Raw genomic sequence first — 57671 nt, 5'->3', positions numbered from 1 at the left:
TTGCTGAAGAAAATTTATAACTTGCCTTGAGCCGACTGGCTCGTTACTCTTTTGCTAACACTGTGTGCAAACGGGAACGAGCCAGTAAATGGATGCGACAAAAGAATTTTTACCACTAAAAAGTTACCGAAAGGGAATTTTAGTGGCGGTAATAATACCCATCCTACTTGTCCTCGTCTTAGCTTACCATCTCTATCAAATTAAACTCGAACGCCAGTACAAAGTACGTTTTGGTCAGTATGAATATGTTTCTCAGCAGCTGAAACAAGAGTTTTATGCTGCACATGTCGTTCTTGATAGTATCGCCGTTAACCTAGCGCAGCCCATTTCTTTTCAAAAGCCACCAGAGTGGTTAGAAGATATAGAGCAACACCCTGAACATTATTATCATGCGTTACCAAACAATGGTGGAGAGATTGTTGGTCGTGGGCAAGTTAGTGAAGCGCTTTTTGCCACTAAACGATGGCAAACCGTATTGTCGCTTAATACCGCTTTTGATGCCGCGCTCGCGTTGCAGGGTGGATTGTATGCGGTCGCATACATAGAAGATGACGGCTTTGCGTATGTTAAGCGTCGAGAAGCCTCAAGCAGCCATTTTATCACGCGGCTAGTTCAAGGTAAGTTCGAACCCGACTTTAGCTTGGGCAATATAGTCGTTGGCCCACCCGTGAAGTTTTTCGATAGACAAATGTTTGCGCTCGGTAAGAAACTATCAACGGTGGATAACGCTCATGTATTGATGATCTATGATAGCGATATTATTGATAGATGGTTGTTAAACATCGGCTCCTTAGACGGTACGATGGAATTTAAAAACCAAAGTGATGAGATTATCGCGGGGGAACGCTATGATCACGACCACGATGGGCTTGTAAACTCATCAGCACCTTGGCAGTACGGACTGCACTTTATTGCAAAACCCGCCAAAGAGCCTATTAGTTTAAACTATCATGAAAGCTATGAGCAGTTTGCCGCTCCGCTACAGCGGGAGATCTTGCTCGAACTTGCACTATTACTGTTTTTTATTCTTTTTACCTTTGTGACTATTGTGTGGTTAAGCGGACAAATATTTGTCCGACCTTTAAAGCATTTTGTGAATTATCTATCTTTGCAAGAGCATACACCACAAGCCACTTTAAACTATCCCATCCCCTCAGAATGGCAACCTTGGTTTATACAAATCAAACAGGTGGTGGAGCAAAAATCGCGCTTAATGCATGCCCTTAAGCAACATAATCAAGAACTAGACGACGAAATTAAGCGTAAACAACAGGCATTAAAGCAAAGCTTTGAGGCAAAAGAGCGTCAAGCTGCTTTGCTAAATGCAGTGCTTGACTCTGTGCCCGATATTATCTATTTCAAAAATATAGACGGTTCATTCATAGGCTGTAATCGCGCGTTTGAAGAGTTTATGGGGGTTGATAAGTCGGATTTAGTTGCGAAAACACAACCTGAAGTGACATCTGGATTAACCATTTTACTTGAGCAAGAAGCGGCGATGGAGCGCTCGCAAGAACAAGTGGCAACTAATTTTGTCCTTGGGGCAAATACCTACTTTTTGACTATCACGCCATTGAAATCGGAAACTGGAAAGCTCATCGGTTGTTTGGGGGTTGCGAGAGATATTACTGCCGCACAAGAGGCATATAATGCCCTAAGAGACTCTGAAGAAAACTTTAGGGCAGCGACTGAGTTTGCACCTAATGGCGTTATTTTGGCTGCGATCAGCGGTAAAATTTTGGAGATGAACAAGGCTGCCAAACGTTACTTATCACTTGATAAGAATACCGGAGAAAAGCAGCTGGAACGCTTGTTTGATGAACAAAACTGGCAAGAGCTGAAGCCTGTCTTGGCTGGGCTATTAAAAGAGCAAAAGAAAGTTGTTGAGCACATGATTTCACAGTCGGGTAAGCACCGCTGGTTACAATTGAGTATTTCTTTAGTTTGGGATAAAAATAAGCGCCCTAAGTATTACGTGATCCATATTCAAAATATCACTGGTCTGCTGTTAGCGAAGCAAGATGCTGAGCGCGCAACGCTTGCCAAAAGCCGCTTTATCGCGAATATCAGCCATGAAATTAGAACGCCAATTAATGCCATATTAGGTCTGGCGGATATGATCAAAAGTGAGGCGCTGACTCGAGTTCAGAGTAAAAAATTGCAGCAGCTTTCTGGGGCTGCAAACGAGCTGCTTACCATGCTCAACAGTATTTTAGAGTTTGCCAAAGTAGAAAGTCATCAAGGCACAATTCAATACGAGACATTTCAAACCTGCCATGTATTTACCACGATAGAATCACTGATTAAGCCTTTATGTATACAAAAAGGTTTGGAATTTGAGTTACAGGTCGACCCTCAAGTTTGGCCTTACCTTTACAGTGATGAAGATAAGGTAAAGCAAATCTTAGTAAACCTACTTGGTAACGCTGTAAAGTATACCAATCATGGTAAGGTTGGTTTGAAGGTAACGTTAGCTAATGATAGAGCTGCAAAACAAACCATCAAGTTTGCTGTTTGGGACACTGGCGTTGGGATCAAATCGCAAGAAATTGAACACCTTTTTGATGCATTTACCCAAGGTGATGAAAGCTTCACACGTCGTCACGAAGGCATTGGTTTGGGGCTTGCGATTGTGAAGCAAGAAGTTGCACTCTTAGGTGGCGATATTGCGGTTAACTCAACCCCGAACGAAGGAAGCTGCTTTTTCTTTGAATTGGTGCTAGATAAAGGCGCTTGTCCAGTTGTGGATAGTCACAAAGAAGTTTACTGTCTCACCACCGAAGCACATAGCTTACCAAGCTATTTTTCAGGTCTTGCGGAACCTTTATCTGTTGAGCGATTGCACGGGATGCATGCTCAGCTCGACAAGTCCATTGTTGTTATTCCACCAGAAGCAGCGCTTGACCCCGCTTATGCGCTACCTGGAAATACCGCATTACTACTGCATTGTGAAGGGGAGTTTTCTGAGCAAAGTAACCATATTGCGCTTAATCAAAGTGTGTTTTACCAATCAGCCTATACTTGGCTTGCTGAATTTGCCCATATGACGCAAACCGTCGACAACGTGTGTATGCAGGTTGCCGGTGCGCTTTGCTTGGTGGTCGACGATAACAACTTAAATTTAGATATTACTGAAAATATGTTGAAGCAGAATGGTATTTCTACCGTAGGGCTACAAAGCGCCGAACATATTGAGGAAGTTTGCCGCTCACTGCAACCCGACATCATCCTGATGGATATCCATATGCCAAACATTGATGGCTATCAAGCGACCAAGCAGATCAGAGCCGTGTGGTCTGAAACTGAGCTGCCCGTTATCGCCTTGACCGCCAATGCAAGCAAAGAAGAGCGGGCGAAAGCCACAGCTGTTGGCATGAATGATTATTTGGTAAAACCAATTAATAGCACACAGGCGTGCAAGGCATTGGCAAGTAATATTTTCCAGTCGGATAAAACAGAAGAAGCCTTTTTTGATTATGAGTTTGCTTTATCACAAATGATGCAAAATGAAACGTTTTTGCAAACAATGTTAGATAAATTTGCTAAACTTTGCCATGATTACCTAGAACAGGTTGCTGAAATAGAGCAAGGTTCAGCATTATTCGAGTTAGCACACGGAATTAAGGGCGCTGCTGCAGGTCTGGGCTTTAAGCGACTAGCGAAAGTTGCAAAAGACCTTGAAACGCAAAGCAAAACGATCACAACAATAACAAATCGCACTGACTTGGATGTGTTAACAAATGCACTTTCACAGGTGGTGTGCTTTATCGAGCTAAAAAGGTAGCGTCATAAGATGCAGCAAGCTGAGCACATTTTTATTATTGATGATGACCCAATAAATAAGATGGTCCTAAGCAATACATTAGGTGACAGCCATCGGTTATCCCATAGCACTGACACTAAGTTATGTATTGATGAACTAAAAGCAAGCAAACCAGACCTTATTATTTTAGATGTGTTAATGGCTGACGGCGCTGGATTTTCTGTTTTAGAGTGCCTAAAAAAGGATGCGAGCACTTATGGTATTCCCGTTGTCGTGATCTCTGGTAGTGTGAGCTTTAAAGATGAAGCACGAGGTTTGGAGTTAGGGGCAGTGGATTATATTACTAAACCCTTTAACCCTTTGATTGTAAAAGCCAGAATCAAAAACCATTTAGCAATAAAAAAGAAAAATGATCTGCTAGAAAAGCTAGCCTCTATCGATGGTTTAACGGAGTTGCCCAATCGTAGATATCTAGATGAAGCGATGAAATCAGCATTAGAAAGCGCAAAAGCTGATGGCAGTGCGTTTACCGTTATGCTGGTTGAGGTGGACTATTTTAAAACGTTTAATGAGCATTATGGCTACATGCACGGTGATGATTGTTTATTTAAAGTCGCCAAAGCGCTAGAAGAAGGCGCTACCCGACGTTCTTTATTTATTGGCCGTTTTGATGGTACTCGTTTTGCGTTGGTACTAACTCAGCATAATATCGACGTAATTAATGAGATAGCAGAAGCGCTGCACGACTCGGTTAATACGTTAAAAATCCCCCATATTGCCTCACCGATATGTGCGCATGTGAGCGTTAGCATCGGTGCAGTTCATATTGAAAATCACTGTAGTAGTGAGCTTAGTGAGCTGATAAAAATGGCAGATAGTGCTCTTGCCGTTGCCCAAAAGCAGCAAAGCACGGTATTTATTAAAGCGCTATAAATATTTAAAGCCATATGCGGAGCGAAAGCATATCCGTATTATTCACCATCCTTGGTGAGATAAAGTCTTACTGAATTTGCTTTAATGCGTTGTCGCCAAAGCCAACCAGTTGGTTATTTTTGAATACCAATGGCGTGCACTCATCTTTTGTTACTTTGCCGTCTGAGTGTTTGCTGTTGGTTGCATAGTACAGCACTTGATAGTTATCGCCGTTTTTTGACACCAACTCGCTAAAATCAGGGGTTGCAAACATGTCTTTTACTGATGAGTAAGACGCGCCCATTTCAAGGTTGGCAATCTTTTCACGATTTTTACGCTGTTTATGTTCCCAGTTAGACGAGTTGTATTCAGAAGCCCAACCGTGCTCTACTTCACCGTCGGATACAGCAACGATACAGCCTGATAATAGAGTAGAGCTAAGCGCAGCCACTAACATTAATTTTTTCATTGTTGTTTTCCTTTTTAATTTTGTTGCTGAGCAAATAATGCAAACAGCCATTTGTTTTTGCTTGAATTATCACAAGAGTTGCAAACTCTTTGCCAACTAATAAAGTTTATAAATATCAGTTTGTTGTTGGTTTTTAATCAGTTTATAGTTGATGGTTTTCACTAACATTTAGCGATATCACTCACTAAAACAATAATCTAGACCACTCGGTTTCTCGTTGTCCCAGCCACAAAACTTTCAATATTAATGGCAATTTCGCCGACTAAACGTTCGATGGCCTCTTTACTTGCCCATGCCGTATGCGGTGTCAAAAGCAAGTTCTCACCTTGGTATTGAACGAGAGGGTTGCTTGCTTGTGCCGGCTCTTGTGTCAGGACATCCACAGCAGCACCAGCTATTTGCTCGTTAGTTAGTGCATCCACCAGCGCTTGCTCATTGACTATTCCGCCTCTTGCGGTGTTGATAAGATAAGCATGATTTGGAAGTAGGGCGAACTCAGCACTTGAAATCAGGTTTTCTGTTTCAGCGGTAAGCGGGCAGTGAATCGATACAATATCCGCAATCTGCAGTGCTTCTTCAAAAGCCATTCGTCCTGCTCTAACCTCAGTTACGCCCCTACGTTCGGCAACAATTACCTGAGCTCCAAATGCTTGTGCGACTTTTGCAACGGCTTCTCCTAACGTTCCATGGCCTACGATCACAAAGTTTTTGCCTGCAATTTCGTTGATGCTGTAATCCAAACGACAAAACATGTCACTTTGTTGCCAAAGCCCTGCATGGCAGTCTTGCTGATAACGATGAATATTTGTCATTAAGTTACCAAGCATAGTAAAGGTGTGCTGCACTACAGAAGGGGTGGAGTAACCAGCCACATTGGCTACCGCAATTTGATGGACTTTTGCAGCTGCTAAGTCGATGTTGTTGACGCCTGTGGCCGCAACACAAATCAATTGTAATTGTGGTAACGCCGCGATTGCTTGTTCAGTTAACTGTACTTTATTGGTGATGATGACTGCTGCATCTTTACAGCGTGTGATGATGTCATCACTGAGCGTGGTGTCGTAAGACGTTAATGTGCCTAGTTTGGCTATGGGGGAAAGATCGGTTCCTGCAAGGGTTTTAGCGTCTAATACCACGATTTGCATTATTTTTATCCTTTTCTTGACTTTGGAGTTAACTCTAAGGTTTATACTTGTGATGTCGACTAGGATAATCTTCAGGACTTGGGAGTGTAAAGTGGTAAAGATTGGTGAGCTGGCAAAGCGGCTTAACGTATCAACTGACACGTTAAGGTATTATGAAGCAAACGATCTCCTACACCCTTGCACAAGGAGCGAGGGTGGGTATCGGTTGTTTGATGAGCAAAGTGAAAAGCAAATGCGCTTTATTCTTCGCGCGAAGGAAGTAGGGTTCAGCCTCAAAGAAGTGCAAGACTTGCTGAAGATAAAGTTTGAAAAGCATCAGCACAGTTGTGAAGAAGTGAAAACGCTGACTATCACTAAACGGGATTTAGTGAGAGTGCGGATCGCTGAGTTACAAAAATTTGAACAATCGTTATCGACGCTAGCAGAGCAATGCTGCGGCGGTAAGGAAGCGGCAGTGAGCTGCTCGATTTTAACGGCCTTGGAGGCTATCGATGAATGAACTGATAGTAAATTTTTGGCAGCTATTTTTAGTATCTGCCCCGTGGTTATTGCTTGGTCTAATATTGGCTGGGTTACTTAATGTATTTATTCCAAAAGATTTGTTGCAAAAGCATTTAGGGAAAGAAGGGTTTTGGACGACGATAAAGGCAGCGCTGATTGGGGCGCCTATGCCGCTTTGCTCTTGCGGCGTTATTCCTGCTGCGGTGGGACTGAGAAGAGCGGGGGGCTCAAAAAGTGCGACAACCGCATTTTTAGTCTCAACGCCTGAAACTGGAGTGGATTCTATCTCGGTTTCTTATGTGCTACTTGGTCCTTTTATGGCGGTGATTAGGCCAATTGCGGCTGTGGTTAGCGCAATTGCAGCTGGGTTGCTCGTTGGTAGTGAGAAAGATGATAAGCCTGTGGCGCTAAAGCACCTAAATACCTCAGAAGAACCAAGCGCGACTAGCGGTTGTTGTGACGCTAATCATCACTCAGAGCCAAAGCCTGCTGAAAAGCACCACAGCCATGATAGCTGTTGCGCCAGTACTAAAGTGGAAACCGTAAAAGTAAGCTCAAGCTGCTGTGCGCCTGCAGGTCCGCAATTAGCAGTGGCAGGGGCGAATATGTCTTGTTGTGATACTACGGAGCCTACCGTAACCAGTTGTTGCGATTCTGCATCAGCCACGACAAGTTGTTGTGAGCCTGCTCCTGTACCTGAAAACCAAGGGGTTTTTGGTAAAATTGTAGAAGCTGTTAAGTTCAGCTGTAATCAATTACTGTCCGACACCGCAGTTTGGCTACTTATCGGTTTATTCTTTGCAGCGCTAGTGCAAACCTTTGTGCCTGAGTCTTTCTTATCTCAGTGGGGCGACGGTATTATTGCCATGCTAGTGGTTATTCTTATCAGTATCCCAATGTATATTTGCGCCACCGCTTCAACTCCAATCGCTGCGGGTTTATTAATGGCTGGTGTGTCACCCGGTGCGGTATTGGTATTTATGCTCGCAGGCCCTGCAACTAACATCGCCACAATTGGGGTGGTTGGTAAAGAATTAGGGCGTCGTGCCGTGTTTGCCTACTTGGGCGGTGTTATCGGGGTTGCGCTTATCTTTGGCTATTTAACTGATTACTTGGTCAATACTTACGGTTTTGTGGTAACGCCGATGATAGGTGAAGAACACGAAGTGCTACCACATTGGTTAACAGTATCGATGGGCGCATTATTAGCAGCACTGTTACTAAGATTAGCTATACTCAAATTAGGTAAAGTTGTTAGAAGATAAACTATTGTGGTACTTTTTACCGTATTACAATTGCATGATGCTTAAGCATTTAATGTTCCAACTTGGTATATTGCCTTGGTGGTCAGACATGAAATGCTTAGCGTCTGTTTATTTGACACGATAGAATGCGTTTCAGTATTCGTTAATCCGACAATTTGAGAAGTAGAGTGGATAAATACGCTGACATTAGACCGTATAATGATGATGAAGTAGTGCCAGCACTGGCACGTCTACTAGGTGATGATCAATTCATTGATGTGATCGCCAAATATAACCTGCCAGCTTGGTTGAATGCTTGGCCAGCAATTGCACGCCCACTCGTAAGAATGAAACTAAAAAAGAAGTGGGGAGATTTTTGTACGATTGAACAAGTACAAGATGAAGTGGCGTACTATCTGCAAATTTTAATCAATAAAACGACGTCTAAAGTGACTTATTCTGGCCTTGAAACATTAGACTCGAATACCTCGTATTTATTTATTTCAAATCACCGTGACATCGTATTAGACCCTGCACTTGTTAACTGGGGCTTGCATCAGCAAGATATGCGCACGGTGCGTATCGCTATTGGTGATAACTTACTGCAAGTACCTTATATCACTGAGCTTATGCGTCTTAATAAGAGTTTTATTGTAAAACGTTCGGCAAAGGCGCCGAAAGAAATGCTAAAAGCATTAACCCAGCTTTCAGCCTATATTTCTGACTCATTGAGTGAAGGTAACTCCATTTGGATTGCGCAAAAAGAGGGGCGTGCAAAGGATGGGGTGGATCAAACTGATCCGGCACTGTTAAAAATGCTACAGCTCAATGGTCGCAAACAGAAGCTAGATTTTTCAGATTATGTAAAGCAGCTCAGAATTGTGCCCGTTGCCATCTCCTATCAATATGAGCCATGTGCGGTTGCTAAGGCTAAAGAGCTATACCATAAAAAGCAGTTTGGCCAATATGTGAAAGCGCACGGCGAAGACATTGCCAGCATTGTCGAGGGCTTTAGTTCAGATAAAGGCCATGTGCATATCGCATTTGGCGACCCTATCACTGCGGATGTTGAAAACCCAGATGAGCTGGCGAATGTCATTGATAAACAGATTTTAGATTTATACTATCTGCATTCAACCAATCACCTAGCAGCAGGCGATGATGCGCAAGTGAGTCCAGAAGATAAAGAGGACTTTATCTCTAAACTTGAGTCTGTACCGGAAGAGCTGAAGCAATTGGTGTTGAGCATGTATGCCGAACCACTGCGTCGCAAAGGCATTTAATAGCAGTGAGCATGCGCAACCGTGGTGTTAAGTGGTTGCGCTTTTGTTCGGTTAATTAAGAACTTTATGATAATAAACGACTTCCATATCTCCTAAAATATCTTTGTGAAGCCCTTTCTTCACATAACTCATCCCAAGTTTTTTCATAATATTGATGGAGCCAAGGTTCTCTTCTTCAGCGATAGCGCTCAAGTGCGTCAAGGTAGGATTTGCTGCTATTAGGTCTGGAATAAGATGTTGTGCGGCCTCTGTTGCAAACCCTTTACCCCAAGACGCTTGTTTAAAACGCCAACCGAGCTCTAAATCCTGCTCGTTTCTTTGTTCTGAAAAGAAGTTAGCAGGGCGAACCAAAATCCAACCAATAAATGCCTTGTTTGGCAGCTCGAAACAGCCCCAAAGCCCCCAACCTTTGATCTCGTCCGTATACTCGGTTAAACGTGGAATATATACGGCTTTTACTTCTTCAAGTGAGTTAGTCTGACCGCCTGTGATGTATTTCATTACTTCAGGGTCGCTATCAAGTTCGGCGAGCAGCTGTGCATCTTGTGGGGTGAGTAGGCGATAATTCAGTCTTGCAGAATCCTTTACTTGCATTTTTTACTCCTAATGAAACCCAATAAAACTTTAGAGTACAAAAGCTTATGTCATGAGTAAAGAAGTTGCATAAGTTTGCGTAGACGCCAGCCGAGCGCTTTACTAAAATACGCCGGCATTTTTAGAGGGGGAACAGAGTGAATAATTCAGTACTAGCGCTTAGACAGCGTCAAATCGCTGCGGCTCAACGCGAATATAAGGCTAGGGGATCAAAGCTTGCGCGTTGTGAATGTTGCTTATTAGCCACGACTCTATGTATTTGCGATAAAGTCGAAGTGGCCAAAGCAGACTGTGCTGTGTGTTTGCTTATGTATCATAATGAAAGCTTTAAGCCCTCTAACACCGGACGCTTGATTGCCGATGTGATCCCAGATAATCATGCCTTTCGTTGGGACAGAACTGAGCCTGACGCTGCGTTATTAGCGCTTCTTTCGGATGAGCAGTATGCACCAATAGTTGTTTTCCCAGAGCAGGGCGTGGAGCCTGAACGGGTAATTACTAAGGTGGCCCGCACTGAAAATAAAACACCACTATTTATCTTTTTGGATGGCACATGGCGTGAAGCTAAGAAAATGTTCAGAAAGAGCCCCTACCTAGATAATTTACCTGTATTATCCATCGCCCCTGAAAAGCTCTCGGATTACAAGCTACGAGTCGCGCCGCATGAACATCAGCTTGGTACGGCAGAAGTTGCGTGTGTATTGTTTGCCGAATGCGGTGAGCAGGATGCGGCAGATAAATTAACCGCGCATTTTATCGATTTCAGAGACGCCTACTTAAAAGGTAAGCGCAGCAAACTGTAGGCCGAGCCCTAAACTGTAGGTCGAGGTTTACCTCGACAAAAAACAGTATTGTTCACGCGGTACAGCGAGCAAGATGTTGGTAGGTCGAGATTTATCTCGACAAAAAGCTGAATTGTTTACGCTGTACGGCCAACAAGGTGATGGTAGGTCGAGATTTATCTCGACAACACAAACATCTCGACAACACAAACGTAATATCACGCGATAGATAGGAACAAAATAAGAAGCGCGCGACCCATTGCTGAGTCGCGCTTACGGAATCTTCTAAATGCATCCTGCAAAGTTGAGTAGTTCAACGTCCTGAATCTTTCCTCTTCCATGGCATCGCTTGGTGTTCTCGTTTTGCGAATAAAGGCATCTAGCCCTGTGTCCATCTTCCTTTTACACGTCCGCTGTCTTATCCATTGCCATCCACTTGCTAAGAACAAGCCCTTGTTCTAACTGTCCCTATTTGCTACTTTCCAAAATAGCAGTGCCAATCATCACCTTGTTTTACCTTGGCACTTGGTAGCCTGAACGTGTTGCTTCAAGCTAGGTGTTGCGCTGTTAATTGCAACAATTGGCATCTCCTAAGCCACATTTTACCAGTACATCCGATGTACCTTCCTTCCTCATCCTTAACCACCTGCATATCCAATGCAGTAACGTTATCCTTCAACGTTTAGCCTCTCCCCTGAAGCAATCCTTAGGTTCATCATGAACCTTTAATCCCTGTCCTTCAACGTAATCACACCATGTGACATACAATCTCGTTCGCTTTTCCCTATATTCCTTTAAGTGGGTGCTTATCCATTAGCAAATCCTGCCCTGAGCGTATCCTGTGTATCCTTTATCTCTCTTCCTGAGATGTTGTTAAGTATAAGCAGACTAAAAAAAATCGGGAGCAGTGAAATTCAATCTTTTTTGCGTCTTTTTCTAGTAATAATAAATAACTTTATATTTTTTAACTGGTTATCTTAATTATGAGTGTTATTTCAGCATGTCTTTACTCAATTTCTGGTAGCTAAGTGAGATATATCTCACAGGTAATTCTCCCGTTTTCTACAACGCTAATTTTATCTTGAGCGTAGTTTCAAATATTCAGGGTGTAAAACGGCACAATTACAGGTAGAATTAGTTGATAATAATTATTGTTTACCTAATGGAGTCTTTATGAAAAAAGCACTTGTTACTATACTGGCAACGCTTACTTGCCTACCAGCAATGGCTGCAGAGGAAGTTAATATCTACTCGTTTAGACAACCTTTTCTGATCCAACCTATTTTGGATGACTTCACCAAGCAAACCGGTATCAAGACCAATGTGGTTTTTGCAAAAAAAGGCTTAATCGAGCGTGTTAAGCGTGAAGGCAAGCATAGCCGTGCCGATCTTGTACTCACTTCAAACTTCAGTGCGCTAATTCAACTTGAAGACGAAAACCTAACACAAGCAATTAATAGCGAAACCGTCACTAAGAATATCCCAGCGAACTTCAGAGATCCTGAAGGTCAGTGGGTTGCGCTTACTAAGCGTGTGCGCAATGTATATTCCGCAAAAGACCGTGTAGGCAAGTTAGATGCGCTTACGTATGAAGCGCTAGCGGATGAACAATACCGCGGTAAAATATGTACGCGCTCAGGTAAACATCCCTATAACCTTGGTTTAGTGGCGTCTATGATTGCCCATCATGGTGAAGCAAAAACCAAAGAATGGCTTGAAGGCGTGAAGAAAAACTTAGCTCGTAAGCCTCAAGGTAACGACCGTGCACAAGTCAAAGCAGTAAAGGAAGGACTGTGTGATTTGGCCATCGGAAACAGCTATTACTTCGGTAAGATGATGGAAGATGAGAAACAAAAAGCCTGGGCCGAAGCGGTATATATCAACTTCCCAAATCAACAAGATCGTGGTTCACATATCAACGTTTCTGGTGTTGTCTTGACCAAGCACGCTAAAAATACAGAAAATGCCTTGAAACTCATTGAGTTTATGACCGACAATAAGGCGCAAAATATGTATGCGTCGATGAATATGGAATACCCGGTTAAACCTGGCGTCGAGTTATCGAAACTTGTGGCATCTTGGGGTGAGTTTAAGGAAGACAACTTACCATTGTCAGAGATCAGTAAATACCGTCCGTTAGCGCTTAAGCTAATCGATGAGGTAAAATTTGACCTTTAATGCAATTATCATTTTCACTGTCTAAATGGCAGAGTTTTGCGTGGCTGATAGGGCTTAGCCTATCAGTCCCGCTGATGTTTTTAATCTTTGAGTCGCTACAACCTGACTCTGAAGTCTTTGCTCACCTTTGGGATACCGTTCTGTGGGATTATGTCCGCAATACGATTTTGCTGATTGTGGGGGTATGCATCCTTTGCGCTTTGATCGCGCTACCACTTGGCTGGCTAACCGCGTATTGTGAATTTCCTGGACGGCGCTTTTTCGAATGGTCGTTGATGCTACCCCTTGCGATGCCAACCTATTTGATTGCTTATGTGTATACCGATTTGCTGGATTATGCAGGGCCTGTACAAATAGCGCTGCGAGAGTGGTTTGGTTGGCAATCTCCAGATGATTATTGGTTCTTTGATATTCGCACTTTGTCAGGTGCTATCGTGATGATTGCACTGGTGCTTTATCCTTATTTGTTTTTGATTTTTAGAACGGCGCTAAGAGAGCAGTCGTTTAAGCTGGTGCAAGCCAGCCAATTAATGGGCAAGTCGCCTTCACAGAGCTTCTTTAAGGTAAGTTTACCTTTGTCGCGAGGTGCGATTGTGGCGGGGCTGGCACTGATCGCCATGGAAAGCATGGCAGATTTTGCAACCGTACATTACTTTGCAGTGAGTACACTAACCACCGCCGTTTACGATACTTGGTTGGGTTATTATTCACTGACTGCTGCGGCTAAAATTTCAGGCATTATGCTACTGTTTTTATTTTTAGCCCTAACACTGGAGCGAGTAAGCCGCCCAACTCAGGTAGTGCATGAGCGCCAATCAAGTGTTAACAGTACCACGCTTTATCATCTTAAAGGCGCGCAGGCTTGGCTCGCTAGCGCTTTTTGTTGGCTTATTCTTATTGCGGCTTTTATCGTGCCTACATGGGTGCTTGCAGATTACGCCATCGACTATTTTGAACAAGCTTGGAATGACGACTTTTTCTTGTATGCGTGGCAAAGTTTAAAAGTAGCGCTTTGGGTGAGCGTGGTATTAATTATCATGAGCATGCTGGTGGTGTTTAACCAGCGAGTTAGCAGTGGTAAACGTGTTACGCTACCGGGCAAGCTTGCAAGTACCGGATATGCGCTACCGGGCACGGTGCTGGCAATTGCGGTACTTATTCCACTCACTTTATTAGACGACAAGCTAAATACTTGGCTTGAAGGCTCCTCATTTGAGCCAGGCTTGCTGTTTAGCGGGACGATTTTTGCGCTGGTTTTCGCTTACGTTGTACGATTTTATGCGATTGCGCAAGGCGCGGTCGAATCGAGTTATCAGCGGATCAGTCCAAGTCTAGATATGGCAAGTTTTTCGTTGGGTCGCAATCGTTTCAAAACCATGTTATCAATACATTTGCCATTGCTGCGTCGCGGCATTTTAACCGCAGCGCTGCTGGTTTTTATTGAGTGTATGAAAGAACTTCCAGCGGCATTGTTATTACGACCCTTTAATTATGAAACACTGGCAACACACGTTTTTCAATATGTGAGTGATGAGCAGCTGGAGTTGGCTTCTGTCTCTGCGTTATTTATTGTGTTGGTTGGTTTAATTCCGCTTTATGTTGTAAACCGTTCTATGGAGCAGCGAAGTTAATGCATAGTTTAGTGCTTGAAAATCTCTCTTATCGCTATGACGGTGAAGCCGTTGTGGATAGCCTAAATCTGACTGTAGAACAAAACGAGATTGTTTGTTTGCTTGGTGCCAGTGGCTGCGGTAAAACTACCACGCTGAAGGCGATAGCGGGCTTGATTGAACCATTTCAAGGCTCGGTGAGTATTTTAGGCAAGGCCATGAATGGTCATGGCACTTTTGTACCTCCACAAAAACGCAATATAGGCATGATGTTTCAAGACTATGCGCTATTCCCACACCTCACTGTGGCGCAAAATGTCGCGTTTGGTTTAACCTCGAAAAGCAAGCGTGAATGTCAAGACCGAGTAGCTGAAATGCTCCATTTGGTGCAGCTGCAAGACTATAGCGACCGCTTTCCACACGAGCTTTCAGGTGGCCAGCAACAACGTGTCGCAATTGCGCGAGCACTGGCGTACAAGCCAAATTTGTTGCTGCTTGATGAGCCGTTTTCAAATATAGATGCTCAAGTGCGGTTTCAGTTAATTAACGATATTCGCCGTATAATCAAAGATCAGCAAGTTTCCGCGATTTTTGTTAGTCACTCGAAAGAAGAAGCTTTTGCTTTTGCCGATCGGTTGGCAATTATGGATAAAGGGAAGATCGCACAAGTGGGCGAGCCGAGAACATTATTCCAACGACCAAAGAGCAAAATGGTTGCCGAGTTTTTGGGTCAGGGTATTTATATTCCTGCACAGCGAGTGAATGGCGCGTCGGTAGAAACCCAATTTGGTGCCGTAAAGTCTCTCGTTGAGCTCGGTAATATCGACGCGAAGGGTGAAATGTATGTGAGGCCACAGCACATTACGTTAGAAAACGCTGAGCTTGGCAGCGTTAAAGTACTCAATCAGCGCTTTATGGGAACAGAGTACATTTATCGTGTTGCATTAGAGGGACAAGAGCTCGACATACCGCATCCTGCGCATGAACCGCTCGACTTAAATCAACCAATCTCTTTAAAAATTAAGGCACATGCTGTAAATTTCTTTTCTTAATAGCAAATGAATAAACGCAGGGAGTAGAGCATGGCGCTTGCCCAATCAGGTGTGTGTGCTGAAGCCAATTTGCACGGCTTACACTTGTTCTTCAATGTGCTTGAAGGACAAGACGAGGCGCTAAGAGCGGCGCTCGCCAATTGTGGACGCTTGCAAGAGGAGTTAGAAGATAGATTCTCTGAATCTATGCTGTCGAGCTTTGTTGCGGTGGGTGCGCAATACTGGCCGCACATTTATCCTGAGTTTATTCCTAAAGAGCTGAAAAGCTTTCCACATATTGTTGAGGCTGAGCACACCGTGCATACCCAGCCTTTTGACTTGCTTTACGTGATCCGCTCCGACCGAGAAGACGTTAATCATATCTTTGCTCAAAGTGTGCTACATATGCTAAATGGCCTAGTCGAAATGGTGGCACATGTGCGCGCATTTCGTTTCTTAGATGGTCGTGATTTTAATGGCTTTATTTATGGCGCAGACACCCCTAGAGGGCGCAACAAACGGGAAGTTGCACTTGTGCACAACCCGAATGCAGCCGACCACCTTGGTAGTTATATTCACGTACAGCGGGTGAAGTTTGATTTACTGCGCTGGCAGGCGTTGCCGCTCGCTGAGCAAGAGCAATTGATGGGGCGTACACGCCTAGACAATGACCTAATTGAAGATTGCGACCCCTGTAATCATGCGGCATTAACCGAATTGAAAGACCTAAATGGTAATGCGCTACTGCTTAACCAAAGCATGCCATTTGGTGATGTATTTGAACAAGGAAGCTTGTCGCTAAGTTGCAGTGCCAAGGGCGATGCTTTTGAGCAGGTGTTAAGAAGTCGATTGGGTGAAGGGGATGAATACGACCCCATATTGGATTATTCCAGTGCCGATATGGGTTCCGCGTTTTTTGCACCCTCACTAGAGTTTTTGGCGGTGATGGCAAAAATGCCAGAGTAAGTTATCTGCCACTTTACATCTCCAAAGCCCATCCATGCATGGGCTTTGACTTGTTTCGCAAGCGTTTTTTTGCCGTTACAACATATACGGGTTTTTCGCTGGTGATCCGTTACTAACAACAGGTCTTGATTGAATATCCTCCAGCTTTTGTAAAATGTCTTTTAGCTGTTGCTGCTGGACTTGTTCAGCACTTGAGTTTGCCAAGGTATTTGCCAGCATAGTGGTGACGGCTTCAAGCGCTTTTGCACTGCTATCATCAATGTGATTGTCGACTTGAATATGCGGTTGTGCCACCGCTTCTAAACGCTCAAACAGGTTTTCAAATAGCGTATTTTGCTGCTGACCTTGTTGACCTAATGCTTGTTGTATTTGCGCTTGGGTACTGAGCAAGTCATTGAGTTTGCCAAGGTTAGTGAGTAGCTGCTCATTGTTCGCTGTGTGTTTGATGGCGTTTTGCAGTCCAGTAATTGCCTCTGCGACTTGTTGCTGTGAAGCTATCAATTGCTTTAGCGGTGTAGCGTAAGGTTGCTGCGTTAAGGCCTCACGTAGCTCAGTTAACTGCGTGGCAAACTCTTGCTCGTTAAGCACCTGAGCCAATTGTTGCAACAGCGCACTGTAATCAAAACTAAGCTGCTCCTTATCGAGTTTAGCGGCGATTTGCGAAAGGGATTTATTGACAAAGCTTAGTTGTTCAACTGCCAGCTGCGCTGGGCTTCCCTCATCGCTATTGCGGTGCAGGCGGGCATATTCGGCCTTGATGTCATGCCAGCGCGTTGCTTCTTCAGCCGTTAAGGTACCGCGTAATTCAGCCAGTTTCAGTAAGTTTTCTTCGCTGCCTTTGCTAAGCGTTTGTGCTTCACCGCGATAGTGATCTTGAATTAGATTTTCAAGTTCACTGTCATTCATGGCAGCAACCACCTTTTCAGCCATCTTATTCATGTTACGGTAACTGCCTTGTAGCTTAAACGGCGGCTCGGTTCGATAGTTATCATCTTGCGCTGCGGAGGCTATATATTGGGCATTTACTTTGAGCACAGTGTTGCGAATGGTGAGCAGCTTTTTCAGTACGCTGACAATTTCATTCACTTGCGCTTGAGAGTAATTAAATTCCAATTCATTGATGGAGATGTCTTCTCCGTCGGCAATGCGTACTAGCTTGTATAAGTCTTCCATACCACGATTGGCAAGTGGCGCAAGCACAGCATTGGAAGTGAGCGTATTTTCAATAAAGCTCATGGCAAATTCTTGTTCGCAGCCACTGAGAGTGTCACCGAGGTTGTAAATATCCGCACGGTTGGCAAGCATATCTGGGATCTTAAAGGATTCACCGGATTCGGTGTAGGGGTTTCCTGCCATTACAACGGCAAATTTTTTGCCTCTCAGATCATAGGTTTTGCTGCGGCCATTCCACACCCCGTCTATGCGTCTTGAACCGTCACATAACGAGATGAACTTTTGTAAAAATTCGGGGTTGGTGTGCTGAATATCGTCAAGGTACAGCATCACATTATTGCCCATCTCAAAGCTTTGGTTGATCTTCTCAATTTCTTTTGCGGCGGTCGCGTTGATGGCTTGAGCTGGATCTAAAGAAACTTGGTCGTGACCAATGGATGGACAGTTGACCTTAACAAAGGTGAGTCCTAAGCGGTTGGCCACATACTCTATTAACGTGGTTTTACCATAGCCCGGTGGAGAGATAAGCAGCAACATGCCCATTAAGTCGGTGCGTTTATTGTTTCCTGCAGCCCCTATTTGTTTTGCTAAGTTATCGCCAATAATAGGGAAGTAGACTTTGTCAATCAGCTGGTTACGTACAAATGAGCTTAGTGGTCTGGGTTTAAACTCATCCAATTGCAAGCGCTGCTTTTGTGCCTCAAGCACTTGTGCTTTTAATTGTTGGTACTGTTTGTAGGCCGGAACATGAATTGTGAGATACTCGTTACTACGGGCAAAAAAGTCTGCGTAATCTAGGTGTAGCACTTGGTTCTCGATACGTGGGTGTTGTCCCATTAAACCTGAAATGTCGGTTTTTATTTCGGCTTCTTTGACTTGGTAGGTGATATCTAACTGGGTGGAAAGCAAAATGCAGTTAGCGGCCTCAAGTAAGGTCTCAGCACTTTCATTTTGCTTACTGCCATAGGCACGCAGCCAGCTGCTTAACAGGCGGCATTTGTCCGCAAGTTTGGTCAAATGCGTTAATGAGTCCTCAAGTTGTTGCCAAACGCCTTTGGCCTTTGCCATCGAGATAAACTGCTCGCTGATGTGTTTTGCAGGTGAAGCTAAGTCAAATTGTCTCGGCTTTACTTGCTTGGCAAGGGCTTTAATTAAGTAAGTTGCGCTAAACTCGCCTGAAAAGCGGTGTAGCTCGGTTAAATAGCTCGATAAATTTTGTTGGCAAAATGCTGTGATCTTTTCACTTAATTCTTTGCTTAGCTGTTGGCTAAAGCTATGGTCATCTAACTTCGTTGCCATCAGCTCTGCTTGTATAGCCTGAAACGCCAATTCAGCTAGCTCAGCCTTGCTTTGTTGAGTATAAAATAGCTGTGCCGCAATTCGACAGCTGGCAGGGTAGACGAGTAACTCAAGCTGTCGTTTTTGTTTTAGTAAATTTGCTAAGATCAGGCTGGCATCTTGATCATGAATGCCTTTTTCATAGCCTTCTTGATATCGAGGTTCTGCAAATTTTTGTACGATAGACAGTAAACTTCCCTCATCAACGGCAAGTTCTAGATCTGCTTGGCTAAAGTCGTTGCCATCTTGCTCTGCAGCTGCTAATACTTGAGCTGCAAGGTATTCGCTTCGATATAAGTGACGATTTTCTGAGATCAGGTTTTGCTGCCAGTACGTGCTTGCGTCATTGAGTTGTTGATTGACCTTGGCGTCAGGGATAGTATCAAAATACTCAGTGCCAGTGAGGTGTAACATCAGCTGTTCACCACGAGGTAGCAAAGTCAAATCAAGGATTTGTTTATTGAAACTAAACGCATGTTTGCCGACTTTAACGGTATTGCCACCATCAATGTAAATATCTTGCTTATCTCGCAAAGCGCGGATCGCTTGATCTTTGCAGGCCTTGAGTTTGGCTTGAATATCATCCGCCTTCACTTCATCGCTTAGGCGCTTTAGCTCTTGCGTTAAATCGCGAAGCTTGCCAATCATAGGGTCGGAGGCAAAATAGCTATTGATGTCATCTAAGGTTTTAAAACTTTGCGAGCGTCGTGTTACCCCCTGTAAAATCCGCTCGGCAGCGTTTGCTAGGCTCAGCGCGCGGCGCTGCCTTTCGTCAATGAGCTGCTGTTTGTGCGCCTCAAAGCTTTCATAAACGTCATCACGTTTAGCCAAGATCTCCGTTAAAAACTCATCATACTGACTAAATTGAGACTCGAGCTCTTCTAATTGGATAAGTAAGCGAGATAGTTGGTCGTCACATTGCTCAGGGGTTTTGGCAGCGCTTAGACCGCTGGTAATACTTTGGCTGAAAAGCTTAAAACGAGCCGCAAATTCGGCTTTTGCTTCAACACTGCCCACGCTCTTTTTCTGAATTTCTAACGCTGCTTTGGCGCGGTTTACTTGACCATAAATGGCGCTGACATCTTCCAAAATTTTAGTGCGAATGCGGCTATCGTCAATGTCGAGATCCAGCATGGTATGGTTGAGCAGATCAAGTTCAGCGCTCAAGGTTTCCAAGGTCGCCAAAAAGCGGTTAAGCTCGGTGACACTCTCTGTTTGTGCTCTGGCTTGCTCTAAGGAGTCTAGCTGCTCGTAGTAGGGCGCCAAAGCACTATCTTGCTGCAAAAACTCCGCGGTTTTATGGCTTAAACTCAAGGTTTGCTCATCAATCTGCTGCTGCATAGAAGATAGCGCGTCAAGATTGATATACTTCACTTCTTCAAGGCTTATCACTTTGCCTTTTAAGCGTTTGAGAGATTCTAAGCTCTGGACAAACTGCTCCGCTGTTTTAAAGCTATCAGGTCTTACCTCGCGAAGCACATCTTGCATGGCTTGCTCTATTTCGGCTTCTGCGCGCCGAGCGTCGGCCTCAATTTGGCTTACCTTTTCAAATTCGTCTAGTACCTGCTCCGAGGTTTCAAAAATTTCATGTAGTTTTGCTGTGACATCTGCAAAGTCCGCTTCGGCAAGCCAATGATAGCGGTCTAGGATACTGCGGGTGAGGGCAATTAAATCTTCATAATGAAAGACCGTGGGGCTTTGTTCGTTAATGGCCTTGAACACACTGTATAAATCAGAAATTGCGCGTACTAAATCCGGGTTGCCGATCCGGCCAAACAAGCCGGTTGCGCGAGGGGCTTGTGCGGCAAACTCGCTGCCACAAAATGGGCTCTGCCAGATCTGAATAGGGTGCACGCGCTCAGGCTCAGGCTCTGCTTTAAAGGTTAGCGCTAAGCCATTGTCATAAATTCCATAGCCATGACAATAAATGGGATTTTGCAGGTTTTTCTCAATAATATTGTAAGAGAAAAGTGCGTAACGACCCTCGTTTGGTTCGTAGAAGATATACAGTACATCTTCACCATTGGGTGATTTTATCTGGCGATGGAATATTAAATCGTCCAGTTGGTCGTCAAAATAGCGTGTTTGCCCAGATTGTAAATAATAGCCACCAGGAAAAATAATTCCCTGGTTCTCAGGTAATTGAACACAGGCACCACCCAATGCATCTTGGCGCAATACCTGCTGGGTGCGGCAATTATAAATAAAATAACGCCACTGTTTTTCTCGGTAGGGAAGTAATTTTAACAACACCATTTCGCCAACTTCGGCAAAACGTAAATCGCAATCTGCGAGTGATTGACTGGCGTCATCAACGGCTTCTTGATAAATACCTTCACCGCTTTGGGTATTGTTTTCTATTTTTACGGTGAGTTTGCCACTCGATACTTCAATAAACACTTTGTCGTTTACATTAATGTGTGGGTGACGGCCTTCGACGTGATCGGCGCGATCGGTTTTTTGCCATTCAAAGTCAAAGTTTTCCACTTCGCCTAGGTCACGCTCTCCTCGGTTATCAATATAATCTAAGGTTTCGTCTTTGGCGATTTGCCAGCGAAACACGCGGACATCAGAGAGCTTTTCGCCAATCTGAAATAGTGCAAAAAGCTTGTTTGATTTAACAAACAGGTGTTGTAGACGGGTGTCTTTGTAATACGTGTATAGTTCGTCAAAGTCCCGTAAGAAACGTTGGTCTGTGAGGAATTTGGTTTCTTGCGGGTAAGGTTCTATTTCGTAATGGTCTTCTTGCAAGTGTAGCTTTTGTACGGTGAATACATCGCTGACTTGGGTATTTTGTTTAAGCCCCATAAAGACATTATAAGCAAAGATAAGCTTGTCGCCGATCAGCACGATGTCGCGCGGTACGCAGTTATGCTCAGTACGAACTCTTGCTCGACCTTTCACTTTAAGCTCGGTGCTGCCAAAAGTGTCAACACGCTGTTGGTTGAGTTTATCTATCTGACTTTTCAGTTCACTGCCAAAGTTACTAAGCCGGCGTTTAATCAGTTGATAAGAGTCTTGTTCGAGCGTTCGCTCTGGCGCTTGTTGCGTTGCTTCCGTCATTCTTTGCTTTCCTATGTGCGCTGTCGCAAATGGGGGAGAGGAGCCAAGCAGATTGACTCCTCAGGGTTAATTACTCTAGTGGTTCGCTTTGTTTACTGCCATTTAACGAGCCGCCAAGTAACTTGAGTAGCTGCTGTTTGTCCGCATCTGAGCTATTGCTTAGCTGTTGGAAGAACTTACTCATGTTGATGTTTTTTAGCGTTTCCGACGACGCATTAGCACCAGCCAATACCCCTTTTAGGTCGTCCATCAAATTACGCTCACCGTTTAGGTGATCTTTAAATACGGTTTGTACCGTCTTACTTTCGCCGACTAAGCCGTCAATTGACTTGCCCACTGTGATGGCATTCATAAACTGGTTAAAGAACTGGCCATCGCCACCCATAAAGTTGATATCAGCACCGCTCAGTGCTTTACCTAATACTTCAGCCTGACTTGCAGAAACCTGCTTGTTCGCTTCGATACTCGCAAGCGTCAGCTCTTTCTGTTGGTTTAACTGTAGCGTGAAGCCTTCGTATTCACGGGCGTCTTTATCCATCTTATTCAGTGCTTCCAGCTTCTCTGTAAGACCTTTGGCTTCTGCTGACATCTTACGCTCAAGGTTGATAGCTTCAGCTTCACCTTGTTTTTCAATTGCCTCAGCCATAGCTGCTTGTACTTCAGCTTCTGCCAAACCAATTTCACGTTTGCCTTGTGCTTCGGCTTCACTTTGCTTCTTAGTCGCTTCAGCCATTGCTGCTTGTACTTCGGCTTCGGCGCGGCCAATATCACGTTTACCTTGCGCTTCGGCTTCTAGTTTTTGCTGTAGCACTTTAGCGTCTGTTTCGCCTTGTATCGCACTAGCAGCGGCTTTTGCCTTGATGATATCTGCTTCTGCAAGACCAGGTGCTGCCGCTTCAACTTGGGCAGCCTCGGCAAGAATTTTCTTCGACTCTGCGGTTTGGTTCGCAATACGTAATTCTGCTGCGGCCATTTTTTCCATTTCACGGGCTTTAAATTCGGCAGCTTGCTCTTTAGCTTTAGCCGCTTCAATATCTTTAACCAACGCTTCTTCGGCCTCAGCTTGAGCAAGAATAATTTTTGCTTGTTTTTCACGCTCGGCTTCAGCAATACATTGTACGTCTTTGATGCGCTCTTGTTCCTCGGCAACGGTTTTCTCAACGGCAACCCGTTCACGCTGAACATCGGCAATCTCTTTACGTTCAACTTCTAGCGCTTTGGCCTTTTGAATACGTAAAATTTCGATTTCACGCTCACGTTCGATAACTTCAATCTGGCGAGAGCGCGTGACTTTTTCTTCTTCGATGCCGAGTAAGCGAAGGCGGTTTTGCTCTGCAACATCGATTTCACGCTGTTTATTGTGCTCTGCAATTGCGATCGCTTCGTCCGCTTTGAGGCGTGCTTCTTCGGCTTTTAAGCGCTCTTCATGCTTAACACGTTCAGCTTCTGCGGCTTCGCGGGCGCGCACCGACTCGATTTCACGGCGTTGTCTCGCGCTGGCATCTTCTCGTTGACGCTCGACTTCTGCGGCTTTTTCAAAGGCTGCTTGGTTTTGGTTGTCGATTTGCGCTTTTTCATCACATTTAAGCTGGTTAGTTTCCACGTTTTGACGTGAGGTCTTTTCGGTAATACGGCGAATACCCTCAGCGTCAAGAATGTTATTTGGATCTAACTTGTCGATTGAGGTTTGTTCAAGATAGTCAATTGCCACATCTTCTAACGTATAGCCAGATAAATCTTGTCCAATCACTTCTTTAATAGAATCTCGGAACTCATTACGATGTGTAAATAGCTCCTCAAAATTCATGCGCTTACCAACGGTTTTTAAGGCTTCGGAGAATTTTGCCTCAAATAATGCTTGCAAGGTTTCTGGTGCCGATGCGCGGGCACAGCCAACTTGTTTCGCAACGCGTAGGATGTCTTCTTTATTTTCGTTTACGCGAATGTAAAAAGTGATGGCGATGTCAGCACGGATATTGTCTTTACAGATCAGGCCGCTATTTTCACGACGCTCCAATACCATGCGGTTAGTTGAAATATCCATGACTTCCATTTTATGGATCACAGGCAGCACAATGCCGCCCGTAGTCGTAACATCCGGCTCGTTTTTCATCTTGTTGATGATCAATGCCTGACCTTGTTCAACCTTGCGGTAGAACTTTCCAATCAGAAGTAGAATGGCAAAAATAATGACGATGGATATGCCCACGATTGCGAGCACCGGTCCGAGGTTGTTTAGAAATTCCATGTTTTTTCCTGCGTTGCGCTATGTTGTTTGAGTTGGTATTAGCTATGCCAACTCGTTCCTAAATTCCGTTATTTTTCGTACTATTACCAAGGTTTAGCCACAATCGTGTAGCTATGTGTAAGGGTGTCATGTTCGATAAGTAAGGCACTGTCTCCTAGTGTGAAAGTGTTATCTTCATCTGAGCGCACTTCGATGAGTTGCTCTGTTCCTTGAATATATACTCTGGCTTGACCAAACGTGTTGCTAACTCTTGATGTTGCAATAACGCATTCGAGCCCAACCAGCGCTTGCTTTGATGTGGTTTCTTGGCTTTCGAAAAAGCGTCGTAGTGGCCTTACAATGACGGCGGTTAGTGGTAATGCTGCAATGAGGCTGGCAAGCATAAATACCGTGCCCATCAGGTAGTAAAAAATGCCATTGCCCAGTAGGTAAGCAAAAAACTGTTGCACATAGATACTGATAATCCAGCCCAGCGCGATGATTAAACTCAATGAAATACTGACAGGGACGCCGCCAAAAGCGACTTCCCAAAAAGAACCAGAACTTGCGCCTTCGGCTTCAATATCAACATCGCCTTCTAAGATATCGATATCAGCAAAACCGAGTAAAGCAATTAACCAGAACAACAGCACTATGAGTAATAGTGTTGAAAAAATAACAGTGGGAAACGTAAATGCAGTATTTAAAAATTCCATTGCTGATCCTAGTTCCTTGTATTTCCTTTTAAGCGGTTAAGTCAGTGAATTGTCCACTCAGCGCCGCAAGGTGTCTTTGTGTTTATCAAGCGGTGAGTTCCGCATCATAGAATGTGAGATGATTGAGTGAAGCGAATAGCGTTCGTGTCCGGTAAGACGGAGACACTGTAGGAAACAAATCCGAGAAGCTAATCAATCAGCTTAAAAACCATCCATGCGTAGTGAGAAAACCTCACATGCGTTTCTAAAGTTGCCACAATTAGACATATTATGTCAAACGTTTTTTGCTGTAAAGATAAGCAATTTATTCTGTTTATCGTGATAGTGGGGAAGCGTGTTCGTAGAAGCTAGAGTATCAGAGTATGTGCTAACCTGTGAGTTAGCACCGATAAAAATAATAGACTAAACGTTATCGAACAGGGTTTTTACTTTATCTAAAGTAACGTCGATTTCAGATACTTTGGCAGGGGCAATAAAAATCGTGTCATCGCCAGCGATGGTACCTAATACGCCGTCTGCGGTGCCTAATGAGTCAAGTAGTCTCGCAATTAACTGTGCAGCACCTGGACTGGTTCGAATAATAATCATCATTTCGTTGTGCATAATATCAACGACTAACTGACGTAAAGGGCTTTTTGCTGTTGGCACGCTCATTTCAGCGGGTAAGCAGTAAACCATTTCTTGCTTGGCATTGCGGGTACGCACAGCACCAAACTTGCTCAGCATGCGCGACACTTTGCTCTGACTGACGTTGTCAAACCCTTGTTGTTTTAGAGCATCAACAATTTCACCTTGAGAGCCAAAGTTTTCTTCTTTTAAAATGGCTTTAAATGCTTTGATCAGTGCTTCTTGTTTTTCTTGCGGCTGCATAGTCTGTCTTCTTTTACGGCTAATCTTTAAATTCTACACAAAACCGCCGAGATTCCCAAATTTGCGCGATCAAAATGGCAGCCGTAAAGCATAAGTGTACAAAGTGTCGCGATCTTTACACTTTTATTTAAGACATTAGTCAAAAAATCTCGAAAATAACCGTGATTAATTTGTGTTTAACAGCGCTTTTCATTATCTTTACTGCACACTCAATTCCACCTTCAAATTATGGAGAATTCAAATGAAAGTTGCTGTATTAGGTGCCGCTGGCGGTATCGGTCAAGCTCTATCTTTATTGCTTAAAAATGGTCTTCCAGCTGGCTCTGAGTTAGCGCTTTATGACGTTGCACCTGTTGTACCTGGTGTTGCAGTTGACTTATCTCACATCCCAACTGCGGTAAAAGTAGCGGGTTATGGTAAAGACGACCTAGACCCAGCTCTTGCTGGTGCTGACGTAGTGCTTATCCCTGCTGGTATGCCTCGTAAGCCTGGTATGGACCGTGCTGACCTATTCAACGTTAACGCAGGTATCATCAAGACACTTGCTGAAGGTATCGTTAGAAGCTGCCCTAAAGCACTTGTTGGTATCATCACAAACCCAGTAAATGGCACGGTACCAATCGTTGCTGAAGTGTTCAAAAAAGCAGGTACTTATGATCCAGCTCGCGTATTCGGTGTAACAACGCTTGACGTTATCCGCGCTGAAACTTTCATCGCAGAGCTTAAAGGTCTAGACGTTGCTGAAGTTAAGATCCCAGTAATTGGTGGTCACTCAGGTACTACAATTCTACCTCTACTTTCTCAAGTTGAAGGTGTTGAGTTCACTGACGAAGAAGTTGCTGCACTAACGACTCGTATCCAAAACGCGGGTACTGAAGTGGTTGAAGCTAAAGCGGGTGGCGGTTCAGCTACACTTTCAATGGGTGCAGCAGCAGCACGTTTCTGCTTCTCACTAGTGAAAGGTCTACAAGGTGAAGAAGTACTTGAGTACGCATACGTTGAAGGTAACACAGGCGATGCAACATTCTTTGCACAGCCAGTTATCCTTGGTAAAAACGGTGTAGAGAAGTTACTTCCTTACGGTGAGCTAAGCGCGTTTGAGCAAAAAGCAAAAGACGACATGCTAGCGACACTTGAAAAAGACATCAAAGAAGGTGTTGATTTCATGGCGTAAGCCAGATTGATACAAAAAAACCAGTCGCTTCACAGTGACTGGTTTTTTTATGCTTGATTCTTCTTATACCAGTTGTATTAAGTAAATGATCTATCTTGAAGCGGGGAAATAGCTTTAGTAGCAAGGCAAAAATTTTGCTATTTAGTTGTTCTAAATGAGAAATTTTTAACGAAGCTAATATGCTATTTCACCCTTCAAATTGATTAGAGAATTAATTCAATTGGTATTAGTGAAGAATACGTGCTCTAATAGTTCCTTCAACCGCACTTAACTCTTTCAACGCCACTTCAGAGTGGTCGCTATCGACGTCGATAACCACGTAACCAATAGATTCATCCGTTTGTAGGTATTGCGCCGCAATATTGATACCGTGCTGAGCGAACGCTTGGTTGATTTGCGTTAGTACGCCTGGGCGGTTTACGTGTACGTGTAATAAACGACTTCGGTTTGATAATTCAGGTAGAGAAACCTCTGGGAAGTTAACAGCCGTGACTGTTGAACCGTTATCTGAATATTTCGCCAACTTACCCGCGACTTCCACACCTATATTTTCTTGTGCTTCTTGGGTAGAACCACCGACGTGTGGTGTTAGCAGCACATTGTCAAACTCGCGTAGTGGTGAGACGAATTCTTCATGATTAGATTTTGGCTCAACGGGGAATACATCAATAGCAGCGCCGGAAAGCTTCTTGGCCGCTAATGCTTCAGCTAAGGCGTCGATATCAACAACCGTTCCACGTGATGCGTTAATTAGGATGGCGCCTTGCTTCATCACTTCAATTTCAGCCATGCCGATAAGGTTTTTGGTCTGTGATGTCTCCGGTACATGCAAACTGACCACGTCCGCTCTTTGTAGCAATTGCGTCAGCGTGTGTAACTGCGTTGCGTTGCCGAGCGTGAGCTTATCTTCGATGTCATAAAACTCGACGTTCATCCCGATATTCTCAGCCATAATGCCAAGCTGGGTGCCAATGTGACCATAACCAATAATACCTAGCGTTTTACCACGAGCTTCGTATGAACCGTCGGCAGATTTATCCCACTCACCGCGATGCGCCTTTGCGTTACGCTCAGGAACACGGCGCAATAACAAGAGAATTTCACCCAAGACGAGCTCAGCCACAGAGCGGGTGTTAGAAAATGGTGCGTTGAATACGGCGATACCACGTTTTTTAGCGGCATTCAAATCCACTTGGTTGGTGCCGATGCAGAAACAGCCAACAGCGACCAGCTTTTCAGCTTGTTCTAATACTGCTTCTGTAAGGTGGGTACGTGAGCGGATCCCGACAAAGTGAGCGTCTTTGATCCGCTCGATCAGCTCAGGCTCTGGTAAGGATGTTTTAACGTAGTCTATGTTGCTATAACCGTTGCGCTTTAGCGTCTCAACGGCGCTTTGATGCACGCCTTCTAACAACAAAATTCGAATTTTATCCTTTGATAACGAAACCTTGCTCATCTGTAATCTCACTAGTTGATTTTAGGCCCTTCTGGAGTGCCTGTTATTACAACGTCAGCGCCACGCACGGCAAATAAGCCATTAGTCACGACGCCAACAATCTGGTTAATTTTTTCTTCAAGCGCTTTTGCTGCGCTAATTTCTAGGCCATGCACATCAAGAATAACATTGCCGTTATCAGTGATAACGCCTTGGCGGTAAACCGGATCGCCACCTAGTTTTAGTAACTCTCTTGCCACGTAGCTACGCGCCATTGGGATCACTTCAACTGGTAGTGGAAATGCGCCTAGCGTCTCAACATGCTTTGTATTATCAACGATACAAACAAATTTCTTGGCAACAGCTGCAACGATTTTCTCGCGCGTCAGTGCTGCGCCACCGCCTTTTATCATTTCGTTGGTGCTGTTGATTTCATCTGCACCATCAACATATACCGCAAGCTCTGACACATCGTTTAACTCGAAAACTTCAATACCAAGTGCTTTTAGCTTTTCTGTTGAAGCTTCAGAGCTCGATACAGCCCCTTTGATTTGATCCTTGATACTGCCAAGCGCATCAATAAAGTGGTTTACCGTTGAGCCTGTGCCAACCCCAACAATGGTGTTTTCTTCTACATAGTTCAAAGCTGCCCATGCCGCGGCTTTTTTCATTTCATCTTGAGTCATAACGCTACACTTAGTTGTCATTGAAGTTGTATGGAGTATAACTCAATCAAAGTGTCAGCGTCATGGTCAAAAGCGCCTCAAAATGCGCTTAACTGTTTGCCTGCTCAATTATTTTTTGGCCAAGTGTATAGTTGGGTTGGAGTGAGGATAGTTGGGAGCGGTACATCCCAAGCTGCTGTTGGTAAGCTTGGAACTTGCTGGCAATCATGAGCAAGGCCAACAAGTGCTGGTTTAGCTCGCTGCTCAGCGTAGTGTAACGCTAATGTTCTATCGTAGTACCCACCGCCCATACCGAGGCGATTACCTTGCTCATCAAAAGCAACCAGAGGCATCAACAGTAAATCCAATGATGCAAGCGGTGCCACAGCTGAACAATCTAACTTAGGTTCCAAGATAGCATAGCGATTTGCCTTCATGGGTGAGTTTTTTTCATACTTCTGGAAGAGTAAATTTGCAGGATTGAAGGGGTGGATTACGGGTAAGAAAACCTGGTGTTTTTTGTCCCAAAGCGATTGAATTAAAAGGGATGTATCTAGTTCGCCATCGTTTTGAATATAGACCCCTACATTGGCATTTTCTGGGAGGTTTATTTGTTGAAAAAAATTAATATTGAGATGCGCCGCAGCTGTTTTCTGTTGCTCTGCTGATAGCGAGTTTCTTGCATTTCTAATCGTTTTTCTCAAATTAGCACGAGTAACTTGAGATTTATTTATGTTGTTATTAGTTTTATTCATTCTAACGCGAGCCACTCAGGGAAAAACAAACTTACACCAAGCAGAATAAATAAAATAATTAATACAGCGAGCAGATAATATAGCCAAGTCTTAGATTTAGCCGGAGGGCTAGGCTCAAAGTCCAGTTCATCAAATAGCTCCTTCGTCTCCCATTCTTCGTCTGTTGTATCTTCTATTTTAGTATGGGGAGTTGGTGCTACGCGTTGCTCGAGCTCCTCTAATCGCTCTTCGATGCGTATTAGACTGCTTGTGATGTAATCCAGCGCTTCAAATACGCGCTCTTGATCTGCGTTGGTAGGGGTCGCGGCTGTTTGGCTTTGCAGCTTGGCATTGATCCCCGCGCTTGCAAGTAATTTTACCTGTTTTAGCGCTTTGGCTTTATCTGCAGGAGCAAACAAGTTTTTGCCAGCGTAAAATTGCTGGATCTTTGAAGGTGAGGTTTTCAACCTGTCTGCCATTGCGATAGCGGCGCTTTGTTGATCCTTACCGTCGGCCATGCCAACGAAGACGACTTTAAACTGCTCGTTCATGGTGCGTGCCTAAGTTGTAGAGAGATAGTATTGAGTATATCTAGATTATAGGTAACTGTAGAAGGATAAAAGGAAATTTTTACAATCTGGTGAGCATTAAGATAAGTGACCGCTTGCGCGGCCACAATGGGTTGGAAATTTAGTAAAGTGCTGACTGATCCGCTTTGGGGGTTGTTTTTAAGATAAACTCGCGGAGATCTTCGTTCGACTTTTGTAAATCTTCATGACGCAGGTACATCATGTGTCCGGAGCGGTAACCTTTAAAGCTTAAGCGATCACGCATTTTTCCGCTCGGATCGAGTTGCCACATATTGTACTTGGCATCAAAGTAATTCGTTGCGCCATCGTAATAGCCAGATTGGATCATCACGTTTAGGTAAGGGTTTTGTGCCATTGCTAATCGTAATTGCTCACCGACATTATTATCGCTGTTATCCCAAGGGTAAACTGAACCAAACATATTATATTTTACATCGGTTTTATAGTTGAGCTCCGTTGCGAAGTAATGATTAATCGCAGGGGTAAATGAGTGCAACCAAGAGGTCAGCTCAGGCCAATAATCAGGGCGAGAACCGGCGTCTCTTTTATCAATACCAAGATAGCGTGAGTCCAACCGACCAAGCGTATAGCCACGCTCACGCAACAGCTCTTTCCAAAATGCCGCAGTAGGAATATCTAGGTTGTTTTGAGCTACAAAGCGCTCGCTTAAGCCACTATATTTAGCAACGGCCTGTGTCACACTTTGCTTTTCTTGGGCACTGATAAATGCGCCTTTGGCGAGTGCGGGAAGATACTGATCAACCGTATATTGTTCAACCTCTGCAAGTACTTCGAGTAAATCTTTATTTTGCAATTCAGAAGACAACGCCTTGTGGTACCAAGCGGCAGCAGCGTAATATGGTAAACGGTTTGCCACTTCAACCGGACCTTCTCGTTTAATGCCGATTTCCGTAGGAGATACCAACACCACGCCATTGAGGTAAAGCCACTGGTTGTTTTGCATCGCGTGTGCAAGACCTGACACTCGAGTCGTGCCGTAGCTCTCACCAATCAGGTACTTAGGGGAAAGCATACGCTCATTGCGATGAATAAATGTATTGAGCCATTCGGCTAAGTACTTCACGTCCGCGTTGACGCCAAAAAACATCTTTGTTTGTTCGGCTTTACTAGGATATGTACCTTCAGCATTTTTGAGTACGCGAGAATAACCTGTGTTGACTGGGTTTACATAAACAATATCGGCAACATCTAGCACTGAATATGGGTTATCTTTCAAGCCGTAAGGTTGCAGTGGATACCCTTCGTCATCAATTTTTAATACTCTTGGGCCAGTATAGGCAATATGCATCCACACGGAAGCAGAGCCTGGACCGCCGTTAAATGAGATCAACAGCGGGCGTTTGCTCATATCTTTGATTTTTGTGCGCTTATAGTAGGTGTAATGCAACGTTGCAACTGCGTCGCCGTTTTCATTCCACACCGGCTGTGTGCCTGTTGTCGCGGTGTAGTTAATACGTTCACCTTTTATTTCGGCTCGATGCTCAGTTGTTATTTTATGATCTATCTCAATTGCGCGATTGTGCTCTTCAGCTATGCTTGGCGCTGAGAGTAGGGCACAACTCACGAGCAATAGTGGTAGTAGTTTTTTCATTGCTTCCTCGGTATTGCAGTCGGTATGTCTGCATTAAAGAAGTATTTCATCTGAAATTCAAAGCCATTGAGACAAACTCAACAAAAAAAACGGCAGGTTTGAAAAATAGGCTGTTGTAACCTCGTTTATCGAAAAGTAACGAATTTGAGCCGATTTGGTTTTTTTTAGTGCAAGATTCGCGTATATTTAGTACTTTATTATGTAGTAATAAAGTATTTAGCCCCGTTAAATTCTTGTTTCACTGCGCTTCTCGTTGTACTTAAGAGATCTCAATCCATGCAAAGAATTTTAATTGTTGAAGACAGTAAAGTCGTACAACAGGTATTGCGACACCTTGCTGCTCAGCATCTAGATGTCGAAATCGATTTTGCTTGGTCCCTCAAGGAAAGTAAGGACTTCTTAGCACAGCACCAATATACATTGGCGCTGGTAGATTTAACGCTGCCCGATGCGATGGACGCAGAGGTCGTGCAGCTCACGCTCAGCCACAAAATTCCCACTGTGGTGCTGACCTCAAAAATAGATGAATATAGTCGCCAGCAAATGCTTGAAATGGGTGTGGTGGATTATGTGATTAAAGACAACCGTGATTCATACCTATACGCGGTCAAGTTAGCATCTAGACTGTTGAGAAACCAAGGTTGCAAGGCGCTGATCGCCGATGATTCTGTGATCAGTCGAGCGGTAATGAAGCAAATGCTTGAAAAGCAATTATTTACAGTGCTTGAGGCGCAAGATGGCGAACAGGCATTGGAGATGTTGCTATCTGACCATGAAATTAAGCTACTGCTGACAGACTTTGCGATGCCGACGATGGATGGCTTTGAGTTGGTGAAATCCGTTCGTAATAGTCGCGGACGAGATGAATTGGCGATTATTGGTCTGTCTGGCGCGGGAAGTCATGGCTTGTCAGCAAAGTTTATCAAATACGGCGCCAATGACTTTTTGGCAAAACCTTTTATGAGTGAAGAGTTTCATTGCCGCATCATGCAGACGATGGAGCAGCTCAATTTGATTGCAGAAATCAAAGAATATGCGCATCGCGACTATTTAACAGGACTTTATAATCGCCGTTATTTCTGTCAGCAAGCAGAGCGTTTAATCAAGAACAAACCGAGCCAGCATATATTGGCATTGTTAGACCTCGATCATTTTAAATCTATTAATGATCAATATGGTCATGAAAGCGGTGATGATGTACTGAAACAAGTTGCTGATTTACTGCGTAGTGTATTTGGTCACTACATTGTCGCACGTATTGGTGGGGAAGAGTTTGCTTTGCTTATTCCAAGCTCAGATATGAAGATGGCAAAGCACATGCTAGAAGACTTTAGAGAGCGCCTTGCGCAGCAAGCATTCAAAATTCCTGAGGGTAAGCATTATTGCACCATCAGTATTGGCCTCGCGGCTTGCCAATCAAAGAGTCTAAGCGAAGTAATGCGCAAAGCTGATAAAGCGCTCTATAAAGCGAAGGACAAACAACGAAATTGCGTTATCGCGCATTAGCTTTTCGTTATTTGGGTGTTTATGCACCAACTCAGTTCAGACTTAATATCAATGCACCTAGATGGTGCATTTTTTATGCGTGAAATTCCACCTCCCACTTTAATTCATTGTTAATTAAGGAATAAAAAATTTGGCATAAAGGTTGGATTACTGCATACAACAGGATCAACTGTCCTAAGGGGACTCAGCATGAAAATGATAAGTGCAATAATAAAACCATTTAAACTGGATGAGGTACGTGAAGCGTTAGCCGATCTGGGGATTGAAGGCATGACGGTTGTTGACGTTAAAGGGTTTGGGCGTCAGCGCGGTCATACCGAACTGTATCGCGGTGCAGAATATCAAGTCGATTTCATTCCAAAAATAAAAATAGAAATTGCGACGTTAAGCGAAAACGCCGAGCGTGTTGTGGAAACGGTTACAAAAGCTGCGTTCACTGGAAAAATTGGTGATGGAAAAATCTTTGTTTACGACTTAGACCAAGTTGTTCGGATCCGTACCGGCGAACTTGATGAAGAAGCCATTTAAGGGGAGTCAAGCAATGGAAAATACAATAATAGAACTAAAATTTTCATTAAATACCTTTTACTTTTTGATCTCTGGCGTCTTAGTTATGTGGATGGCAGCCGGATTCGCTATGCTTGAAGCGGGATTAGTACGCTCAAAAAATACCACTGAAATCCTTACCAAGAACGTCGCACTGTATGCTATTGCTTGTACTATGTATTTGCTTATTGGTTACAACATCATGTATGTCGATAATGCCGAAGGTGGGGTTTTACCAAGTCTTGGTGCGCTCATTGGCAGTTCTGCTAAGGATGCCGACCATGCACTGCAATCCGACTTTTTCTTCCAAGTAGTATTTGTTGCAACGGCCATGTCAATTGTCTCGGGCGCTGTTGCTGAGCGTATGAAGTTGTGGGCGTTTTTAGCATTTTGTGTGGTGTTAACTGGTTTTATCTACCCATTAGAAGGCTATTGGACGTGGGGCGGTGGTTTCTTATCTGAGCTTGGCTTTGTTGACTTTGCCGGCTCTGCCATTGTGCATGGTGCCGGTGCTGCTGCGGCACTAGCGGGTGTTCTGTTACTTGGTGCGCGCAAAGGAAAATATGGCAAAAATGGTGAGATTTACCCAATTCCTGGTTCCAATATGCCACTGGCTACACTAGGCACCTTTATTTTGTGGATGGGGTGGTTTGGCTTTAACGGTGGATCTCAACTGTTCCTTGCCGACAAAGAAAATGCCATCGCGGTCAGCCAAATCATGCTAAATACCAACGCGGCGGCGGCTGCAGGTGCGGTTGCTGCGCTGTTGGTGTGTAAATTAATGTGGGGCAAGGCGGATTTAACTATGGTGCTTAATGGTGCACTAGCAGGTCTGGTGACCATTACCGCAGAGCCTGCCTCTCCAACACCTGTACTAGCGCTTATCCTCGGTGCCATAGGTGGTGCATTGGTGGTGTTTAGTATCGTTGCGTTAGATAAGGCAAAAATTGATGATCCTGTCGGTGCTATCTCTGTTCACGGTATATGCGGTGCGCTGGGTGTGATGATGGTGCCATTTTCAAACTCAGACGCTACTTTCCAAGGTCAGGCTGTGGGACTCATCACTATTTTAGGTTTTGTTTTCATTGCTTCTTATATTGTCTGGAGTGTATTGAAAGCGAGCATGGGGATCCGCGTTGGCGAAGAAGAAGAGCTAAGCGGTATGGATCAACATGATTGTGGCGTAGATGCCTATCCCGAGTTCGTGACAGTTCGCGGACAGTAATACCAATTTGGCTCTCGGTCAATATTGTAAAGTTCTCGTTGTCTAAACAAAGTGAGTCCAGTAGGGCTCACTTTTCTTTATAAATATTATTCTACTTTCAGCAGTTGTTAATTTAGGTTACCCTACCATCTTGCGATTCATTTTTTAGTTTTACTTGGGTCATGACGGATAAAAAGAAAAGAACACCTGCCAACAAATCAAACGTCAAAGCGAACACTTCGCGTAAAAACAATACCCAGCAAAACGGTTCTAAGATGCAAAGAATTAAAAGCCGTGTACTGAGCACGTTGTGGTCTTTCTTTTGGAAGGGGACTATTGCGGCGATATTCCTTGTTGCAATCTATATCATCTACTTAGACGCTAAAATAAGCCGGCAGTTTGAGGGTAATAAGTGGGAACTTCCCGTTCAAGTTTATGCCAGATCGATGCAGTTTTTTCCTGATCAGTTCCTTAATGAGGATGAAGTGCTGTGGGAGCTGAAGCGGCTTAACTATTCTCGTGTAAATCGTATCAGCCGTACCGGTCAGTATACCGTTCAAGGTCGTACAATCACCATTCATCGTCGCGCGTTCGAATTCTACGATGGCCCAGAAACAGCGCGTATTTTTACGCTTAATTTTGCTGGTAAAAAGCTTGCCAATATTGTCGATAATCAAGGTCGGCGCTTAGCTGGGGCTCGCCTAGAACCGGTGCAAATTGCTCGGATCGGCAATGAATCGCGTCAAGACAGAGAGTTTGTTCCGTTCGATAAATTCCCTAATATTTTAAAAGAAACACTGCTGGTGGTAGAAGATAGAGACTTTTACCAACATCATGGTGTTTCTGCGCTGTCTATTTTACGTGCGCTGTATGCCAACATCAAAGCTGGGCGAACTGTGCAAGGTGGCAGTACGCTTACGCAACAGCTCGCAAAGAACTTTTATCTCACCAGAGATCGCACCTTAATCCGCAAGGTGAATGAAGCGTTCATCGCATTGATTTTAGATTTCCGTTACAGCAAAGATGAAATCCTCGAAGCCTATTTAAACGAAGTGTTTTTGGGACAAGCCTATAATCAAGGCGTTCATGGTATGGGGCTTGCGGCCGATTTTTATTTTGGTAAGCCAGTGGACGAGCTTGAGTTTGACCAAGTTGCTATGCTAGTTGCGATGGTTAAAGGGCCATCTTTTTATAACCCAAGACGCTATCCTGAGCGGGTAATGGAAAGGCGTGATTTAGTCTTGAGGCTAATGGTGGAAAATGACCTTATCACAACGCCCGAGTATCGCGCAGCGCTGGCAAGGCCGATTGATGTACAGCCTTTAAAAGCGAGCCGTATGCAGTCTTATCCTGGATATTTGGAGTTGGTGAATCGCGAGTTAAAGAAACTGGTGCCTGATGATGACATTGTCGACTCTGGAATTCGGATTTTTACCTATCTCGATTTACAAAAGCAAACGGCGATGGAAGATGCCGTTAAAAAGGGCTTACCTTACTTAGAGCGCCACTTTAAAACGGAAGATTTAGAAACTGCCATGCTGTCAGTTAATGTTGAAAAAGCGGGCGTATCGGCGTTAGTTGCTGGTCGTCAGTTGAAGTTTTCAGGTTTTAATCGGGTATTAGACACCGAGCGTAATATAGGTTCACTGGTCAAGCCCGCTATTTACTTGAGTGCTTTGTCAAATCCAAACTACCATTTGGGCATGCTGCTTGATGACAGTCCCCTTGAAGTGACAGACGGTTCAGGTAAGGTTTGGTCTCCAGAGAACTTTGATCATAAATTCAGAGGCCAAGTGCCAATGTTTGAAGCGTTCAGCAATAGCATCAATATTCCAGCAGTAAACCTTGGTTTGGATGTGGGTGTTAATCGAGTCGCACAAACTTTGAATGAGCTTGGTGTCTCTAAGTCGATTCCACTTTATCCTTCTTTATTATTGGGCGCGTTAGAGTTATCCAGTTTTGATATTGCAGAGGCGTACACCACACTTGCTGCAGATGGTAAGCAGAGCGAGTTGACCAGCGTCATGGCTATCACCGATTCACTGGGTAAGCTAGTATACGAACATCCAGTACAAAAAAGCCAAACGCTAGACAGCGATGCGGTATACATGACGAAATACGGCATGAAGAGAGTGACCAAAAAAGGTACAGCTAAACGTCTTAACCTTCACTTTCCCTCTATTCAACTTGCGGGGAAAACAGGGACGAGTAATGATTTAAGAGACAGCTGGTTTGCCGGTTTTGACCAAAATACGGTCACCGTTGCTTGGATTGGTCGTGATGATAACAAGCCAACGGGATTAACGGGCAGCCAAGGTGCGCTTGAGCTCTATATTCGTTATCTTAAACCATTAAACCCACAAGCGATTGTTGATGAGCGTCCAAAGTCCATTCGCTGGGCGTTTATCAATCCGAAAACGGGTAAGCAGTCGCCTCCGAGTTGTGGTCCTGTATTGCAGCTACCTATTAGAGAGAGCATGTTCGAACCAAGACCTGGATGTTGAACCAAGTCTTGGTTACTAGGGGTTGTTGACCCTAGCACAGTCTCTAAGCTTTAAATTTATCGATTTCTTTATTTAAAGTTTGTGAGAGCTTGCCAAGTTTTTGTGCATCGCTCTGGGTCGCTCTTGCGGAACCCAGAGTATGTTGTGCTAAGTTACTGATCTCAGATGATTCGTTCAATGCGTGTTCGGTCGCTTGGGTTTGTTGCTGTACCAGCTGACTGATCAGTTTCCCTTGCTCGTCTATGTCTCGCATGCTTTGCTCTGCGTGCTGTAGGACTTCATTAGTATCATTCGCGGCGATAACACTTTGCGCCATATTGTCTTCACTGCTGCGCATTTTGTCTTGCGTGTCTCTGGATGCAGCTTGTAAAGATTGAATAATATTGTGTATTTCTTCCGTTTGTTGCTGTGTTCTTTGCGCAAGCGTTCTAACCTCATCCGCTACCACCGCAAATCCTCGGCCTTGTTCACCAGCACGAGCTGCCTCAATTGCGGCATTGAGCGCGAGTAAATTGGTTTGCTCGGCAATCTCTCTAATCGCGGAGCTCACCTGACTAATGTTTTGCGTGTCTTCCGCGAGCTTATCTAAGGCAGCACGACTTTGTTGAAACTCAGCTTGTAGTTCGGTCATTTGCTCTGCAAGGGCTGTGGTATTGACGCTACTTTGCTTTACTTGTTTGGCTGCTACGGAGGCCAGCTCTGTTGCGCTAAATGCGGCATCCTCAACCGAGCGAGCGGACTGTGCCATATTCTCGAGAGAATGGTGGATAGACTGGATTTTATTCTCCTGCTGGGCAACGTCCTTCTCAGTATCTTGGCTTATCTTATTGAGTGTTCTTGTTGCTTGCTGTAGCTCGTCACTACTTAATCGAACGTTACCAAGTAACGAGATAAAGGCATGTAGTACCGCATTAAATTGTTCAATAATTTGGCTAAGCTCATCGGAGCCAGTTGTCTGCGCTTTGATACTTAAATCCCCTCGAGAAGCGCTCTGTGCGGCATGTGAGAAAGTTGTGATGGTGCCCATGACCGAGGAGTAAAAGCCAACCATAAGATAAATAGCGATGATCAGTGCGAGTAGTGAAGCCAAGGCAACGGTGTTTCTGATCCACCGTTGCTGGTTTTGTTTTTCAGCGACAAGCGCGGCAAGCGTGGGTGTTGCAACATTAACAAACTGCTTGATAGCATCACTTGCACTTTGGTAGTAACGGTTAAATTGCGCTTGTGAGAGTGCCAGTTCATCAGGATCTAACAAGCCTGTTTTCACCGCTTGCTGGTAATCAGAGAGGCTAGACTCAAGCTCAGCTAAGGGCTGACTAAGCTGCTTTTTGAGTTGCTGGTTATCATTGATAGCAATGTTAAGTTTGCCTGAAAATTGTGTCGTGACGCCAGGTAATCCTTTGTTTAAATTGGACAGTGCAATAAAACTATCTGGAGTAAAACTGCCTCTACTGATGATATCGCGTGCCTGCGCCTCAATTTGATTGATTTGCGATATGAGTCTTGGCGCAGACTCAACAAGCGTGCGATTCAGGTAACTGCGTCCAAGATCATCATCGACGGCTAGTTGAGAGGCAATAGAGAGCTGCTCAAGGGCGCTTGCGCCAGCGGCGCTCACTTTAGGTAGTTTAGCGCGTTGCAATAAAATTGAATTATCGGAAGCTTTACCCGCTAAAATGTTTTCCAACATACTAGGGTAAAGCGTGAGCCCTTGCCTCTGCATCTCACTGACAGAAATAGAATGGTTAAGTACACTGTTTAGAAAAAACAAGCTGAGGCTTAGCGGTAGTAATAAAATACCAAATACAACGGCCATTTTGGTTTTGTATCGCAACCGCGCCATCAAACGGGTTGCAGGATTAATTAGTGTATTAAATCCAGCCATCACTTCCTCTGTATGATAGTTTTAACTTTGCACAGCGTTATTAACTAAGTGCGCCTAAATAACTTGAGCCTAGGTTAAATAGACCGAAGCTTTTGAAAAGCTTATTCAAAGCGTAGCTGAAAAAACAAAAAAAGCCCTGAGCGGGCTTTTTAAATACAAACTAATATGGGTTGTAATCTGTGATTACAACTTGGCAAATGCACGCTTTGCAGCATTGATAGTGTTAGCGATTTCTTCGTCAGAATGCATTGTGCTCACGAAACCCGCTTCGAATGCAGATGGGGCTAAATAAACGCCTTCATCTAGCATCAGGTGGAAGAACTTTTTGAAGCGCTCTAGATCGCATTCAGTTGCTTGTTGATAGCTGGTTACTTTCTTAGCGTCAGTAAAGAAAAAGCCAAACATACCACCTGCATAGTTAGTCGTAAGCGCGATACCTGCTTCATCAGCAGCCGCTTGGAAGCCTTCACACAGGGCTTTACTCTTAGCTTCAAGCTCTGCGTGCAGCCCTTCTTTTGAAAGTAGCTCTAGCGCTTTTAAACCAGCAGCCATGGCAATTGGGTTACCAGATAGCGTGCCCGCTTGATAAACAGGGCCAACTGGGGCGATGTAATCCATGATTTCTTTTTTACCGCCAAACGCACCCACTGGCATACCGCCACCAATCACTTTACCTAAACAGGTTAAGTCTGGGGTGATGTTGTAGTACTGTTGAGCACCACCAAGTGCAACACGGAAACCCGTCATGACTTCATCAAAGATAAGCACACTTTGATTGTCAGTACATACTTCGCGCAGGCCTTCTAAAAAGCCTTCTACCGGTGGAATGCAGTTCATGTTTCCAGCAACAGGCTCGATGATCACACAGGCAATTTGATCTTTGTACTGCTCAAAAATCGCTTTTACTTCATCAAGGTTATTAAATGAAACCGTTAGCGTATGCTTAGCAAAGTCTGCAGGAATACCAGGGGAGTTAGGCACGCCCATGGTAAGTGCACCAGAACCTGCTTTAACAAGCAAGGAGTCAGCGTGACCGTGGTAACAGCCTTCAAACTTTAAGATCTTATCGCGGCCGGTGTAACCACGAGCAAGGCGAATAGCGCTCATGGTCGCTTCTGTACCAGAGCTTACCATACGTACTTTTTCAATAGAGGGTACTAGCGCTTTTACTTTTTCCGCCATTAGGATTTCAGTTTCTGTCGGCGCGCCGTACGATAGGCCATTTTCAACCGCTTCAAGCACTGCTTGTTTAATCTCAGGATGGTTATGACCTAAGATCATCGGGCCCCAAGAACCCACATAATCAATGTACTGTTTACCATCGGCATCAAAGGTGTGAACGCCTTCGGCTTTGGTGATAAATAGTGGCGTACCACCTACACCATTAAAAGCGCGAACAGGAGAGTTAACGCCTCCAGGGATTGAGTCTTGGGCGCGTTTGAATAAGTCTTGACTGATTGTCATTGTCGATCCTTTTTAGCTTTCACGTTTGCGGCTAAACCAAGGTACTTCTACCTCGTGTTTTTCCACTTGGTTTTCAACACCTAGCGTTAGGGCAAAAAGTGCCATACGGATCAATACACCATTTTGAACTTGGCGGAAGATAGCTAGGTTGTCGTTGTTATTTAGGTCGTTGTCTAGCTCGTTTGCATCGCTACGGCTGTCGCGAGGTAATGGGTGCATTAATACTGAGCTAGGTTTACAGTGAGCGTCATAAATCGCTTGGCTGATCCTAAAGCCACCACGGTATTTGTTTGCTTCTTCTTGAGAAGGGAAACGCTCTTCTTGAATACGAGTCTGGTAAACGATATCGGCAGCTAAATTGCCTTCCATCTTAGACACGACTTCAATACGATGACCGGCATTGTCTACGACATCTAAAATAGACTGAGGCATTTGTAAGCCATCCGGTGCAACCATTGTAAAGCGGATATCTTTGTAGTGGCTAAGTAACTTTGATAAAGAATGCACGGTGCGGCCGTATTTTAAATCACCGACTAGGGCGATGTGCATGCCGTCAATTCCAGTACCAAAGCGGCTAAGCTCTCGGTCAATCGTCAGTAGGTCCAGCAGTGCTTGAGTTGGGTGTTCATTAGGACCATCGCCACCGTTGATGACAGGAACATCGGAACCAGTTGCAAACTCGGCTACTGAGCCTGCGTCTGGGTGGCGCATTGCCACGGCGTCAGCATAGGCAGAAATCACGCGGGCGGTATCATACAAAGATTCGCCTTTTGCCAGTGCTGAGCTTTGCAAACCTGTGGTTTCACGGACTAGGCCGCCCAGCAGGTTAAATGCGGTGCCGAAACTTACCCGTGTTCTCGTACTTGGTTCAAAGAATAGATTTGCCAAAATCGCCCCATTAAGTACTTGGGTACGTTTTTGCTTTTTAGCATAGGGTTCCATTTTTTTGGCAATGGAGAAGATGTGTTCAATTGAATCTCTGTCTAATTGATTGACAGAAAGAATGTTTTCACCTTGGAAACTGAACATTTGGCGATTCCTAAAGACAAATTGACTACCGGGTTGCAGGGTCGCTCACCCAACCAGATAACACGCAGATTGTGGGCGGTTACTTGGGCGCATATTATACCCAAGTACCCCCAATAATGCACGGTTACAGTGCAGGTTTTAAAACGGCAAGAAAGACAATGGCTAATAGGATGAGTACGGGAAATTCGTTGAAAAAACGATAGAACTTGTCGCTTTTACGATTACGATCATGTTTAAAATCGGCATGCAATTTAAAGCAATAGCCATGATAAATATAAAGTAAAATCACTAAGGTCAGTTTGTAGTGCAGCCACATACTGTGTTTAAACCACTCACGTCCATATTCTGTAATCGTTAAGACTCCAAACACCGCGGTGAGAATAGCAAATGGGGTTACAAAATAGAGGAGGCGGCGCTCCATGATTTTGAGCATTGAGCTACAAGATTTTTCTTCAGTCATCGCGTGATACACAAAGAGACGTGGCAGATAAAAAATCCCTGCAAACCAGGCAATCATAAAAAAGATATGTAAGGCTTTATACGTTAGCAATAAGCTCATTATAAATTCCACTTTTTAGATTAGAGTAAACTGTTTCTGGTGGTGAGTATGTGACGAATTTGATCCCATCGCAATAACCCAAGTATTTGTTTATCATCCTTTTGATTATATATATACACCGCGCCTGAACGTTTATCTTTTAGCACATCAAAGGCGTCTGCTAAGGTCGCTTGTGTACTTAGTCCTTGTAGCTCGATATAAGAGACCGATACGCTGCCCTCGGAGATTAAGTTTAAATCGTATTCGGCTAAGCGGTAGCCGCTTTGTTCATCATAAACAATGAGCGGTGTTTGGCTATCAACCGCGGATAGGGTTTCCTTTATCTGCTCTTTGTCATCGGAATAGAGCAGTTTAAAATTCTCATCCATCTCAGCCACTATCCCTACTTTCTGTAATGCCTCTTTTGCCGGGGATACTTGGTAAGGCAGCCCTTGGAAATCTAGTTGTTGAATAAAAATAGAGCGGTTGCCAAACGCCTGTAAAGCCGTAACGTAAGCTGTGGTGATCACCAGCATAGCTGGAACGATTATTTTTGGATTGGAAGTCAGCTCCATTACCGCTGTGAGTGCAGCAAGCGGGGCGTGCAAGGTTGCCGCAAGTAAGCCTGCCATACCGAGTACACCATAAGTTCCCGCAACATCGACGCTGGGTTCAATAAACTGGGCAAAGAAAGACATCAAGGTGCCCATGATAACCCCAAGCCCAATCACTGGACCAATAATACCACCGGGAATACCAAGTCCAATAGCAAATAAAGTCGCCATCAGCTTAGCAATCAATATTGTGGTGAGTAGCTGTAAGTTATGTGGAGATTCAACGGCTTGGGTGATAGCGCTCATACCTGAACCCATGGCACCCGGTACGGCGTAGCCAATTAATCCCGCAATTAAACCCGCTAATAAAAGGCGAGGAAACATGCTGATGGGCTTAAAAGTTTTGATGATCAGCATTAGATTTTGATTGAAGGCAAAAGCAACAGCTCCTAATGCTGCACCACAAATAATTAAATAAGGGTAATGCCAAAAACTCAACGGAGTGATATGAATGAGCGCCAGCTCGGAACTATTACCAAACACATATTGCGTGCTCATTGCACCGATCACTGAAGCCAACATCACGGGCACGAAAATGTGGATTTTATACTCCCTGAGCACGACTTCCATAACGAATATCACCGCCGCGAGCGGAGTGTTAAATGAGGCCGCAATACCTGCTGCTACACCGCAACCGGCCAAAGTTCGCGCAGCATTGAGCGGTAGATGTAAACGCTCTGATAGAATGCTCGCTGCTGTTGCCCCCATGTGCACAGATGGTCCTTCTCGACCAACAGAAAAGCCACTGATCAAAGCAACGGCACCACCAAAAAATTGGTTAGCAGAATTCCAAATTGGCATATGACCGTAGTGGTGTTTGATCCGGTTGATCACATATGGAATGCCCAAACGGTAATGCTTAAACCCGGTTAAGGCGGCAAAGACCGCGATGAGTAGCGCAGCAAGCACAGGCAAAAATAGCCGATGTAGCTCAGAAAGCTCGGTAAAGTCATCAGGTTTATCGAGAAATGTGCCTTGGATTAATTCAATAGTAAGACGAAAAGCAATGATAAGTATCGCCGCAAGCAGGCCAGCACCGGCACCAAGTAGGCACAGTTGCGCTGAAGTTTTAGGTTTTGCAAGGCTTCGTCTTAATGTATCCAACGACATGAACGTCATTCCACAATAGTAAACCGTTTAAGAATATCAAATTTTTTACACTAAGTCCTTGTGCTAACGCAACTTAACTGAGGCAATAGTCTTATTTTCTTTGGTTAAGCATTATAGATACCAATATACATTCAATAGCAGGTTAGGTGCAGAGTTAAAAATCTCTCAATGACAAAAAATAAATAGAACCGTTTTGACAGGTGAACGACGAGTTCTTTGTTCCAAAAATGGATCATTTATCAAAGATAATTGGTACAAACGCTATACTTGATTAAAATACTCAGGTATTAGATAATTTGCAGATTACAGGATTAGGGGTCTAAATCTATGTCTGAACAATTACCAATTCAGTTTTCTGACGCTGCCGCAAGCCGCGTAAAGGAACTTATTGAAGAAGAAGAGAATGCCAATCTTAAGCTACGCGTGTATGTAACGGGTGGCGGTTGCTCAGGCTTTCAATATGGTTTCACTTTCGATGAAAAAGTAAATCCGGGTGATTTGGAAATCGTAAAAAACGGTGTCACTATGGTTGTCGATCCAATGAGTATTCAGTATCTAATAGACGGAATCGTAGATTATACTGAAGGACTTGAGGGTGCACGTTTCTTTGTGAACAACCCCAATGCAACAACCACTTGTGGCTGTGGTGCAAGTTTCAGCGTCTAGACATTATTCGCACTACGTTCCACTAGAGAGTCATGCGTTTGTCATGGCTCTTTTTGTTTCTGCCCATCACAACTCAATTTGCTTTATTCGTCACAAACTCCCTGTTAAATACATCATTAAGACAAAAAAGCCCAAAACAAAAGATGAAAATACTAAGATGTAGATAAAGCCTTTTTTCCCTTGCTTAAGCGGCACGCCGTTAGAACGAAGGAAGTAAATCCAGCCTAAGCACAATAGAATTGGCAGTAAAAACAGTAATCGAATCATCTAGTAATAGCCTCTTTTTTAACCACTCAGTAAATGTTAGCTGTAAGTTTTTATTTTTTAAAGAAAAATAATTTATTTCAAATACTGGTACATTTTTTAAAAAATTTGTTAAAGTGTTACTGGATATTACAACCCTTAATGAATTAAGAAAAAGTAAAAAATTAATTAGGTGTTACTCGTGTTTTAGTCTATACCTAATTGGGTACATAGGGACAAGTTAACATTTTGTCTACGTGTTACTGGTTTGGCATAACTTATCGCAGCTAGCTGGTAAGTTGTACCGCATTCGGGGTAAACTGTAAGCTTGATCGAGTTCTAAAGGCAAAAATGCTGAGTTCATACAGGCTTAACATTTTGCATTGTAGAGTTCCTCGATAAGCTACAACTGTAATATTTAGATAATAACTAAATGAGACGGGCATATTTCATTTAGATAATTTAGTCTTTCATCTAGTAGGAGATGTTTAATTATGATGGGTAAAACGGTTTCTTCTGAAGAAAACGGCAAGCTAACGAAGTGGCTAAAATCAAAGCGCCACGAGAAAGGTCACACAATGCGTAGTCTTGCGCAGGTGTTAGGTACGCCTCATTCATTCATCGGTAAAATTGAAAACCAAGAGCGTCGATTGGATGTCATTGAGTTTTTACGTTACTGCGAAGCGTTAGAAGTTGATCCTTATGAAGGCTTACAGCTAATCAAAGAAGATCAATAAGCGTTTAGTTAGCAAGAACGTAAAAGGTGCAAGGACCTGCACCTCTAGCTTTTGTTAGCATGATACGCCTTCTCAATAGCATAAAGCTTGTGCCGAATTAAATATAAAAACAATAATGACGGAAGCACCATAAGCGCAGTTAGCGTGAAGAAGAGTGCCCAATTACCTCCAAGCAAATCATCTATCACAAAACCACTATAGCCTGATAGCACGGTACGGCCTAAGCTACCAAGTGATGCAAGTAAGGCATAGTGGGTTGCGCTAAACGCTCTATCACAGAGCATAGAAATAAACGCCACCATCGCTACCAGTGACCAAGCTTGGGTAAAACCGTCCACCACAATTGCTAGCGCGTACAGATGTTCTTGAGGGCCTGCTATGGCAATCCAAGAAAACATTAAATTTGATGCTGCCATAGCAACACCACTAATAAATAAGCCCTTCACGATACCGTATTTATGGTTAAAGATACTGCCAAGAAAAGCAAATACGATAGTGATCACACCGGTACCAAGCTTGGAATATTGCCCAATTTGGGTGTTTGTAAAACCTACTTCTTTATAAAATACGATGGACATACGGGCTAAAAAGGCCTCTCCTATCTTAAATAGGAAAATAAAGGCGAGTAGGGCACATGCCGTTTTAACCCCATTCTTTTCAAAAAACCGCTTAAAGGGTTCAACCAGAGTCACAGCAAGCCAGGCATAGATCTTTTTAGAAGCACTTGATGAAGCGCTGTGGTTAAGTTTTTGCTCGTAACTCTTCTGTAGTAGTTCCTGTACTTGCTCGCGATGAGATTTTGGCTCTTTTGCCAACAAAGTGACAACTAACAAACACACTACGATGACGCTTAGCATCTGATAGATGATGGGCCAACTAAAGCCGGGTAAATCGGCCATAAAGAACGGAATTGCACCAAGTAAGGCATAGCCAGACCACCAACCTGAAGTCGCCATCGCTGCCGCTGCCGTTGCCTTTTCACTTTCATCTTCTGGTAAAATGTCGATGCGATAAGCATCTATTGCAATATCTTGTGTAGCTGAAAATAACGCAATAATAAAGCACAATAATGCAGCATGCGAAAGGTGGTCTTTAATTGAAATAGTGGCTAATGCAAAGGTGGCAACAATAATAATAAATTGGCAACTTGCTATCCAGCTTCGTCTTTGCCCTAAGCGATTATACAGCAGAGGGATTTTTACTCGGTCAACGAGTGGGGACCACAAAAAGTTGATAGTATAGGCGCCATATACTAGGCCAAATAGGCCAATGGTGCTGCGGCTTAACCCCTCATCTTTAAGCCAAGCTGACATCACCGAACCAATCAATACCCAAGGAAAGCCGCTACTTATTCCAAAAGCAAAGACAGTTAATAGACGTTTGTCTTTGTAATAACCAAGATATTGCGAAAAGCTAGATGATATCAACATAAAAGGGTATTACTCTGGCTGCTTTAATACTTCGACTGAAAGAATAATGACGGGCTCTTTAGGTATAAAGGTATAGCCAAGCTTTTCATTGTAGCCGGTTTCCACCTTCATAATCGCGTCCAGTGTTTCATAGCCTTCAGACACATTCCCGAACACGGCAAAACCCCAGCCTCTACCTGGGTTCAAGTGATCGTTGTCATCCATATTAAAGAAAAACTGTCTGGTACCTGAGTGTGGTTTGTTGTCTTGGTAGGCCATGGCAATGGTATACATATCATTTTTCAAACCATTACCGCTTTCATTGAAGATAGCTTCGCGCTCAAACATACCATCGTACTCTTTGTCGTAACCTCCACCTTGGATAACAAAGTCTTTTTCATTGGCTTCATCACGCTCAACTCGATGAAAGACAGAGCCGTTATAGTCTTTGTTGATAACGTAAGTTAAAAAGTTATTTACTGTAATTGGCGCTCTCGATCTGTCTAGTTCGACAATAATCGGCCCTTTACTAGTATTGATTTGAACTCGAGGGAATAGATTATTCTTTTGTACGAATTTACCGTTCATTTCGGCAAATACATTCATACTTAATAATAGGATGGTTAAGCTTAGAATTATTTTTTTCATTAACTTCCTCTCACAAATTGAATAAATTCAGGATCTTGAACGATTCGAGTCACAACCTGTTGAGCTAGATTGTTGAGCTGCTCTTCGATTTTGGCTTGGTCGTGTTTTAGTGGACCATTTAAATTAGCGCTACCTTTATATTGCTTTTTGAAACTGCGAGTGCCTTGCTTTATTAGTACGGTGACGTCAGCTTCAGCATCACTTTGGTGAGTCGAGAAAGACTCTTCAATAATGGCTTTAAAGCGATTGATATCCACAGTGACTTGCGTTGCTGCAACCGGTGTTATTTGCGCGCCATGTGCAGTGAGTGCTTGCGTCAATACCTGATTGAAGTTAACCGGTAAATTAGCATCAGGTACGTATAGTGCGGGTTCTTGGTTTTTCACGCGAATGGTGTATTTTGTGGTCCGCAGGTCGTTTACTTTGACCGCCACATTGGCGGCAAGCGCGTTTGACGAAGGTCCTTGATACTCCGGATGAAGAATGACACTGCGTGGTGAGCTTTCACAGCCCACGAGTATCAAGGTTAGCAGAATAATCAGCAATGAAAAACGCATGAAGTTAGCTCCTCTTTATTGCACTTAAAACAGTGAATTTTTTGTTGTTGCCTAGTGTCTTGCTGTTACCGAACAAACGCTTGAGTTTGTCGTCGTATTCCAAGTGGCGGTTACCGATAATTCTTAACTCTCCCCCTTGGCGAAGCGCAGCCTTAGCTTGTAAAAACATCTGCCAAGCAATGTGATCGGTGATTGCGTTGGCCTGATGGAATGGCGGGTTACACAGTATCAGATCCGCACCGTAATTTTCAAAACTCGTAAGGCAGTCGTTTTGAACGAACTGACAATCAGCAACACGCTCGGGTAGGTTATTCACGATATTTTGCTCCGCGCTATGCACCGCCATCGCCGACTCGTCGATAAAGGTGACGGTGGCATTTGGCATTTTTGCGAGCGTCATCAATCCGATGACACCATTACCACAGCCGAGATCAATGACCTTCAATGGTTTTTTACCCATAGGAAGGTAATTGATAAAAAAACGAGCGCCTATATCAAGAGAATCTCGTGAGAAGACATTTGCTTCATTCGACAAGATAAAATCGGTTTTTTCCAGCGGCCAAGACACCGGGAATTTACTATCAATGGCTTTGGCTGACGTCTTGCTGAACACTAAACGCGATTTTTTTACCGCTAAGCTAGTCGTTGGCTCAGTCAAAAAGTGGCTAAAGCTTTTTAATGTTGAGGTGTGAATTTCTTTTGCTTTGCCAGCCGCAATTACGGGAATGTCTGTAGTCAGTTTACTTAACTGTGCAAGTTGCGCTTGCAATAGCCCTGAATTTTTGGGAATTTTTATTAATATCAGATCGATATCTTTTGGCAGCTCATCCATGCTAGTGAGTACATCAACCTGAGCGTCCGCCAGTTCGTTGGCCTCTAAATTATACTCATAGGCGAGGGTACTTACATAAGAGTCGGTGACTACTGTGCAGTGCTTGTCAGCAAGTGCACAGCATAATGCGCCAAAACTATCGTTGAGAATGAGAATACGGTTTGCATCGCGGTGATGTTCAAAGACATAATCTAACAGGTATTCGTCGGCTGAATCCCAAGCTTGTAAGCTGCGATTTTTTTGATCGAGTGGAAACCTATGTAGCGTAAAAGGGTTTCCGGCTAGAATTGCATCAGTCGTCATGTGAATGTTCTATAAATAAAAGCAGCGGGTAGTTTAACATGAGAGCAGTAGACAAAGCACGGAACTTGCCGAGCGGTTTTAGCTATCAAGCACAGGCTATTAGCTTCGACAAAAGTCTAGCGCTATATAATGTACTACTGAATAGCCTTGCGTGGCAGCAAAATACCATCACCTTATTTGGTAAGACCCATCAAACGCCTCGACTTGAACGCTTTATTGCCGACCCAGACGTGCATTATAGTTATTCGGGAAAGCGACTCGAAAATGCTCCTTGGCCTTCGGTATTGCTTGGGATCAGACAAACGCTAGAACGCAGATTTAATATTCCTTTTAATGCGGTATTGGCCAATTATTATCGTAATGGTCAAGACAGTATGGGCTGGCACAGTGATGATGAACCCGAACTCGGTTTGACGCCCATAATTGCTTCACTGTCGCTTGGCGCGACCCGCAAATTTAAAATACGCCACAAAGTAAGTCTCTCTGTAACCGACATTTTATTGGAAACGGGCAGCTTATTGGTAATGCAAGGTGATAGTCAGCGTGACTATCAACATGCTTTGCCAAAGCAGGCCAAGGTGACTCAGGGGCGTATTAATCTCACCTTTCGAAGTGTTGGAAATACGCGCTGAACGGCGTATAGTAGCGTCACGAATTGCTCTAGGAGACAAAGTATAATGTCAATGCAATCACAGATTTATGACAAAATAGCTGAAGCCGTTGCGTGCAAGCATCTGAACGTTATCAATGAAAGCCATATGCACAGCCGTGGCGAAGAGTCTCACTTTAAAGTCATTGTTGTAAGCGAACAATTTGTCGGCCAGAGGCTGCTGCAACGTCACCGAAAGATCAATGAAGTGCTAAAAGATGAATTACAAAACCATATTCACGCTTTGGCCATTCATGCCTATACACCAGAAGAGTTTTCAGACAAAGAAGGTCAAACGCCAGAGTCACCAAAATGCTTGGGTGGCTCTAAGTTCGATAGCTGATCAGATGTGTGTTTTACATATCTGCCAGTACACTACGCAGTAATTTTAATAAAGTGAGAGCAATCTCACTTTTATTTTGTATCAAATCAATGGATAGGATCTCTTATGGTCATCAAACCAAAAATTCGTGGATTTATTTGTACTAATGCGCATCCAGTAGGCTGTGCTGCACACGTTCAAGAACAGATTGAATACGTAAAACAACAAGGCCAAATCGAAAATGGTCCTAAGAATGTATTAGTAATTGGTGCATCGACAGGCTATGGCTTGGCGTCGCGTATCACCGCTGCATTTGGTGCCGGTGCGAAAACGCTAGGTATCTTCTTTGAAAAAGAAGGCTCAGAGAAGAAAACAGCATCAGCGGGTTGGTATAATACGGCTGCATTCCAGCAAGCTGCAGAAGAAGCGGGTTTGTGGTCTAAAAATATCAATGGCGATGCGTTTTCTGATGAGTTGAAGCAAAAAACCATCGACACCATCAAAGCTGAATTGGGTAAAGTAGATTTAGTGGTATATAGCCTTGCGTCTCCTCGTCGTAAAGACCCTAAATCAGATGAAGTTTATTCTTCAACACTTAAGCCAATTGGCTCAGCTATCACAACTAAAAACCTAAATACTTCAAAGCGCGTCATTGATGAAATGACAGTTGAAGCTGCTAACGAAGACGAAATCGCCAATACGGTTAAAGTGATGGGTGGTGAAGACTGGGAACTTTGGATTGATGCACTTAAGCAAGCAGATGTGTTAGCTGATGGTTTCAAAACAACGGCATACACTTATATCGGTAAAGAGTTGACTTGGCCAATATACGGCCACGCAACGATAGGTAAAGCAAAAGAAGACTTGGACCGTGCGACGCTGGCAATTCGCGAAACCACTGCTGATATTAATGGCGAAGCTTATGTGTCTTCACTGAATGCAGTAGTGACGCAGGCAAGCTCTGCTATTCCAATTATGCCTCTTTATATCTCTGCACTATTTAAAGTGATGAAAGGTGATGGCACATATGAAGGGACAATCGAGCAAATCCATGGATTGTTTACTGAAAACCTATATGGCCAATCACCGCGCTTTGATGATGGCGGTCACTTGTTCCAAAACTATAAGGAACTAGAAGACGGCGTTCAAGCTCGTGTACAAACTATTTGGGATACTGTTGATACCGATACAATTGATGAATTGACGGATTATGTTGGTTATCACAACGAATTCTTGAAGCTATTCGGCTTCGGAGTTGACGGCGTAGATTACGAAGCTGATGTGGATGCAACGGTAGAAATTAGTCACCTCGTTTAATTTCACGGTTTTTAATCTCACTGTTTTTGATTTTGCGGGCAAAGTGCGAATTGGTACTTTGCCCGTTTTTGTTTGACCGTGAATTTTTACTTATTTTGCAGATCAGGGTAAGAAAAATTTTATCTATGCAACTTTGGTCTATACTCCTTCCAGTGATGGATTTTTCAACTAATCTAAATCCACGTTAAAGTCGTATTAATTTCATAATTCCACTCGCATACTCAGTACGATTAATGTTAAAATCAGAGAAATATGTGAGGACTTTTATCACGACGCTGCTTTTTTGTGCGCGTTGAGAGGTATTTTAAAGGGGCTTGTTTGGGAACCCTATCCGGACTCATAACTTTCTGCTCTTTATACCTAATACTTAGTACAAACGAGGTGGCGCTGTGGTGACTAAAGATATTTTCAGTTTCTTTCCGTTAATGTAATGCAAGTGCGTATGATCAACATAAAAAAAGGTCTGGACTTACCAATAGAGGGCGCACCTCAGCAAGTTATTCATGATGGTTCTGCTGTCAAACGAGTAGCTGTGCTAGGTGAAGAATTCATCGGTATGCGTCCTACCATGCATATTCGTGTGGATGACCAAGTCAAAAAAGGCCAAGTTCTTTTTGAAGATAAAAAGAACCCAGGCGTCAAGTTTACTGCGCCAGCTTCTGGTGTAGTTAAAGAAATTAACCGTGGTGCTAAGCGTGTACTTCAATCCGTTGTGATCGAAGTTCAAGGCGACGAGCAAATCACTTTCGAGAAGTTTTCAGCTGCTGATTTAAGCAACTTAGACTCTGAAAAAGTGAAGGAAGTGCTAATCGAGTCTGGTCAATGGCCAGCGCTTCGTGCACGTCCATTCAGCCGTGTCGCTGTGCCGAGTGCAACACCTAGCTCAATCTTTGTGACAGCAACAGATACTAATCCGTTAGCAGCAGATCCTGCTGTTATCATCGCAGAAAACGTGGAAGCGTTTGAAGCGGGTCTAGCGGTTGTATCTCGTTTGACTGAAGGCAAAGTATTTGTGTGTAAGAAAGCGGGTGCTAACGTACCTAGCTCTTCTATCTCACAAGTAGAAGTTCATGAGTTTGCAGGTGTGCACCCAGCAGGTAACGTGGGTACTCACATTCACTTCCTAGATTCTGTAGGTACAAACAAGCAAGTTTGGCACATTGGTTACCAAGATGTCATCGCGTTTGGTAAGTTGTTCCTGACAGGTGAAATCTACTCAGACAGAGTTATTGCTCTAGCAGGTCCTCGAGTTAAGAACCCTCGCTTAGTAAAAACTCATGTCGGTGCGTCGCTAACAGATTTAGTTGCAGGCGAGCTTGAAGACGGTGATAACCGAGTCATTTCTGGCTCTGTGTTAGCTGGTAAAACAGCAACTGGCCCTCATGCTTACCTTGGTCGTTACCATACTCAAGTATCAGTTTTACTTGAAGGTCGCGAGAAAGAGCTATTTGGCTGGATCGCTCCGGGTAGTGACAAATTCTCAGTAACACGTACATTCATTTCACACTTAACACCTAGCCGTTTGTTCAAGATGACAACGTCTACTGGTGGTTCTAAGCGTGCGATGGTACCAATCGGTAACTATGAGCGTGTTATGCCACTCGATATTTTGCCAACGCTATTATTACGTGACCTTATTTCACGTGATCTAGATTCTGCGATTTCGTTGGGTGCACTAGAGCTAGATGAAGAAGATTTAGCACTATGTACTTACGTATGTCCGGGCAAATATGAGTACGGTTCAATCCTGCGCGATTGCCTGACTACTATCGAGAAGGAAGGTTAAAAATGGCCTTAAAGAAATTTTTAGAAGACATTGAACCTCACTTTGAACCTGGTGGTAAACACGAGAAGTGGTACGCGCTTTATGAAGCCGTAGCAACTATCTTCTATACTCCTGGTTATGTAAACAAAGGTGCAACGCACGTTCGCGATAACATCGACCTAAAACGTATTATGATTTTAGTGTGGATGGCGACGTTCCCAGCAATGTTCTTTGGTATGTTCAACATCGGTCACCAAGCTGCGCTTGCACTAGGTAACGGTTTTGAGCTTGCTAATACTTGGCAGGTAGCTATCTTCCAAGCACTTGGTGGTGAATTAACCGCTGATGCCGGGTGGGGCGCCAAAACGTTCTACGGTGCGTGCTTCTTCTTGCCTATCTATGCAACCGTGTTTGCGGTTGGTGGCTTCTGGGAAGTGTTATTCGCGTCAGTTCGTAAGCACGAAGTAAACGAAGGCTTCTTTGTAACCTCGGTTCTATTTGCGCTTATCCTGCCTGCAACAATTCCGTTATGGCAAGCTGCTTTAGGTATTACGTTCGGTGTAGTTGTTGCGAAAGAGATCTTCGGTGGTACAGGTCGTAACTTCTTAAACCCAGCGCTTGCAGGTCGTGCGTTCTTATTCTTCGCATACCCAGCTGATATCTCTGGTGACACAGTGTGGACTGCTGTTGACTCATTCTCTGGTGCAACTTATCTAGGTCAAGCTAGCGCAGGTTCACTAGACTACAGCAATATGGACCTTTGGTTTAATGCGTTTTATGGCTTTATCCAAGGTTCTGTTGGTGAAACGTCGACCTTAGCTATTTTATTGGGTGGTTTGTTCCTCATTTATGTTCGTATTGCATCATGGCGCATTGTACTGGGCACATTCATCGGTATGGTTGTGATGTCATTTGTTCTAAATGCAATCGGTTCTGAAACTAATGCTGCGTTTGCAATGCCTTGGCATTGGCACTTAGTACTTGGTGGTTTCGCATTTGGTATGTTCTTTATGGCAACAGACCCTGTATCTGCGTCTTTCACAGACAAAGGTAAGTGGTTATACGGTGCGCTAATCGGTGTAATGGTTGTGCTTATCCGTGTTGTTAACCCGGCATATCCAGAGGGCATGATGTTGGCAATCCTATTCGCTAACCTTTTTGCTCCACTATTCGACCACTTCGTAGTGCAGTCTAATGTGAAGAGGAGATTGGCACGTGTCAACTAAGAATGAATCAATGGGCAAAACGCTCGGCGTAGTTGTTGGCTTATGTTTAGTGTGTGCAATCGTAGTATCTTTTGCTTCGGTTCAGCTTCGCCCTATGCAGCAAGCAAACAAAAACGAAGATATTCAACGTAACATTTTAGCCGTTGCTGGCTACGATAAAGTTAAAAACGTGTCTGAAGTTTTTAACCAAAATATCGAATCACGTGTTGTTAGTCTTAAAACAGGTGAGTTTGTAGAAGACGTTAAAGCGGAATCTTTTGACTTTGAAGCGACTAAGTTTGATGCCAAACGTAGTTACAAACTTTCAAAAGCAGAAGACAAAGCGGGTATTCAACGTATCACGAATAACTCTCCAGTTTATTTCGCAAAAGATGACCAAGGTAAAGTGTCTACTATCATTCTACCAATTCAAGGTTACGGCCTTTGGGGTGTGATGTATGGCTTCCTTGCGCTAGAAGCTGATGGTGAGACGATTAAGTCAATCAACTTTTATAAGCACAGCGAAACTCCAGGTCTTGGTGGTGAAATCCAAAATCCTAAGTGGACTGCACTTTGGGATGGTAAAGAGCTTCCTATCGACGTAGTTAAAGGTAGTGCTGGCGGTAACGAACACAAGGTAGATGGTCTATCTGGTGCAACACTTACTTCTAACGGTGTTGATCACACAGTTGATTTCTGGACAAGCGACAAAGCGTTTGGTCCATTCCTTGCGAAAGTACGTAAAGGAGCATTGAACTAATGGCTAATGCAAAAGAAATGAAGGAAGTCTTGTTTGGTCCTGTTTTTGCGAACAACCCGATTGCACTACAAGTGTTGGGTATCTGTTCTGCATTAGCGGTAACATCAAGCCTTAAAAATGCACTTATCATGTCAATCGCGTTGACATTGGTTACTGCGTTTTCAAGTTTATTTATCTCAATGATCCGTAATCACATTCCTTCAAGTGTGCGTATCATTGTCCAAATGACGATTATTGCATCTTTAGTAATCGTTGTAGACCAAGTGCTTCAAGCCGTTGTTTACTCAACAGCAAAAGAACTATCAACGTTCATCGGCCTTATCATTACTAACTGTATCGTAATGGGTCGTGCAGAAGCATATGCAATGAAGTCGCCACCAACAATGTCATTCCTTGACGGTATTGGTAACGGCTTAGGTTACTCTGTTGTACTTCTAACAGTTGGCTTTATCCGTGAACTATTTGGTGCAGGTACATTGTTTGGCGTTGAAATCCTTCCACTTATTTCTGAAGGTGGTTGGTATCAGCCTATGGGTCTACTAGTTATGCCATTCAGCTCGTTCTTTATTGTTGGTTCTTTCATTTGGGTACTTCGTACTTGGAAGAAAGAGCAAGTAGAAGCGAAGGCATAAGGGGAGAGAGATGGAACAGTATATTAGTTTATTCGTTAAAGCGGTTTTCATTGAAAACTTAGCTTTATCTTTCTTCTTAGGTATGTGTACTTTCTTGGCGGTATCTAAGAAAGTAACAACGTCGCTAGGTCTAGGTATTGCGGTAGTTGTAGTACTTGGTATCTCTGTACCAGTGAACAACTTAGTTTATCACGCAGTGCTAGCGCCGGGTGCATTAGAGTGGTTAGGTTTTGCAGAAGTAGATCTTAGCTTCCTACGCTTCTTGACGTTTATCGGTGTAATCGCAGCGCTAGTTCAAATTCTAGAAATGACGTTAGATAAGTTCTTCCCTGCGCTATATAACGCACTAGGTATCTTCCTACCGCTAATCACAGTTAACTGTGCGATTTTCGGTGCGGTATCATTCATGGTTGAGCGTAACTTAAACTTCGGTGAATCTGTAGTTTATGGTCTAGGTTCAGGTGTGGGCTGGGCACTTGCTATCGTATTGTTAGCAGGTATTCGTGAGAAGATGAAGTATGCAGACGTTCCTGATGGTTTACGTGGCTTAGGTATTACCTTTGTTACTGTAGGTCTAATGGGCTTTGGCTTCATGTCATTCTCTGGTATTTCACTGTAAGGTAGCGAGGAAACTATACGATGGAAACTATTGTATTAGGCGTAAGCATGTTCATCGCTATCGTTGTGATGCTAGTGCTTATCATCATTGCAGCGAAATCGAAGCTTGTAGCAAGCGGTGACGTTACAATTGATATTAACGGCGATCCTGAAAAAGCGATCAAGACTCCTGCTGGCGGTAAGCTACTAGGTGCACTTGCAAACGCGGGTATTTTCGTATCGTCTGCATGTGGTGGCGGTGGCTCATGTGGTCAGTGTCGCGTACATATTAAAGAGGGTGGTGGTGATATTCTGCCAACCGAACTTGACCACATCTCTAAAGGTGAAGCACGTGAAGGCTGTCGTCTAGCGTGTCAGGTTAACGTTAAAAACGACATGGAAATCGAAGTTGAAGAATCAATCTTCGGTGTTAAAAAGTGGGAATGTACTGTTATCTCTAACGATAATAAAGCAACTTTCATCAAGGAGCTAAAACTAGGCATCCCTGAAGGTGAAGTTGTACCTTTCCGTGCCGGTGGTTACATTCAGATTGA

49 protein-coding genes (2 of these 49 cut by a window edge) are annotated in these 57671 nt (G+C 43.8%); 27 read left to right on the top strand and 22 right to left on the bottom strand.

What is annotated here, in order from left to right; translation table 11 throughout:
• The 3 genes from BB427_RS20990 to BB427_RS20980 form a co-directional block, all read left to right on the top strand.
• Positions 1–20, top strand: partial view of a PhoH family protein gene (locus tag BB427_RS20990; RefSeq protein WP_010372335.1) — the 3' portion only. 1381 nt of this gene lie to the left of the window's left edge; the window shows 20 of its 1401 coding nt (coding positions 1382–1401); its start codon lies off the left edge, out of view; the stop codon is at positions 18–20.
• Positions 21–142: 122 nt separating this feature from the next.
• Positions 143–3784, top strand: coding sequence for a hybrid sensor histidine kinase/response regulator (locus tag BB427_RS20985; protein WP_254663678.1), 3642 nt, complete (start codon positions 143–145; stop codon positions 3782–3784).
• 9 nt (positions 3785–3793) lie between these two features.
• Entirely contained in the window at positions 3794–4696 is a 903-nt protein-coding gene (locus BB427_RS20980; protein WP_069023050.1) for a GGDEF domain-containing response regulator, read from the top strand.
• A gap of 67 nt (positions 4697–4763) precedes the next feature.
• Here BB427_RS20980 and BB427_RS20975 read toward each other — a convergent pair whose 3' ends face one another.
• A complete protein-coding gene (locus BB427_RS20975; protein ID WP_069023049.1) occupies positions 4764–5144 on the bottom strand; it encodes a DUF3192 domain-containing protein in 381 nt (126 codons plus the stop codon).
• Positions 5145–5341: 197 nt separating this feature from the next.
• Positions 5342–6289 (bottom strand): D-2-hydroxyacid dehydrogenase, encoded by a 948-nt coding sequence (locus BB427_RS20970; RefSeq protein ID WP_069023047.1) that lies wholly within the window; start codon positions 6287–6289, stop codon positions 5342–5344.
• 91 nt (positions 6290–6380) lie between these two features.
• Here BB427_RS20970 and zntR point away from each other — a divergent pair, with 91 nt between their 5' ends.
• The 3 genes from zntR to BB427_RS20955 all read left to right on the top strand — a co-directional run bounded on the left by zntR (position 6381) and on the right by BB427_RS20955 (position 9317).
• Positions 6381–6788, top strand: coding sequence for a Zn(2+)-responsive transcriptional regulator (gene zntR, locus BB427_RS20965; RefSeq protein WP_069023045.1), 408 nt, complete (start codon positions 6381–6383; stop codon positions 6786–6788).
• Positions 6781–8055: an SO_0444 family Cu/Zn efflux transporter gene (locus BB427_RS20960; RefSeq protein ID WP_069023044.1), complete on the top strand. Its 1275-nt coding sequence runs from the start codon at positions 6781–6783 to the stop codon at positions 8053–8055. The genes zntR and BB427_RS20960 overlap by 8 nt, the downstream gene beginning before the upstream one ends.
• A gap of 167 nt (positions 8056–8222) precedes the next feature.
• The gene (locus BB427_RS20955) at positions 8223–9317 is read left to right on the top strand and encodes a 1-acyl-sn-glycerol-3-phosphate acyltransferase (protein WP_069023042.1); all 1095 of its coding nucleotides are present in this window, start codon (positions 8223–8225) and stop codon (positions 9315–9317) included.
• Between the two features lie 51 nt (positions 9318–9368).
• Here the strand turns inward: BB427_RS20955 and BB427_RS20950 are convergent, their stop codons facing one another.
• Positions 9369–9911, bottom strand: coding sequence for a GNAT family N-acetyltransferase (locus tag BB427_RS20950; protein ID WP_069023041.1), 543 nt, complete (start codon positions 9909–9911; stop codon positions 9369–9371).
• Positions 9912–10048: 137 nt separating this feature from the next.
• Between BB427_RS20950 and BB427_RS20945 the strand changes: the two genes are divergently transcribed.
• Positions 10049–10714, top strand: a complete 666-nt coding sequence (locus BB427_RS20945; protein WP_069023039.1) for a tRNA-uridine aminocarboxypropyltransferase — start codon at positions 10049–10051, stop codon at positions 10712–10714.
• 197 nt (positions 10715–10911) lie between these two features.
• Here the strand turns inward: BB427_RS20945 and BB427_RS24550 are convergent, their stop codons facing one another.
• Positions 10912–11088, bottom strand: coding sequence for a hypothetical protein (locus BB427_RS24550; RefSeq protein WP_165383789.1), 177 nt, complete (start codon positions 11086–11088; stop codon positions 10912–10914).
• 778 nt (positions 11089–11866) lie between these two features.
• Between BB427_RS24550 and BB427_RS20940 the strand changes: the two genes are divergently transcribed.
• From BB427_RS20940 to BB427_RS20925, 4 genes are read left to right on the top strand one after another with little or no spacing between them, the layout of a single operon-like run.
• Positions 11867–12871, top strand: a complete 1005-nt coding sequence (locus BB427_RS20940; RefSeq protein WP_069023037.1) for a Fe(3+) ABC transporter substrate-binding protein — start codon at positions 11867–11869, stop codon at positions 12869–12871.
• Positions 12871–14502: an ABC transporter permease gene (locus BB427_RS20935; protein WP_069023035.1), complete on the top strand. Its 1632-nt coding sequence runs from the start codon at positions 12871–12873 to the stop codon at positions 14500–14502. The genes BB427_RS20940 and BB427_RS20935 overlap by 1 nt, the downstream gene beginning before the upstream one ends.
• On the top strand, positions 14502–15533 hold the full coding sequence (locus BB427_RS20930) for an ABC transporter ATP-binding protein (protein WP_069023033.1): 1032 nt from the start codon (positions 14502–14504) through the stop codon (positions 15531–15533). The genes BB427_RS20935 and BB427_RS20930 overlap by 1 nt, the downstream gene beginning before the upstream one ends.
• Before the next feature lie 30 nt (positions 15534–15563).
• Entirely contained in the window at positions 15564–16478 is a 915-nt protein-coding gene (locus tag BB427_RS20925; protein ID WP_069023031.1) for a Dyp-type peroxidase, read from the top strand.
• Positions 16479–16553: 75 nt separating this feature from the next.
• On the opposite strand, the gene BB427_RS20920 is transcribed toward BB427_RS20925, so the two are convergent.
• From BB427_RS20920 to argR, 4 genes are all read right to left on the bottom strand, one after another.
• Entirely contained in the window at positions 16554–22052 is a 5499-nt protein-coding gene (locus BB427_RS20920; protein ID WP_069023029.1) for a DNA repair ATPase, read from the bottom strand.
• A gap of 70 nt (positions 22053–22122) precedes the next feature.
• Positions 22123–24300, bottom strand: coding sequence for an SPFH domain-containing protein (locus tag BB427_RS20915; protein ID WP_069023027.1), 2178 nt, complete (start codon positions 24298–24300; stop codon positions 22123–22125).
• An 83-nt stretch (positions 24301–24383) separates the two neighbouring features.
• Entirely contained in the window at positions 24384–24995 is a 612-nt protein-coding gene (locus BB427_RS20910) for an OB-fold-containig protein (protein ID WP_069023025.1), read from the bottom strand.
• A 402-nt stretch (positions 24996–25397) separates the two neighbouring features.
• On the bottom strand, positions 25398–25865 hold the full coding sequence (gene argR / locus BB427_RS20905; protein WP_010372285.1) for a transcriptional regulator ArgR: 468 nt from the start codon (positions 25863–25865) through the stop codon (positions 25398–25400).
• A 241-nt stretch (positions 25866–26106) separates the two neighbouring features.
• Here argR and mdh point away from each other — a divergent pair, with 241 nt between their 5' ends.
• Positions 26107–27039 (top strand): malate dehydrogenase, encoded by a 933-nt coding sequence (gene mdh / locus BB427_RS20900; RefSeq protein WP_010372282.1) that lies wholly within the window; start codon positions 26107–26109, stop codon positions 27037–27039.
• Positions 27040–27265: 226 nt separating this feature from the next.
• On the opposite strand, the gene serA is transcribed toward mdh, so the two are convergent.
• The 5 genes from serA to BB427_RS20875 all read right to left on the bottom strand — a co-directional run bounded on the left by serA (position 27266) and on the right by BB427_RS20875 (position 32075).
• Positions 27266–28495, bottom strand: a complete 1230-nt coding sequence (serA, locus tag BB427_RS20895; RefSeq protein ID WP_069023023.1) for a phosphoglycerate dehydrogenase — start codon at positions 28493–28495, stop codon at positions 27266–27268.
• Between the two features lie 11 nt (positions 28496–28506).
• The gene (gene rpiA, locus BB427_RS20890) at positions 28507–29160 is read right to left on the bottom strand and encodes a ribose-5-phosphate isomerase RpiA (RefSeq protein WP_069023022.1); all 654 of its coding nucleotides are present in this window, start codon (positions 29158–29160) and stop codon (positions 28507–28509) included.
• A 104-nt stretch (positions 29161–29264) separates the two neighbouring features.
• Positions 29265–29894, bottom strand: a complete 630-nt coding sequence (locus BB427_RS20885) for a 5-formyltetrahydrofolate cyclo-ligase (protein WP_069023020.1) — start codon at positions 29892–29894, stop codon at positions 29265–29267.
• On the bottom strand, positions 29891–30424 hold the full coding sequence (locus BB427_RS20880; RefSeq protein WP_045987695.1) for a hypothetical protein: 534 nt from the start codon (positions 30422–30424) through the stop codon (positions 29891–29893). The genes BB427_RS20885 and BB427_RS20880 overlap by 4 nt, the downstream gene beginning before the upstream one ends.
• Before the next feature lie 139 nt (positions 30425–30563).
• Complete coding sequence (locus BB427_RS20875; protein WP_069023018.1) at positions 30564–32075, bottom strand: S10 family peptidase; 1512 nt, start codon at positions 32073–32075, stop codon at positions 30564–30566.
• Between the two features lie 276 nt (positions 32076–32351).
• Between BB427_RS20875 and BB427_RS20870 the strand changes: the two genes are divergently transcribed.
• The 4 genes from BB427_RS20870 (at position 32352) to mrcB (ending at position 37835) form a co-directional block, all read left to right on the top strand.
• Positions 32352–33581, top strand: coding sequence for a GGDEF domain-containing response regulator (locus BB427_RS20870; protein ID WP_069023016.1), 1230 nt, complete (start codon positions 32352–32354; stop codon positions 33579–33581).
• 189 nt (positions 33582–33770) lie between these two features.
• Positions 33771–34109, top strand: a complete 339-nt coding sequence (locus BB427_RS20865; protein WP_010372259.1) for a P-II family nitrogen regulator — start codon at positions 33771–33773, stop codon at positions 34107–34109.
• Positions 34110–34122: 13 nt separating this feature from the next.
• Positions 34123–35352, top strand: a complete 1230-nt coding sequence (locus BB427_RS20860) for an ammonium transporter (RefSeq protein ID WP_069023014.1) — start codon at positions 34123–34125, stop codon at positions 35350–35352.
• A 161-nt stretch (positions 35353–35513) separates the two neighbouring features.
• Positions 35514–37835: a penicillin-binding protein 1B gene (gene mrcB / locus BB427_RS20855; protein WP_069023012.1), complete on the top strand. Its 2322-nt coding sequence runs from the start codon at positions 35514–35516 to the stop codon at positions 37833–37835.
• 43 nt (positions 37836–37878) lie between these two features.
• Here the strand turns inward: mrcB and BB427_RS20850 are convergent, their stop codons facing one another.
• The 5 genes from BB427_RS20850 to BB427_RS20830 form a co-directional block, all read right to left on the bottom strand.
• Positions 37879–39720, bottom strand: coding sequence for a methyl-accepting chemotaxis protein (locus tag BB427_RS20850; RefSeq protein WP_069023010.1), 1842 nt, complete (start codon positions 39718–39720; stop codon positions 37879–37881).
• A gap of 183 nt (positions 39721–39903) precedes the next feature.
• Positions 39904–41184, bottom strand: coding sequence for a glutamate-1-semialdehyde 2,1-aminomutase (gene hemL, locus BB427_RS20845; protein WP_069023007.1), 1281 nt, complete (start codon positions 41182–41184; stop codon positions 39904–39906).
• 12 nt (positions 41185–41196) lie between these two features.
• Positions 41197–42213: an aspartate carbamoyltransferase gene (locus BB427_RS20840; protein ID WP_069023005.1), complete on the bottom strand. Its 1017-nt coding sequence runs from the start codon at positions 42211–42213 to the stop codon at positions 41197–41199.
• 124 nt (positions 42214–42337) lie between these two features.
• Positions 42338–42772, bottom strand: coding sequence for a CopD family protein (locus BB427_RS20835; RefSeq protein ID WP_069023003.1), 435 nt, complete (start codon positions 42770–42772; stop codon positions 42338–42340).
• A 20-nt stretch (positions 42773–42792) separates the two neighbouring features.
• Positions 42793–44475 carry a chloride channel protein gene (locus tag BB427_RS20830; RefSeq protein WP_039493756.1) on the bottom strand — a complete coding sequence of 561 codons (1683 nt, stop codon included), beginning with the start codon at positions 44473–44475 and terminating at the stop codon, positions 42793–42795.
• 327 nt (positions 44476–44802) lie between these two features.
• Between BB427_RS20830 and erpA the strand changes: the two genes are divergently transcribed.
• Both erpA and BB427_RS20820 read left to right on the top strand, forming a co-directional pair.
• The gene (gene erpA / locus BB427_RS20825; protein WP_010372235.1) at positions 44803–45141 is read left to right on the top strand and encodes an iron-sulfur cluster insertion protein ErpA; all 339 of its coding nucleotides are present in this window, start codon (positions 44803–44805) and stop codon (positions 45139–45141) included.
• Between the two features lie 737 nt (positions 45142–45878).
• Positions 45879–46121: a helix-turn-helix domain-containing protein gene (locus BB427_RS20820; protein WP_017216404.1), complete on the top strand. Its 243-nt coding sequence runs from the start codon at positions 45879–45881 to the stop codon at positions 46119–46121.
• 44 nt (positions 46122–46165) lie between these two features.
• On the opposite strand, the gene BB427_RS20815 is transcribed toward BB427_RS20820, so the two are convergent.
• The 4 genes from BB427_RS20815 to BB427_RS20800 are packed head-to-tail and all read right to left on the bottom strand — an operon-like array spanning position 46166 to position 49870.
• Positions 46166–47551 (bottom strand): AmpG family muropeptide MFS transporter, encoded by a 1386-nt coding sequence (locus BB427_RS20815; RefSeq protein WP_069023001.1) that lies wholly within the window; start codon positions 47549–47551, stop codon positions 46166–46168.
• 9 nt (positions 47552–47560) lie between these two features.
• Positions 47561–48178, bottom strand: a complete 618-nt coding sequence (locus BB427_RS20810; protein ID WP_010606092.1) for a peptidylprolyl isomerase — start codon at positions 48176–48178, stop codon at positions 47561–47563.
• Positions 48178–48735: a YajG family lipoprotein gene (locus BB427_RS20805; protein WP_039493753.1), complete on the bottom strand. Its 558-nt coding sequence runs from the start codon at positions 48733–48735 to the stop codon at positions 48178–48180. The genes BB427_RS20810 and BB427_RS20805 overlap by 1 nt, the downstream gene beginning before the upstream one ends.
• Before the next feature lie 4 nt (positions 48736–48739).
• Complete coding sequence (locus BB427_RS20800; RefSeq protein WP_069022999.1) at positions 48740–49870, bottom strand: methyltransferase; 1131 nt, start codon at positions 49868–49870, stop codon at positions 48740–48742.
• 38 nt (positions 49871–49908) lie between these two features.
• Here BB427_RS20800 and BB427_RS20795 point away from each other — a divergent pair, with 38 nt between their 5' ends.
• The 9 genes from BB427_RS20795 to nqrF form a co-directional block, all read left to right on the top strand.
• The gene (locus BB427_RS20795) at positions 49909–50502 is read left to right on the top strand and encodes an alpha-ketoglutarate-dependent dioxygenase AlkB family protein (RefSeq protein WP_039493751.1); all 594 of its coding nucleotides are present in this window, start codon (positions 49909–49911) and stop codon (positions 50500–50502) included.
• Positions 50503–50547: 45 nt separating this feature from the next.
• The gene (locus BB427_RS20790; RefSeq protein WP_039493750.1) at positions 50548–50862 is read left to right on the top strand and encodes a BolA family protein; all 315 of its coding nucleotides are present in this window, start codon (positions 50548–50550) and stop codon (positions 50860–50862) included.
• A gap of 105 nt (positions 50863–50967) precedes the next feature.
• Complete coding sequence (gene fabV, locus BB427_RS20785) at positions 50968–52158, top strand: enoyl-ACP reductase FabV (RefSeq protein WP_017216398.1); 1191 nt, start codon at positions 50968–50970, stop codon at positions 52156–52158.
• 442 nt (positions 52159–52600) lie between these two features.
• A complete protein-coding gene (locus BB427_RS20780) occupies positions 52601–53944 on the top strand; it encodes a Na(+)-translocating NADH-quinone reductase subunit A (protein ID WP_010372207.1) in 1344 nt (447 codons plus the stop codon).
• Positions 53945–53946: 2 nt separating this feature from the next.
• The gene (locus BB427_RS20775) at positions 53947–55149 is read left to right on the top strand and encodes an NADH:ubiquinone reductase (Na(+)-transporting) subunit B (RefSeq protein ID WP_069022997.1); all 1203 of its coding nucleotides are present in this window, start codon (positions 53947–53949) and stop codon (positions 55147–55149) included.
• The gene (locus BB427_RS20770) at positions 55139–55888 is read left to right on the top strand and encodes a Na(+)-translocating NADH-quinone reductase subunit C (RefSeq protein ID WP_010606098.1); all 750 of its coding nucleotides are present in this window, start codon (positions 55139–55141) and stop codon (positions 55886–55888) included. The genes BB427_RS20775 and BB427_RS20770 overlap by 11 nt, the downstream gene beginning before the upstream one ends.
• On the top strand, positions 55888–56520 hold the full coding sequence (locus BB427_RS20765; RefSeq protein WP_010606099.1) for an NADH:ubiquinone reductase (Na(+)-transporting) subunit D: 633 nt from the start codon (positions 55888–55890) through the stop codon (positions 56518–56520). Before BB427_RS20770 ends, BB427_RS20765 begins: the two co-directional genes overlap by 1 nt.
• A 10-nt stretch (positions 56521–56530) precedes the next feature.
• Complete coding sequence (gene nqrE, locus BB427_RS20760; RefSeq protein WP_045987684.1) at positions 56531–57139, top strand: NADH:ubiquinone reductase (Na(+)-transporting) subunit E; 609 nt, start codon at positions 56531–56533, stop codon at positions 57137–57139.
• A 20-nt stretch (positions 57140–57159) separates the two neighbouring features.
• Positions 57160–57671, top strand: the 5' portion of a protein-coding gene (gene nqrF / locus BB427_RS20755) for an NADH:ubiquinone reductase (Na(+)-transporting) subunit F (protein WP_010372196.1). 715 nt of this gene lie beyond the right edge of the window; only the first 512 of its 1227 coding nucleotides appear in the window; it begins with the start codon at positions 57160–57162; its stop codon lies off the right edge, out of view.

Source organism: Pseudoalteromonas sp. BMB, assembly GCF_001709235.1.
In the GTDB taxonomy this organism is placed as follows: domain Bacteria; phylum Pseudomonadota; class Gammaproteobacteria; order Enterobacterales; family Alteromonadaceae; genus Pseudoalteromonas; species Pseudoalteromonas maricaloris.
This window is presented reverse-complemented; position numbering and strand designations above follow the sequence as displayed.

Bases quoted from the DNA above. Each gene is read 5' to 3' on its own strand.
- BB427_RS20810 (WP_010606092.1), bottom strand. From the start codon at position 48,178: ATGAAAAAAATAATTCTAAGCTTAACCATCCTATTATTAAGTATGAAT.
- BB427_RS20980 (WP_069023050.1), top strand. From the start codon at position 3,794: ATGCAGCAAGCTGAGCACATTTTTATTATTGATGATGACCCAATAAAT.
- BB427_RS20915 (WP_069023027.1), bottom strand. From the start codon at position 24,300: ATGGAATTTCTAAACAACCTCGGACCGGTGCTCGCAATCGTGGGCATA.
- BB427_RS20950 (WP_069023041.1), bottom strand. From the start codon at position 9,911: ATGCAAGTAAAGGATTCTGCAAGACTGAATTATCGCCTACTCACCCCA.
- BB427_RS20790 (WP_039493750.1), top strand. From the start codon at position 50,548: ATGTCAATGCAATCACAGATTTATGACAAAATAGCTGAAGCCGTTGCG.
- BB427_RS24550 (WP_165383789.1), bottom strand. From the start codon at position 11,088: ATGGACACAGGGCTAGATGCCTTTATTCGCAAAACGAGAACACCAAGC.
- nqrE (WP_045987684.1), top strand. From the start codon at position 56,531: ATGGAACAGTATATTAGTTTATTCGTTAAAGCGGTTTTCATTGAAAAC.
- mrcB (WP_069023012.1), top strand. From the start codon at position 35,514: ATGACGGATAAAAAGAAAAGAACACCTGCCAACAAATCAAACGTCAAA.
- BB427_RS20805 (WP_039493753.1), bottom strand. From the start codon at position 48,735: ATGCGTTTTTCATTGCTGATTATTCTGCTAACCTTGATACTCGTGGGC.
- BB427_RS20815 (WP_069023001.1), bottom strand. From the start codon at position 47,551: ATGTTGATATCATCTAGCTTTTCGCAATATCTTGGTTATTACAAAGAC.
- BB427_RS20935 (WP_069023035.1), top strand. From the start codon at position 12,871: ATGCAATTATCATTTTCACTGTCTAAATGGCAGAGTTTTGCGTGGCTG.
- BB427_RS20870 (WP_069023016.1), top strand. From the start codon at position 32,352: ATGCAAAGAATTTTAATTGTTGAAGACAGTAAAGTCGTACAACAGGTA.
- BB427_RS20840 (WP_069023005.1), bottom strand. From the start codon at position 42,213: ATGTTCAGTTTCCAAGGTGAAAACATTCTTTCTGTCAATCAATTAGAC.
- BB427_RS20795 (WP_039493751.1), top strand. From the start codon at position 49,909: ATGAGAGCAGTAGACAAAGCACGGAACTTGCCGAGCGGTTTTAGCTAT.
- argR (WP_010372285.1), bottom strand. From the start codon at position 25,865: ATGCAGCCGCAAGAAAAACAAGAAGCACTGATCAAAGCATTTAAAGCC.
- BB427_RS20920 (WP_069023029.1), bottom strand. From the start codon at position 22,052: ATGACGGAAGCAACGCAACAAGCGCCAGAGCGAACGCTCGAACAAGAC.
- BB427_RS20970 (WP_069023047.1), bottom strand. From the start codon at position 6,289: ATGCAAATCGTGGTATTAGACGCTAAAACCCTTGCAGGAACCGATCTT.
- BB427_RS20960 (WP_069023044.1), top strand. From the start codon at position 6,781: ATGAATGAACTGATAGTAAATTTTTGGCAGCTATTTTTAGTATCTGCC.
- BB427_RS20885 (WP_069023020.1), bottom strand. From the start codon at position 29,894: ATGAATAAAACTAATAACAACATAAATAAATCTCAAGTTACTCGTGCT.
- BB427_RS20930 (WP_069023033.1), top strand. From the start codon at position 14,502: ATGCATAGTTTAGTGCTTGAAAATCTCTCTTATCGCTATGACGGTGAA.
- BB427_RS20860 (WP_069023014.1), top strand. From the start codon at position 34,123: ATGGAAAATACAATAATAGAACTAAAATTTTCATTAAATACCTTTTAC.
- BB427_RS20775 (WP_069022997.1), top strand. From the start codon at position 53,947: ATGGCCTTAAAGAAATTTTTAGAAGACATTGAACCTCACTTTGAACCT.
- BB427_RS20865 (WP_010372259.1), top strand. From the start codon at position 33,771: ATGAAAATGATAAGTGCAATAATAAAACCATTTAAACTGGATGAGGTA.
- BB427_RS20780 (WP_010372207.1), top strand. From the start codon at position 52,601: ATGATCAACATAAAAAAAGGTCTGGACTTACCAATAGAGGGCGCACCT.
- rpiA (WP_069023022.1), bottom strand. From the start codon at position 29,160: ATGACTCAAGATGAAATGAAAAAAGCCGCGGCATGGGCAGCTTTGAAC.
- BB427_RS20925 (WP_069023031.1), top strand. From the start codon at position 15,564: ATGGCGCTTGCCCAATCAGGTGTGTGTGCTGAAGCCAATTTGCACGGC.
- BB427_RS20765 (WP_010606099.1), top strand. From the start codon at position 55,888: ATGGCTAATGCAAAAGAAATGAAGGAAGTCTTGTTTGGTCCTGTTTTT.
- BB427_RS20800 (WP_069022999.1), bottom strand. From the start codon at position 49,870: ATGACGACTGATGCAATTCTAGCCGGAAACCCTTTTACGCTACATAGG.
- BB427_RS20875 (WP_069023018.1), bottom strand. From the start codon at position 32,075: ATGAAAAAACTACTACCACTATTGCTCGTGAGTTGTGCCCTACTCTCA.
- BB427_RS20835 (WP_069023003.1), bottom strand. From the start codon at position 42,772: ATGAGCTTATTGCTAACGTATAAAGCCTTACATATCTTTTTTATGATT.
- BB427_RS20830 (WP_039493756.1), bottom strand. From the start codon at position 44,475: ATGTCGTTGGATACATTAAGACGAAGCCTTGCAAAACCTAAAACTTCA.
- hemL (WP_069023007.1), bottom strand. From the start codon at position 41,184: ATGACAATCAGTCAAGACTTATTCAAACGCGCCCAAGACTCAATCCCT.
- mdh (WP_010372282.1), top strand. From the start codon at position 26,107: ATGAAAGTTGCTGTATTAGGTGCCGCTGGCGGTATCGGTCAAGCTCTA.
- erpA (WP_010372235.1), top strand. From the start codon at position 44,803: ATGTCTGAACAATTACCAATTCAGTTTTCTGACGCTGCCGCAAGCCGC.
- BB427_RS20910 (WP_069023025.1), bottom strand. From the start codon at position 24,995: ATGGAATTTTTAAATACTGCATTTACGTTTCCCACTGTTATTTTTTCA.
- fabV (WP_017216398.1), top strand. From the start codon at position 50,968: ATGGTCATCAAACCAAAAATTCGTGGATTTATTTGTACTAATGCGCAT.
- BB427_RS20820 (WP_017216404.1), top strand. From the start codon at position 45,879: ATGATGGGTAAAACGGTTTCTTCTGAAGAAAACGGCAAGCTAACGAAG.
- BB427_RS20975 (WP_069023049.1), bottom strand. From the start codon at position 5,144: ATGAAAAAATTAATGTTAGTGGCTGCGCTTAGCTCTACTCTATTATCA.
- BB427_RS20940 (WP_069023037.1), top strand. From the start codon at position 11,867: ATGAAAAAAGCACTTGTTACTATACTGGCAACGCTTACTTGCCTACCA.
- BB427_RS20880 (WP_045987695.1), bottom strand. From the start codon at position 30,424: ATGAACGAGCAGTTTAAAGTCGTCTTCGTTGGCATGGCCGACGGTAAG.
- serA (WP_069023023.1), bottom strand. From the start codon at position 28,495: ATGAGCAAGGTTTCGTTATCAAAGGATAAAATTCGAATTTTGTTGTTA.
- BB427_RS20850 (WP_069023010.1), bottom strand. From the start codon at position 39,720: ATGGCTGGATTTAATACACTAATTAATCCTGCAACCCGTTTGATGGCG.